A 57,671-nucleotide genomic window follows, 5' to 3' on the forward strand; every position below is an offset into this window, starting at 1 on the left:
GACGGGCCCGGTGCCGTGGAACCCGACCTTCACGCCCTCACCCGGCGTCAGCAGCCCGTACACGTCGTCGCCGTCGGCCCAGTGCACGAAGCTCGGCCAGGCCGCGTCCGGCAGGTGGCTGGGGAAGTGGGCCGGCTGCTCCTGGGTGACGCGGATGGCCGGGAGGCCCGCCCCGCGTCCGGCGAGCAGCTCGCCGACCAGCGCGGGGGCCCACGAGCCCACCGCGGCGACCACGGACGCGGTGCGGGCCGTGCTGCCGTCGGACAGCGTCACGGTGACGTCGTCACCGTGGTCCTCGAGCCCGGTGACCCGGGTCTCGAAGCGCAGGTCCGCGAGTCCGGTCGCTTCAGCCAGCGTGAGGAACACCTCGATCGTCCGGTCGGAGCGGATGCGACCGGCCGACGGGTGGGTCAGCACGTGCCCCTCGAACGCGATGCCGGGCCAGCGCGCCGCCGCCTGGTCCGGCGAGAGCGACTCGTGGGAGATCCCCGCGCCGGCGAGGGCGGCGGCGATCGCGTCGACGACCTCGGGTCGACCGTGGTCGACGGCACCCGTACGGACGATGAGTTCCTCGCCGGCGGCAGCCTCGAGTGCTCCCCACAGTTCGAGCGCCCGCGTGGTCAGCGCGACGTACTCCGGGTCGGCGTAGCCCTGCCGGAAGATCCGGGTCGCACCGTGCGAGGAACCGAGGTGATGGCCGCGGGCGTGCTGTTCCACGAGCAGGACGCGCTCGCCGCGGGCGGTGAGCGCGTACGCGGTCGCGGCACCGACGACCCCGCCACCGATGACGACCACGGGTGCCAGGTGTTCGGGGGAACCGGGAGAGGAGGACATGCGGCGAGCGTACGTCCGACGGAGCGAGTGACGGGAATCGAACCCGCGCTACCAGCTTGGGAAGCTGGAGTTCTACCATTGAACTACACTCGCGCGCCCCGCAGATCGGGACTCGGCAAGCCTAGCGGATTCTCGCCTGGAAGCCAGCCGACCGCGCACCGTACGCCGTCTCGCGGCCGCGTGTCGCGCCTCCCGAGTCTCCGCTGTGAGGGTGCGAGCCTGACGGACAGGTGTCGCCCCCGTGTGTACCGTCCAGGGAGTTCCAGCCCCGAACCGAGGAGGACCCGGATGGTCAGGCATCCCCTCATCGACGACGTGGTCGGCTCGGCGATCGTGGTCGAGTCCGCCTCGCCCGTCGTGTGGCTGACCGACGCGCTCGCCTCGCTGCTCCGTCGGTCGGCGGACGCCGGACGGACGGTCGTGCTCCGCACCGGCCGGGCCGCAGCGATCACCCCGGCACTCCGGCACGCGCTCGGCGCGTACGGCGCCGCGTGGGCGGTGTCGGACTTCGACGGCACACTGCGTGACGGCCGGACCGGCGTCGCCGCATCGGACATCGAGGACTTCGTGCACCGCGGCCCCGAACTCGTGGGCACGCCGTCACCCGAGCACCCGGTCTCGGTCGACTCGGTGCGACAGATCAGCATCGACCTGACCCTCCGCCACCACCCCGGCCGTGCCGTCGACATGGGCTCCGCGATCGAGGCGCTGTGCCACACCGTGGGCACTTGCCCGACCCGGTGGGGCACCGCCGAACCGCTCACCGTGCCGTGGGACCGCTGGGTCGTCACGCAGTACGCGAAGCACGAGGCGCCCGGCATCTCCACCTCGTACGCCGTCGGCGAGGGGTTCTCCGCGACGATGACCGCGCACCTGGTCGGCGGGGTCGTCGTCGAGACGATGTCCGCCGTGCTCACCGTGCCCGAGGAGAACACCGACCCGGGCCTGGCCAACCGCATGTTCGACGCCGTGCAGCGGGTCGCCGACCAGGTCGTCCCCGTGTTCGGCGTGGTCATGCAGCGCCGCGGCGACGCGGACCACCTGGTGCGGGCCGTCTCGCACGGCGAACCGTCACCGCTCGCCGTCGTCGTGGGCCCCGAGGCCGCCGGCTTCCTGGACCGCGACGGCGTCTGGCCGCCACCGCGCACCACGACAGCGACCTTCGCAGCCGGCTCCGGATCGGCCGCCCGTCCGGACGCCGACGCCGCTGACGACGGCGGCATGATCGTCCGCTTCGAGGACGGCTGGGAGGCGCTCGAGTCGTTCCTGGACCGCATCGACGAGGACCGCTTCCTGCAGCTGGTCGGTGGCGCACCGCTCGACCCCGCGCACGACGAGGGCACGCTCGACGGCCACGTCCGCGCCGACCGGATGGTGGGCGGTCAGGGTGCCGCGTGACGTCACCATCCTCTGCCGCCAGCCGGTGGAGACGCGCGAGGTGGCGGAGGCGCTCCTGCTGCACGACGAGACCTGGGGCGTCCGGGCGCTCGACGACGGGCCGATGATGCAGGTCTGCCGGGACGCCACCCACCCGGTGATCACCGTGCTCGGGGTGCGCCGGGTGGACTCCTCCGACGAGGTCGAGCGGATCCTGCCGGACGCCCCGACCCTGGCGACCCCGCTGTGGTGGGTCGACACCGTGACGCCAGCCGGCCCCGACGGGGAATCGGGGATCTCGGCCGCGCTCGAGGCCGCGATGGACCTCGACGCGGTCTGCATCGTCCACGGGGACTGACCCGGGTCGTGCCAGCCGTGCGGCCGGTGCCGCGAGTCAGTCCCGCTTGCTCATCGCCGCCAGACGCTCGTTGTAGGCCTTGAGGTCGGCGTCACCGTCGCGGTCGGCCTTGCGGTCCAGGCGCTTCGCGTCGCGCTTGTCCGAGCGCATCCAGTTCCGGACGACGAGCAGGGCCACGAACACCATCGGGAGCTCCGATGCACCCCAGGCGATGCCGCCGCCGGTGTGCTGGTCGTCGAGCAGTGCGGCGTCGTTCGTCTGCCCCAGTGCGTGGAACCAGTCGATCGCGAACACCGACTGCGACGTCATGACCGCGACGCCGAAGAACGCGTGGAACGCCAGGGTGGCCAGCAGCGTGATGATGAGCATCGGGTACGGCGGGCGCTGCGGGCCCGGGTCGACGCCGACGAAGACCCAGAAGAACAGGTAGCCGCTCAGGACGAAGTGGATGATCATCGCGACGTGCCACTCGTGCGACTGCATCGCGGCCTGGTACGCCGGCGTGAAGTAGAACACCACGAGGGACCCGGCGAAGATGATCCCCGCGACGGCGGGCTTGCCGAGGAACTGCATCCAGCGGGAGTGCACGAAGAGCATGAGCCACTCGCGGGCGCCGCGTGAGCCGTCGTTCCGGACCGGCAGGGTGCGGAGCGCGAGGAGCACCGGGCCGCCGAGCACGAGCGGCAGCGGGACGAACATCATCAGCAGCATGTGCTGGAGCATGTGCGACGAGAAGTGGATCATGCCGTAGACCGCGGGGCCGGCCGACGTCGTCCAGATGAACAGGGCGCAGCCGAGCAGCCAGGCGATGGTGCGACCGACGGGCCAGGCGTCGCCGCGCTTCCGGAGCTTGCGCACCGCCAGCAGGTACCAGACGGCCCCGACGACGGCCAAGCCGAGCCACACCCAGTCGATGTGCCACTGGGTCAGGTAGGTCTGCGTGGTCTGCGCCGGCGGGAACGGGAACCCGATCAGGCCGGAGCGGGTGTCCTCGCCCGTCGCCGGGGTCTGCGGGATCGGCGGCTGTGAACGGGACACGGCGACCGAGACACCGATGGCCACGGCCATGAACACGATCTCGGCCAGGGCGAACCGGGTGAACAGGCGGCGGTCGAGCGGAGCGCGGAGGAGCCCGGGAACGAGCTTCCGGCGCTGCACGATCCCCGCGACGCCGAGCAGCACGAGGATGAGCGCCTTGACGGTGATGAGCCAGCCGTACGAGGTCGTGACCAGGTCGAGCGGGCCGGTCAGTCGGAGCGACGCGTTGACGATGCCGGAGAACGCGACGGCTCCGAACGACCAGCCGGCGAGCGTCGAGTACCGGGCGATCACGCGTCCGGTCGCGCCCCTGGTGCGGGTGCGGAGCAGGACCACGGCGACCAGGCCGCCGGCCCACACGCACACCCCGACCAGGTGGATGGCGAGCGAGTTCACCGCGTTCGCGTGCTCGAGCGACCCGGCGGCGTGCCCGGACAGCGCCAGGGGGAGCAGGGCGAACAGGCCGATCACGGTGGCGAACGCCAGGGTCGTCACCCGGGTGGCGAAGGCGGCGACCACCGTGGCGACCAGGATCGCGGCAGCCGACACCACGAGCGCCTGGCCGATCTCGACCTGGAACGCGAAGAGCATGAAGTTGCGGGCGAACACCGGGCTGGTGAGCGGGACGCCGAGGGTGTTCGCGCCGGTCAGGACGATGCTCACCGCTGCGGCCAGGAACCAGACCGCGCCGGTCGCAGCAGCCCACCGGGTCGCACGGTGCTGCACGCTGGACAGGGCGCCGTGGTCCTTCTTCTGCGCGGGGAGCGCGAACGCGGCGACGATGAGGAGCCCGATGGTCAGCGCCGCCATCGTGTCGTGCACGACGCGGGTGATCGGCAGGCCGTACTCGACGACCTCGCCGGCGGACACCAGCTGCTGACTCGCGCTGAAGGCCCCGGTGACGGTCAGCCCGAGGATCGAGCACGCGACGGCCAGCGGGATCGCGATGACGAGGACCGTCGCGACTGTGGATGAGCGCCCGGTGGTGGGGGCGGCGTCCGGCGCTGACCCGGTGGGCTGGGTTTCGGGTGACGTGACGGTCATGACCGTCCAATGGTAGGCGTGTCGGCTGGACGGCGGCCCCTCGGATGCGCCCTCAGACCCGCCGTTCCCAGATCCCCTCGCTGCCCAGGCCGACGAACCCGACGGCCTCGTTCACGTCGAGCATGTGGCGGTTCTCCTCTGCGTTGAACGTGATGACCGAGGGGCGCCCCGGGAACCGCCGCTCGAGTTCCTGGATCCCGACGACCTTGAGCAGCCAGCCGAGCCGGTGGCCGCGGTGCTCCCGGAGCACCAGGGTGTCCCACTGCTGTGCCGGCCGTGCCGGGTCGTCCGGCACGGACAGCTGCGTGAAACCGGCCAGGGTGGTCGTCGGCAGGTGCTCGACGGCCACGGTGAGCAGGGTGCGCGGTGCCCGGGCGAGCTCGTCCTCGTGCTCCCGGAGTCGTTCGGCGGTCCAGACGTCCTCGGGCTCCTCCATGTCCCCGGCGGGCGCGTCGGTGCTCATCCGGGTCTCGAGCAAGGCGATGCCGTCGAGCCACTGCTCCGGTGTGCGACCCGTCCAGGCGTGCACGCGGTACTCCGGGCCGGCGGCAGCGGACGCCCGCTCGTGCAGTCCGCGCACCAGGGATGCGTCGGCGGGCAGCGGGAGCCGGCTGATCCGGTTGACCTGGCCGAAGTGCCAGCCGCGGGCGGTCAGGAACCGCACCCCGGCCTCGTCCTCCGGCACGGCGCCGAACCCCGTCGGTGCCTGCACGTACCCGGGCCCCGACGCGGGACCGACCTGCCGCGAGACCGCGTACGTCTTCCACTGCGTGCGGCCGTCGGCACGGGCCATCGCCTCCAGGTGGTCGGCGAGCAGCGTCCCGACGCCGCGGCGCTGGTGCTCGGGGGCGACACCGACCGACAGCCAGCAGTTGGTGGTGCCGGGCTCCTGCTTCGTGTCGTACGAGCCGGCACCGACCACGGTGCCGCGGTCATCGCGCGCGACGACGAGTCGGCTCGGTGCTCCCGGCTCGCGGCACAGCGGCAGGTACTCCTCCGGGGTCCAGGCCAACTCGTGCAGCCCGTGCACGGCTGCTCCGGCCCCGTCGGACACCGCGAGCCACTCGGCGAAGGTCGCGACGGTGGACGGGTCGTCGTCCATCGAGGTGGGCACCGTGATCTCGTCGACGGTGTACGTGGTCATCACTGCTCCGAACGCCGCCCGCCCGGGTGGTGGGCAGCCTGGCAGCATACCGGCGCGACGCCCGCTGCCGCTAGGCTTCGTCCGTGCTGCTCTCCGACCGCGACATCACCGCCCAGCTCGCTGCAGGCCGGATCGGCCTCGACCCGTACGACGCCTCGCTCGTGCAGCCGTCGAGCATCGACGTCCGGCTCGACAAGTTCTTCCGGCTGTTCGACAACCACAAGTACCCGCACATCGACCCCGCGGTGGACCAGCCCGACCTGACCCGTCTGGTCGAGACCGACCCGGACGAGGCGTTCGTGCTGCACCCGGGCGAGTTCGTCCTCGGCTCCACGTTCGAGGTCGTGACGCTGCCCGACGACATCGCCGCACGGCTCGAGGGCAAGAGCTCGCTCGGTCGCCTCGGCCTCCTGACCCACTCGACCGCGGGCTTCATCGACCCCGGGTTCTCCGGGCACGTGACGCTCGAGCTGTCGAACGTGGCGACGCTGCCCATCAAGTTGTGGCCGGGGATGAAGATCGGACAGCTGTGCTTCTTCCAGCTGTCGAGCCCGGCCGAGAAGCCCTACGGTTCCGCCGAGTACCAGTCCCGGTACCAGGGCCAGCGCGGCCCGACCGCGTCGCGCTCGGCGCTGAACTTCCACCGGGCGGACGTCTCCGACCACCGCTGAGCGGTGCCGCTCCGGCGGCAGACGAAATGTTGGATGCTGTGTATCGTTGCAGCATGTCCGCTGTTCCCCAACGGTCCGCCCAGCCACTGTCGGCCGCGGTGCTCATCCGCGACGCCCGTGAGCGCGCCGAACTGACCCAGGTTCAGCTCGCCCAGCGTGCCGGCGTCACGCAGAGCGTCATCAGCACCTACGAGAACGGTCGGCGCGAACCATCGCTCGCGGCGCTGCAACGCATGCTCCACGCCGCGGGCTTCACGACCAGCATCGACCTGCAGCCCATCGAGGAACCACCGCCCCTGCGGGACCGCGTCACCGCCGCGCGGCAGGAGCTCATCGCGATCGTCGAGCGCTTCGGCGGGCACCGTCCTCGACTCTTCGGCAGCGTCGCTCGGGGCGAGGACGGCCCGGGCAGCGACGTCGACCTGATGATCGACCTCGACCCGGGGCTCGGGATCTTCGCGCTCATGCGGATCCAGGACGCGGCCGAACGACTCCTCGGTGTCCGCGTCGACGTGGTCGATGCGGCGGGGATGAGCCGCGAGGTCGTCCGGACCGCGGTGCCCCTGTGACCCGCGGGTCGACCACCCGCCGCGACGTCCGCGATCGTCTCGACGACGTCATCGCCGCCTGTGCCGCGATCCTGCGCTACGTCGACGACCGCCGGTTGCCCGAGGACCTCGTGCACGACGCCGTCCGGATGCGCCTGGTCGAGATCGGTGAGGCCGTCCGCGTGCTCCCCGCGGCGGTCACCGCGGGCGAGCCGAGCATCCCGTGGTCGCGGGTCTCGGACCTGGGTGAGCGACTCACCCGGCGGTACTTCGACACCACGCGAGCCGTCGTGTTCGGCACCGCGCGGACGGACGTGCCGCTCCTGGCCGAGGCGGCTCGGCGGCTGCGCGCCGCTCAGCCGTAGACCGGACCACAGGGCGGACGGGAGGCACGGCCACGACGTGCACCGAGCCTCCCGTCCGCCCTGTGGCCGGCCTCAGGACGACGCAGGACGGCCCCGTCTCGCCGAGGCGAGACGGGGCCGTCCGTGGTGCTGGGGAGATCAGCCCTTCTTGGCGAGCTCCTCGAGGGTGTCGTTGCCCTTGTAGGCCTCGACGGCGTTGTCCTTGGTGACCAGGACCGGCGTGAGCTCGATCGCGGGGACCGTCTTCTTGCCGTTGTAGTTGTTCGTCTTGTCCATCGTCGTGTCGGGCTTGTCGCCCTTCGACAGCGTGGAGACGAGGTCGACGGCCGCCTGGGCCTCCTTCGACGTGTCCTTGAAGATCGTCGAGTACTGCGTGCCCTTCATGATGAGCGGGATGGACGCGGTCTCCGAGTCCTGGCCCGTCACGACGGGGTTGTCCTTGCCGGCGGCCTTGGTCGCGGTGAGGATCGCACGGGCGAGGGTGTCGTTCGGCGACAGGACGCCGTCGAGCTCGGTGTCACCCGTGTAGTACTGCGAGAGCAGGTCGGTCATGCGCGACTGGGCCTTCTGCGCGAGCCAGCCCTGCGTGACGACCTTCTGGAAGGTGGTCTGACCGGAGACGACCTTGATCGTGCCGTCGTCGATCTTCGGCTGCAGGACGTCCATCGCACCGTTGAAGAACACGGTCGCGTTGGCGTCGTCCGGCGAACCGGCGAAGAGCTCGACGTTGTACGGCTTGTCGCCCTTCTTCTCCTCGAGGCCCTTGAGCAGCGCCTCGGCCTGGAGCTGGCCGACCTTGAAGTTGTTGAACGCCACGTAGTAGTCGACGTTCTTCGTGTTCAGGATGTTGCGGTCCCAGGCGATGACGACGGCGCCACGGTCCTTGGCGGACTTCACCTGCGCGGTCAGCTGCGAACCGTCGGCAGCACCGATGATGACGGCCTTGGCGCCCTTGGTGATCATGCCCGAGATCTGCGACTGCTGGTCGGGGACCGGGTTGCCGGCGTTGGCGTACTGGATGTCGGCCTTGAAGCCGGCGTCCTCGATCGACTTCTTGAACGCGGCGCCCGCGAGGACCCAGTTCTGCGAGGTCTTGGCCGGCAGGGCGACGCCGATGAGGTCGCCCTTCTTGATGCTGCTGGTGCTGCCGGCGTCGTCGGACGAGCCGCGTGCCGAGCAGCCGCTGAGGGCGAGGCCCGCGATGAGCGCCAGGCTGAGGCCGGCGACGATCTTCTTGCGCATGTGATTGCTTTCTCTTCGTTGAGGAGGTGTGGGGCCGGAGCCCCGCTGTGGGGAGGGGTGGACTAGGGGAGGGTGATCTTGTCCGGCTGGTCCTCGATGGACCGCGGCTGCTGGGCGGCCACCGTGTTCTGCTCGGTGTCCTTCCGCTGGAACTGCCGCATCATGCCCCCGATGAGCGACGGGCGTCCCTGCGACTTCGAGTAGACGTCGAAGGCGACGGCGACGAGCAGGACCAGGCCGCGGATGATCTGCACCTGGTTGGACTCGAGGCCCATGAGCTGCAGACCGTTCGACAGCAGCGCCATCACGAGACCGCCGATGATCGAGCCGGAGATCGTGCCGACACCACCGGCGACCGCCGCGCCACCGACGAACACGGCGGCGATCGCGTCGAGCTCCCAGCCGGTGCCGTCCGCGGGGCCCGAGGCGCCGGAGTAGGCGACGAACACCATGCCGGCGATCGCGGCGAGGACGGACATGTTCATCATGACGAAGAAGTTGACCCGCCGCGCCGAGACGCCGGACAGGACGGCTGCGTTGGCGTTGCCACCGACGGCGTAGACCTGGCGACCGAAGATCGTGTTCTTCGTGACGAAGCCGTAGACGATGGTCAGGATGCCGAGGATGATCGCGACGATCGGGACCGAGGTGCCGACCGGGCCGGCGCCGAACAGGTACGTGGCGACGAGCGTGACGGCGACCAGGATGCCGGTGCGGACGATCGAGACCCACAGCGGCGGGACCTCGGCCTGCATCTTCCGGCGGCGGGCACGGCCCCGGGCCTCGATGATGATGAGCGCGAGGATCGTGACGAGGCCGATGAGGAGCGTGCCGTTGCTGAAGCCGAAGTCGGGGCCGAAGTCACCGAGGAAGCCGGCGCCGATCGGGGTGAAGGCATCCGGGACGGGGACCGACGTCGAGTTGCCGATGATCTGGTTCACACCACGGAAGATGAGCTGACCGGCCAGCGTCACGATGAAGGCCGGGACCTTCACGAACGCGACCCAGAAGCCCTGCCACGCACCGATCAGGGCACCGCACGCGAGACCCAGGATGATGGCGGCCCACACCGGGAAGTCCCACACGGCCATGGACTGCGCCACGACGATGCCGACGACCGCTGCGACCGAACCCACCGACAGGTCGATGTGCCCCGCGATGATGACCATGACCATGCCGAGCGCCAGGATCAGGATGTAGGAGTACTGCAGGAACAGGTTGATGACGTTGGTCGGCTCGAGGATGAGCCCGTTCGTCGTGACCGAGAAGAAGATCAGCAGCACGATGAGCGCGATGATCATGCCGTACTGGCCGATGCTGTTGCCCTTGCCGAAGAGCAGTTTCAGGTTGTTCATGAGGCGGTGGCGCCCTTCCGCGCGGAGGTCATGCTGCGCATGAGCGATTCGGGATCGGCCTGGTCGGCCGGGAGGTCAGCGGTGATCTGGCCCTCGAAGATGGTGTAGATCCGGTCGGAGAGACCGAGGAGTTCGGGGAGCTCGGACGAGATGAGGATGATGCCCTTCCCCTCGGCGGCGAGCTGCTGGATGATCCCGTAGATCTCGAACTTGGCGCCGACGTCGATGCCGCGGGTGGGCTCGTCGAGGATCAGGATGTCCGGGTCGGTGAACATCCACTTGGACAGGACGACCTTCTGCTGGTTGCCACCGGACAGCTTGCCGACGTTGTCCTCGACGCTCGGCACCTTGGTGCGGAGCATCTTGCGGTACTTCTCGGCGACCGAGTACTCCTCGAGCGAGTCGACGACACCGAGCTTCGAGATCTTCTGCAGGTCGGCGGCGACCGTCGAGCGCTTCACGGTGTCGAGCAGGTTCAGGCCGAGCGCCTTGCGGTCCTCGGAGACGTAGCCGAGGCCGTTCTCGATCGCCTGCTGGACGTTCGTGACCTTGATCTCGCGGCCGTCCTTGATGATCTGGCCGTCGAGCCAGGTGCCGTACGAGCGACCGAACAGGCTCATCGCGAGCTCGGTGCGTCCGGCGCCCATCAGGCCGGCGAAGCCGACGATCTCACCGCGGCGGACGTGGAAGTTCGAGGCCTTGCAGACCAGACGCGACGAGTCGAGCGGGTGCTGCACGGTCCAGTTGCGGACCTCGAAGAAGGTCTCGCCGATCTTCGGGGTGCGGTCGGGGAAGCGCGACTCGAGCGAGCGGCCGACCATGCCGCGGATGATGCGGTCCTCGTTGACGCCGTCCGCCTTGACGTTGAGCGTCTCGATGGCCTTGCCGTCGCGGATGATCGTGATCTCGTCGGCGATCTGCTCGATCTCGTTGAGCTTGTGGCTGATGATGATGCTCGCGATGCCCTTGGCCTTCAGCCCGACGATCAGGTCGAGCAGGTGCTGCGAGTCGTTCTCGTTGAGCGCGGCGGTCGGCTCGTCGAGGATCAGGAGCTTGACGTCCTTGTGCAGGGCCTTCGCGATCTCGACGAGCTGCTGCTTGCCGACACCGAGGTTCTTGATCTGCGTGTCCGGGTCGTCGGCCAGGCCCACGCGGGCGAGCAGGTCCTGCGCACGGAGCTGCGCGGCGGTCCAGTCGATGCGTCCGAAGCGGCCCGGCTCGTTGCCGAGGAACAGGTTCTCGGTGATCGAGAGCTCCGGGATGAGTGCCAGCTCCTGGTGGATGATGACGATGCCGGCCTGCTCGGACTGCTTGATGTTCGAGAAGCGGACTTCTTCGCCCTCGTAGACGATCTCGCCGCTGTAGGTGCCGTATGGGTAGACGCCCGACAGGACCTTCATCAGGGTCGACTTGCCGGCGCCGTTCTCGCCGCAGATCGCGTGGATCTCGCCGGCGCGGACGCTGAGGGAGACGTCGGCCAGCGCCTTCACACCAGGGAACTCCTTGGTGATCGAGCGCATCTCGAGGATCGTCTCGGGTGCGGTGATCGACCGGGTCTCGAGGCCGGTGTCGATCGGGGTTGACGCCACAGTGCATCTCCTTCTGCCGCTGCGATGCGGCAGTTGTTCGGGTGGTTCTGCTGCGGCAGCGAAAGGGCGCAGGTGGCCTGCGTGGACTTCGTTGTCGCGTCCGGTGTCCTGCTGGTGTGACGCTTATGTGAACGGTCACATCGGCTGGACGGAGGCAATTTACGCACAGCCTCGGTGCGGCTGTCAATTCGGATTGGTCGCGTTTTCGTAACGGCGTGCGTGATCCGGAGGGAACGTCCCCCGGGTTGGGGCCAGGGGCCCCGGAACCGGGCGCTTCGTTGCGTGGATCCGCATGCGCGGACGGGAGGCCCGTGGCGGGCCCGCCACGGGCCTCCCGTCCGTTCGATGGCCGCGTCCGGGGCCGCGCTCGCCTTGTCGGAGCGGGTGTACCTGACGCTTCCGGGCGTACCGGGTCGGAAGTTCGTGGCAGGTATGCCCGTTCCTGGCAGGTACTCCGGTCGGGCGCGGCCCGAGGTGCGTCAGCGTGTGCGGGGCGCGCTGGTGGAGGCGCGCACGACCAGCTGCGGGACGATGTCGATCGGGCGGAGCAGCTCGCCCTCACTCGGCAGCAGCAGGTCCACACAGCGACGCCCGAGCTCGGCGAAGTCGACCTGCACCGTGGTGAGCGGCGGCCAGAAGTGCTTCGCCTCCGGGATGTCGTCGTAGCCGACCACGGACAGGTCGCCCGGGACGTCGAGCCCGTACGAGCGCGCTGCGTGCATCACGCCGAGCGCCATCTGGTCGTTCGAACAGAAGATGGCGGTGCAGTCCCGCCACCGCAGCAGCTCGCGGCCGGCGTGGTAGCCGAAGTCGGCGGTCCAGTCGCCCAGGATCGGCGGGGCGACGGCCATGTCGCGGTCGGACATCTCGCGTAGGAACCCCTGCATGCGGGCATCGGCCTCGATCCAGTCCTGCGGCCCCGCGATGTGTCGGACGTACTCGTGCCCCAGGTCGAGCAGGTGCGCGGTCGCGAGTCGTGCGCCCTCCATCTGGTCCACCCACAGGGCCGTCGGGTCCTCGCCGACGCTGGCGCGCATGGTGACGTAGGGGGTGCGGATCCCGAGCTCCGCGATCAGGTCGAAGACCCGCTGCTGGGGCGCGATGACGACGATGCCCTCGACGTCGAGGTCGAGCAGGTGCCCCAGTCCTTCACGGACGGCGGCGTCGGTCGCCTCGGCGATGTTCGCCGTCGTGACCGAGTAGCCGCGGAGCATCGCGGCGTCCTCGATCGCCTGCAGTGCCACGGCGGGGCCGTAGTGGGCGCGGCGGGCGGTCAGGACGCCGATCGTGTGGGTCCGGCTCGTGACCAGGGCGCGTGCAGCCCGGTTCGGCCGGTACTGCAGCTGCTCCATGGCCGCCAGGACCTTGTCGCGTGTCTCGGCCCGGATCGCGTCCGAGTTGTTCAGCACCCGCGAGACGGTCTGGTGCGAGACGCCCGCGATCCGTGCGACGTCACGGATGCTGGGCGAACGCGGTTGCTGTGTCCGCGATGACGCCATTGCTGCTCGTTTCCGCCCGGGTGTCGTGGCACATCGATGTGCACGTTCACATTCCGGGCCAGATCATTATGCACGTCCGGCGGATCGACGCCACCTGTGCGTCGATCCGCCGTCCGCTCAGAGCCAGTTGCGCTTGCGGAAGATCGCCCAGAGCACGCCCATCAGCAGGAGCATGCCGAGGATCGCGACCGGGTACCCGTAGTGCCAGTGCAGCTCGGGCATGTGGTCGAAGTTCATCCCGTAGACACCGGCGATCAGGCCGGGCGCGAACAGGATCGCCGCCCACGACGAGATCTTCTTGACCTCCTCGCCCTGGCGGTGGGCTGCCCGGGCGAGTTGCCGGCTCTCCTCGCCCTGGGCCAGGCTCGCGCTGGTCATCCGGCGCATCGCCTCGTTCTGCTCCTGCGACACCAGGGTGGCGTGCAGGGTCAGGGCGTTCTCGAGCAGGGCCCGGAACGAGTCGACGCGCTCGGTGACCCGGAGCGCGTGGTCGTGCACGTTGCGGAGCCGGTGCTGCACGTCGTCGTCGACGCCGTACTTGTCGGCGCCGCGGAGCAGCCCGGTCACCATCGACGGCACCGGGGTGGTGGCCCGCTGGAACGCCAGGACCTCACTGAGCAGCTGGTAGATGCGCTTCGAGACCCCGGCGTCGACCTGTCCGGCGAACGGCTGGTCCTCGATGGCGTCGATCTGCTCCTGCAGCACCTGGACGACTGGGCCGTAGCCGTCCACGACCTCGTCGAGCACGGCCGCGGTCACCGCCTCGGACCCCTTGGCCAGGAACTCCGGGTCCGCCTCGACCTGTGCCCGGAGCGCCGCCAGGTCGGGTCGAGCGGCGTGCCGGACGCTCACCACGAAGTGGTCGCCCACGAACAGGTGCACCTCGCCGAACTCCACGGTGCCCGAGGCCGGGTCGAACCAGGCCGGACGGAGCACCAGGAACAGGGTGTCGCCGTAGCGCTCGAGCTTGGCACGCTGGTGTCCCTTGCGGGCGTCCTCGACGGCGTTCTCGTGCAGGTCGAACTCGGCGGCGACGGCCTCGAGCTCGTGCGGGTCGGGCCGGAGCAGCCCGATCCACGTCAGGTCGCCACGAGCAGGGCGCGACAGGGTCGACGGAGACTCCACGCGGCGTCCCCGGACGTAGATCGCGTTGTCGATCAGTGCCATGTGCGTGCTCCTTCGGTGGGGAGCAGGCGGGCGCGATGGCGCCCCGGAGGCGATCCGGGGCGGGGCAGGGTCAGCGAACGGGCGCGACGACCGACACGGGCGGCCGGCCCGATCGAGGATGGTCACCCGACATCGCGCCTCACCTGCCCTTCTCGTCTCGTCGTGGCGGCGCCCAGAGCGCTGCCGACGGTCGAGCGTACGCCTGCGGCGTGGGGTCGGACAACCCGTGGTGCCTGACGCAGGAACGTCAGCGCGTGACGTGCAGCCCGGCGGTCTCGAGCTCGGCGAGCTGCCACCCGAGCCACGGGCTCCAGGCGAACGGCGCGCCGGCGACGGCCTGCCTGAGAGAGTCCTCGGACACCCAGGCCCACTCGGCGACCTCGTCGTCCGCGGGCGCCGGGGTGTCGTCGGTCACGGCGCGGAAGACGGGGCAGACCTCGTTCTCCACGATGCCGGAGGCGTCGACCGCGCGGTACCGGAACTCCGGCAGCACGACCTCGACGTCGCGCACCGTGATGCCGAGCTCGCGGGAGGCCCGACGGGCGATGGCGTCCTCGAAGGACTCGTCCGGCCCGGGGTGGCCGCAGAAGGTGTTCGTCCACACCCCCGGCCAGGTCTTCTTCGACAGTGCTCGTCGGGTCACCAGGACGTCACCGTCGGTGTTCCGGACGTGGCACGAGAACGCCAGGTGCAGGGGCGTGTGGGCTGTGTGCACCGTGAACTTGTCCGCCGTCCCGATCGGGGTACGGTCGTCGGCCAGGAGCACCACGGATTCAGGGAAAGCGTTCATCTGTGTCGATAGGTTAGGCCAATGAGCGAGGAAGCGACCACCGTGCCGCACATCGACCTCGCGCTCGTCGACGACTGCCTCGAGCGCTTCTTCGCCGTGTCGTCGGCACGCGCCGAGCGCTACGGCCGACCGTCGGAAGAACTGTGGCGCGTGCTCCGCAAGGCGAGCATGGGCGGCAAGCGCTTCCGGCCCCGCATGGTCATGACCGCGTACGCCGGCATGGGCGGCACCGACGTGCACGCCGCCGCCAACGTCGCCGCGGCCTACGAACTCCTGCACACCGCACTCGTGGTGCACGACGACGTCATCGACCGCGACTGGTCGCGCCGTGGGCAGCCGAACGTCGCCGGGTCCTTCCGGGACAACGGGACGACGGGCGGCCTGCCGCTGCCGACCGCCGAGCACCGGGGCATGAGTGCCGCCGTGATCGCCGGTGACCTGGCCCTCGCCGGTGCGCCCCGCTTCATCGAGGCCGCGGGCGTCGACGGCACCCGGCGCGAGCGGCTGCTCGAACTGCTCGACGAGGCCGTGTTCGCCAGCGCCGCCGGCGAGATGACCGACGTCGACCTGGCCCTCGGCGTGATGCCGACGGTGGACGAGGTCCTGGCGATGGAGCGGGCGAAGACGAGCGTGTACTCGTTCGAGGCCCCGCTGCAGTCCGGTGCCGTCCTGGCCGGCGCCGACGAGGAGATCGTCACCGCCCTCGGGGCCTTCGGCCGAGAGATCGGCATCGCCTACCAGATCGTCGACGACCTGCTTGGGGTCTTCGGCGACGAGACCATGACCGGCAAGACCGTGCTGGGCGACCTGCGCGAGGGCAAGCGCACGATGCTCATCGCGTACGCGGCGACCACGGACTGCTGGCCCGACCTCGAGCCGTACCTGGGTGATCCGGACCTGACCGAGGCCCGTGCGGACGAGGTCCGTGCGACCCTGGTCTCCTGCGGTGCGCGCGGCGCCGCGGAAGCACGCGTCGCCGACCACACCGCACTCGCCCGGGCCGAGCTCGCCCGGCTGCCGTACGACCTCGCCGACCGCCTGGAGGCCCTCGTGACCGAACTCGTGGAGCGCGCCCGGTGACCCACAGCACCACCACGGCGACCGGATCCCGTCCGGCTCGCCTCCAGCTCTACGACGCCACGGCCGAGGCCGCGTCGGGGGTCGTCATCGACCGGTACTCCACGTCGTTCGGCCTGGCGAGCCGCATGCTCGCCCGCGACACGCGCGAGCACATCCGGAACGTCTACGCCCTGGTCCGCGTCGCGGACGAGGTCGTCGACGGCCCCGCGACCGAGGCCGGGCTCGACCGCGAGCTCGCCCGCACGGTGCTCGACGAGCTCGAGGCCGACACCGAACGCGCCATCGCACTCGGCTTCTCGGTGAACCCGGTCGTCCACGCCTTCGCCCGCACCGCCCGTGCCACCGGCTTCGGCGCCGAGCTCACCGCACCGTTCTTCGCGTCGATGCGCATGGACCTCGACCGCACCGAGCACGACGACGCCTCGTTCGACGCGTACGTGTACGGCTCCGCCGAGGTCGTCGGCCTGATGTGCCTGCGTGCGTTCGTGTACCGGGCTGGTCGTCCGACGTTCGACCAGGCCGAACTCGTCGCCGGCGCGCGTGCGCTCGGTGCCGCGTTCCAGAAGGTGAACTTCCTGCGAGACCTGCATGCCGACTTCGAGGTGCTCGGTCGCTCGTACTTCCCGGGCGTCGACATCCGGTCGTTCGACGAGGCCACGAAGGACCGCTTGGTCGCTGACGTGCAGGCCGACCTCGACCACGCCGCACGGACGATCCGGCTGCTGCCGGCCGACGCCCGCAACGCGGTCGGACTCGCACACGCGCTGTTCCAGGAACTCAACGACCGACTCGCGCGCACGCCGGCGAGCCGCCTCGTCACGACGCGCGTGCGCGTCCCCAACCCGGTGAAGGTGCGCCTCGCCGCGCAGGTCCTCGCCGGACGCGCACCGCTCCGGTCGCGCGTCACCACCCACCGGCCGGGAGGCTCCTCATGACCCCGCCACGCGCCTCCCGACCGACGACGGTCGCCACCACCACCCGGCGCAAGGTGCCCGCGCGTCGTGCCGTCGTCATCGGCGGCGGCATCAGCGGCCTGGCGGCCGCCGCGCTGCTCGCACGCGACGGCTTCTCGGTGACGGTGCTCGAGCAGCGCACGCAGCTCGGCGGCCGTGCCGGCTCGTGGGAGCAGGACGGGTTCCGGTTCGACACCGGGCCGTCGTGGTACCTCATGCCCGAGGTCTTCGACCACTTCTTCCAGCTGCTCGGGACGTCGGCCGAGGCCGAACTCGACCTGGTGAAGCTCGACCCCGGCTACCGCGTGTACAGCGAGGGCCACGACGAGCCGATCGACCTGCGAGCCGACGCCGAGGCCAACATCGCGCTGTTCGAGTCCATCGAGCCCGGTGCCGGCGAGCGGATGCGGAAGTACCTCGCGTCGGCCGAGGACACCTACACGATGGCCGTGCGCCGGTTCCTGTACACGAGCTTCCAGGACCTCACGAAGCTCGCCGCACCCGACGTCCTGCGTCGTCTGCCCAAGCTCGCGCGCCTGCTGCTCGAGCCGCTCTCCACCTTCGCCGAGACCGCCGTGCGCGACCGTCGCCTGTGGCAGATCCTCGGCTACCCGGCGGTGTTCCTCGGTACGAGCCCGTACGCGGCACCGAGCATGTACCACCTGATGAGCCACCTCGACCTGGCCGACGGCGTGCTCTACCCGAAGGGCGGCATCACCGAGGTGATCTCCGCCGTCGAGCGTGTCGCCCGGGCCGAGGGCGCGAAGATCATCGCCGGCGCGAAGGTCGAACGGATCGTGGTCGAGGACGGCGTCGCCACCGGGGTCGTCCACCGCGACCGCGACGGTGTGCAGCACACGGCCCCCGCCGACCTCGTGGTCAGCGCCGCCGACATGCAGCACACCGAGATGCAGCTGCTCGAGCGTGAGCACCGCACCCACGGCGCCGACCACTGGAAGAAGCGCGACCCGGGCCCGAGCGCGGTGCTCGTGTACCTCGGCATCGACGGTCCGACGCCGGGCCTGCTGCACCACACCCTGATGTTCACCGCGGACTGGAAGGCGAACTTCGGCGCGATCTTCGGGGACGACCGGCACGTGCCGGACCCCGCCTCGATCTACGTCTGCGCCCCCTCCGAGACCGACCCGAGCGTCTCCCCGCCCGGCACCAGCAACCTGTTCATCCTGGTGCCCCTGCCCGCCGACCTGTCGATCGGCAAGGGCGGCATCGACGGTGCCGGTGACTACCAGGTCGAGCAGATCGCCGACCGTGCCGTCGACGTGCTGGCCGAGCGCGCCGGGGTGCCGGACCTGCGCGACCGCATCCGGGTCCGACGCACCATCGGACCGCGCGACTTCGCCGACGACCTGAACGCCTGGAACGGCTCGATGCTCGGTCCGGCGCACACCCTCAAGCAGAGCGCGTTCTTCCGCGAGAAGAACGCGTCGAAGAAGGTCGAGGGGCTGTACTACGTCGGTGCCTCGACGATCCCTGGCATCGGTCTGCCGATGTGCCTGATCAGCGCCGAGGTCCTGCTCAAGCGCATCCACGGCGACCGGAGCACCGAGCCGCTGCCGACGCCCCTCGGGGCCCCGCGGGACCGGACCGAGCAAGCCTGATGCCCGGGGTCTACCTCGCCGGCCTGGTGGTGTCCCTGGTCGGCATGACCGTGCTGGACGCCCGCTTCCGGCTGTTCTTCTGGCGGGCTCCGTGGCGGGCGGCGGCCGTGATGGTCGTCGGTGTCGCGTTCTTCATGGTGTGGGACGTCGCCGGTGTCGCCGCCGGCATCTTCTTCATCGGCCCGCAGGACCTGCTCACCGGAGTGCTCCTGGCGCCCGAGGTCCCGCTCGAGGAACTCTTCTTCCTGCTGCTGCTCTGCTACTCGACGATGGACCTGGTCGGCTTCGTCCGGCCCCTCGTGCAGCGGGCGACCGATCGGCGGCGCGCGTGAACGGCACCGGAGCGTACGCGCTCCTGGCCCTGCCGTTCTTCGGCGTCACGGCCGTCGTGGCCGTGGTCGCCGGGGTCGTCGCCGCTCGCCGAGCCCGTGCGGCAGGTCGACCGCCTGCCGTCGGGCGACGGGTCGCGGTGCTCACGTCCGTGATCGCGGGCATCGCGCTGCTGGTGATGACGATGGTGTTCGACAACGTCATCGTCACGCTGCGGATCGTCGCCTACGACCCCTCGCTCATCAGCGGTGCGAAGATCGGTGCCATCCCGGTCGAGGACCTCGCCTACGCGATGTCCGCCATCGTGCTGCTGCCCAGCCTGTGGGTCCTGTTCGACCGGACCGGCGCACGCGACCGGACCGGCTCGCGCCCCGCGCCCGACCCGACCCCAGCACCAGCAGAGCCAGCACCAGCAGAGGACATGAAGTGAACGCCAGCACCGCCTCCAGGCCGTCGACCGTGCGTGCCCTTTTCGTGTCGTCGCGGCCGATCAGCTGGGTGAACACCGCCTACCCGTTCGGCGCCGCGTACCTGCTCGGCAGCGGCGTCGGGGTCGAGGGCGGCGGCGGGTTCTCGCTCGTCGCTTTCCTGATCGGCGTCGTGTACTTCCTGGTGCCCTACAACCTGGCGATGTACGGCATCAACGACGTCTTCGACTACGAGTCCGACCTGCGCAACCCGCGGAAGGGCGGTGTCGAGGGCGCCCTGCTCGACAAGAGCGTCCACCGCACCACGCTGTGGGCCGTCGTCGTCACGAACGTCCCCTTCCTCGTCGCGCTCGTGGTGCTCGGCGCGGTCAGCGGCAACGGGCCATGGTCGTGGCTCGTCCTGGCGATCAGCGTGTTCGCGGTCATCGCGTACTCGGCGCCGGGCCTGCGGTTCAAGGAGAAGCCGTTCCTCGACTCGCTCACGTCGAGCACCCACTTCGTGTCGCCGGCGGTCTACGGCCTCGCCCTGGCGGGCCCGCACTGGACCGCGGAACTCGTCGCCGTGTGCATCGCGTTCTTCCTGTGGGGCGTGGCCTCGCACGCGTTCGGCGCTGTGCAGGACGTCCTGGCCGACCGGGCCGGTGGCATCGGCTCCGTCGCGACCGTCATCGGCGCCCGCGCCACCGTCCGCCTGGCCTTCGTCGCCTACCTGGTCGCCGGGGTTGCGCTGCTGTTCTCGGCGTTCCCCGGTCCGATCGCCGCGATCGTCGTCATCCCGTACGCGCTCAACGTGCTGCCGTGGTGGAACATCACCGACCAGGGTGCCGAGGCCGCGAACGCCGGGTGGAAGCGCTTCCTCTGGATCAACTACCTGGCAGGCTTCATCGTCACGATGGCGCTCATCGCGTACGCCTTCACGCACTGAGGCCGGCGACGGCCCTCGACCGCCCGCCCACCCGTCGTCGCCGCCGCCTGACAGACTGGATGCACGCACCGCGGCGTCCGTGGTGCGTCGCCAACCACGACGGCAGTCACGAAGGAGTGCGCGCATGAGCGTCCGGATCATCCACGTCGGTCTCGGAGGGTGGGGCGGCAACTGGGCCCGCACCGCCATCCCGGAGGTGTCGGAAGTGCAGGTGGTCGGGATCGTCGACCCGTCGGCGCCGACGCTCGAGGCCGTGCGGACCGACCTCGGGCTCCCGGCCTCCGCTGCGTTCGGGTCCCTGACCGAGGCACTCGCCGCGGTCGACGCCGACGCCGTCGTCATCACCGCCCCGGCCGTGACGCACGTGCCGCTCGCGCTCGAGGCCCTCGACGCCGGCAAGCACGTCCTGGTCGAGAAGCCGTTCGCCAACACCACCGACGAGGCCGTCACCGCGGTCCGTCGCGCCGAGGAGCTCGGCCTGGTGCTGCAGGTCAGCCAGAACTACCGCTGGTACCCGGCACCGCGGGTGGTGCAGGAGATGCTCGAGGCGGACGTCGTCGGCGAGGTCTCCGCGATCAACGTCGACTTCCGGCAGTGGGACAACGACCAGCCCGCCGAGACGTACCCGCACTACCGGTTCCCGCACGCGATGATCAACGACATGGCGATCCACCACTTCGACCTGCTCCGGATGATCACGGGGCAAGAGGCCGTCCGGGTCTTCGCCAAGGCCAGCTACCCCGCCTACAGCAAGTACCAGGACGAAGCGGTCGCCTCGATGATCATCGAGCTCGACGGCGGCACGGTCGTCAACTACCGCGGCAGCTGGCTGAGCCGCGGCCCGCGCACCGCCTGGGCCGGCGAGTGGAGCATCGAGGGTGAGGACGGCGAGCTCTGGTTCACGAGCCGCGACGGTGAGCCGAACGCGGTCGACGGCGACCGGGTCACCGTCCGCCGCACGCAGGACGACGTCGCCGAGTCGGTCGAGCTCCCCGTGCTCGCGCACACGGACCGCCAGGGCGGGCTGCAGGCGTTCGCGCGATCGGTGCAGGGCGGCCCCGCCCCGGAGACGAGCGGGCGCGACAACCTGCGGAGCCTCGCGCTGATGGAGGCTGCCGGCCGCTCCGCGGCGTCCGGCCTGCCCGAGGACGTCGTCGTCCCGTCCTGACCGCGACCACCCACGGCCTGGAGGTGCGGGGCGGGCCCGCACCGCGCCTCCAGGCCGGCTCGGGTCGCGTCCACCGCCGCCAAGGCGACAGTGCGCTGCGGAACGTCCGCGGCACCCTGTCGCGTTCGTGCACCAGACCCGGTGGGGTCCGCCTCATCTGTCGCTTCCGCGCGTCAGGCGGCGCCAGCCGCCCGCCGCGCCTGCGCGACGGCACTCCGCACACCGAGCGACCAGCCCGGTCCGTGGCCGGGCAGCACGTGCTTCGCCTCGGTGTCCGCGAGCCGGTCCAGCGACGCGACCGCCGTGTCGACGTCGGACGTCGCCGCCGGTGCCACGATCCGGGGTCCGATCCCGCCCGTGTACGGGTCGAAGGTGACGAGCGCATCCCCGGCGATCACGGCGTCGCGGTCGGCGAAGTGCAGTGCCACGTGCCCGTCGGTGTGCCCCGGGGTCTCGATGATCCACGGGGTGCCCGGCACGTCGGCGCGGTTCTCCAGCGGTTCGGTGTCCGTGATGCCGTCGACGGTGACCGCTCCGGCCAGGAGCATCCGGCCCAGCGGGCGCAGACCGCCCGGGTGGAGCGCGACGAACCCGGCACGGTTCGTTTGCGGCCGGTACGAGTACGGGTGCGCGGCGAGGTGCCGGTCGCCCGGGTGGACGAACACCGGCGTGCCCCAGTCGCGGTGCATCCGTGCGGCGGTACCGACGTGGTCGAAGTGCCCGTGCGTGAGCAGGAGCCCCTCGACCTGGTCGGGCGTGTACCCGAGGTCGTGCACGGCGAGCTGCAGGTGCGGCCACGCGGCGGGCAACCCCGCATCGACGACGAGCAACCGATCGCCGGTCTCGACGAGGTAGGTGTTGGTGTGTGCGATCTCGAGGCGGTGGATCCCCTCGGCGGCGTCCCGGAAGAGCATGTGCGGCACGGTAGACGCGGCCTGCTGGGCACGATCCCGGGTGGGACGTGTACGAAATGGGGAATGGCCAAGGACAGTCTGCCCGAGCTCGAACTCGCCAACGTGCGCACCCGCGAAGGCATCACGGACACCGTGACGGAGCTGAAGCGACGCGCGGACCTGCCCGCCCGCACCCGTCTCGCGGTCGCCAAGACGAAGCAGCGGTGGCACCGTGACCCCACGCCCCTGGTGGCGATGGGCATCACCGGGCTGACCGGTGTCGCGGCGATCGTCCTCGGCATCGCGCTGCGGAACCGCCCCGCCGGGCACCTGGCCGCGCCGCCGGAGAACTCGGCGTTCACCGCGCTGCTGCCGTTCGGTGCGCGCGGCGACGCCCCCTCGGCGAAGGAGCAGGCCCAGGCAGGCCGGAAGGGCCGGAAGGCGCGGGCCAAGGCGGCCGAGGAAGCCCTCGAGCAGGACCCGGCGCACAAGGCGCGCGTGAAGCAGCAGGTCGGCATCGCGGCAGTGCAGCGACGGGCGAACAAGAACCGCAAGCAGGCGGTCAAGCGGTCGAAGCAGGCCGCGAAGCGGGCGAACACGGCGCGGAAGGGCTGAGACGATGACCGGCGCACAGCAGAAGCCGGATCCGGACGACGCCCGGAAGCCGGACAACCCCACCGACCTTAAGAAGCCGACGCTCGTCTACACGCTGAAGAAGACGCTGCGCGAGTTCACGAGTGACCAGTGCACGGACCTCGCCGCGAGCCTGACGTACTACTCGGTGCTCGCGCTGTTCCCCGGGCTGCTGGCGGTCGTGTCGATCCTCGGGCTGGTGTCCGACCCGAAGAAGACGATCGACACACTGCTCGACATCATCGGCAACATCGGGTCGCAGCAGGTCGTCGAACTGATCCGGGATCCGGTCGAGGGGCTCGTCCGCTCGCCCGCTGCTCCCATCACGTTCATCGTCGGCATCGTCGGTGCGCTCTGGTCGGCCTCCGGCTACGTCGGCGCCTTCGGTCGCGCGATGAACCGGATCTACAACGTCCGCGAGGGCCGCCCGATCTGGAAGCTCCGCCCGACCATGCTCGGCGTGACCGTCACCACGGTCGTCCTGCTCGTGGTCGGTCTGCTGGTGCTGGTGAGCGCGCCGCTCGCCCGCAGCTTCGGCGACGTCATCGGCCTCGGCGACGTGGCCGTCACCGTCCTGTCGATCGTGCAGTGGCCGATCCTGCTCGTCATCGCGATCATCGTCGTCGCCGTGCTCTACTACTGGTCGCCGAACGTCAAGCAGCCGAAGTTCACCTGGGTCAGCGGCGGGTCGATCCTGGCGCTCCTCATCTGGATCATCGCGAGCGTCGGCTTCGGGTTCTACGTCGGGAACTTCTCGAACTACAACGCCACGTACGGCTCGCTCGGTGGGGTCATCGTGTTCCTGCTCTGGATCTGGATCACGAACAACGCCCTGCTCTTCGGTGCCGAGTTCGACGCCGAGATCGAGCGGGGTCGCGAGCTGCAGGCCGGCATCCGCGCGGAGGAGGACATCCAGCTCCCCGAGCGCGACACCCGCCAGATCGAGAAGCAGGACGAGAAGCGTGCGCAGGACGTGCTGGAGGGCATCCGCATCCGCCAGGGCGTCGACAACGACTGACGGTCGGTCCCCGGGTCGGGGCGCTACCGTGCGAGCGTGCCGTCCTTCCTCGAGGGGCTCCCGTTCCGGTGGCTCGTCCTCGCGCTCTTCCTGGTCGTGTTCTGCCGCGCGCAGGCCACGTACTGGGTCGCGCGGCTCGCGGTGGCGGGTGCGTCCCGCTCGCGGTGGGGTGGCTGGTTGCGCTCGCCAGCCGTCCGTCGCGGTTCGGCGTTGCTCGACCGCTGGGGCCTGCCCGTCGTGACGGTGAGCTTCGTCGTGGTCGGCCTGCAGACGGTGATGAACGCCGCAGCCGGGCTGGCACGGGTCGCCTGGTGGCGGTACACGATCGCGATGGTGCCGGGGTGCGTGGCGTGGGCGCTCCTGTACGCGACCGTCGGGCTCGCGGTGTTCTGGGCCGTCGTCGCGGCGCTCGCCGGCTCGCCGTGGGGCATCGCGGCGCTCGTGGGTCTCGTGGTCACCGCCGGTGTCGCGCTGACGGTGCTGCGTCGTCGCCGCGACCGCACAGGAGGCCCATCCCGGCTTCCGTAGGCTGGCCCACGTGACGACAGAACCGCTCCAGAACCGTCCGGTCGCCCTGGTGACCGGAGCCACCCGCGGCATCGGCCGTGCGATCGCCGCCGACCTCGGCCGCACGCATCACGTGCTCGTCGGCGGCCGGTCCGCCGACGCCGTGGACTCCATCGTCCAGGAGCTGCCGAGTGCTGCGCCGTTCGTCGGTGACCTCGGCGCGGGCGAGGTCCCGGCGCTGCCCGAGCGGCTCGACGTGCTCGTGCACTCGGCCGGCGTCGAGCAGGGCACCACCGTCGCCGAGACCCCGCGTGCCGTGTGGGAGCAGGTCTTCGCGACGAACGTGTTCGCGGTCGCCGAGCTCACCCGGGCGGCGCTGCCGGCACTGCGGGTGGCGCGAGGCATCGTCGTACCGATCAACAGCGGGTCCGGGTTCCACTCCGGCCCCGGCGGTGGCGTGTACGCGGCGTCGAAGTTCGCGCTGCGGGCCTTCGCCGACGCCCTGCGTGAGGAGGAACGGGCGAACGGCGTCCGGGTGTCGAGCGTGCACCCGGGCCGCACCGACTCGGACATGCAGCGGCAGCTCGTGGCGAAGCTCGGGGAGTCCTACGACACCGACTACTACCTGGCGCCGGAGGACGTCGCCGCCGCGGTCCGCACCGTCGTCGACCTGCCCGAGCGCGGCACGGTCGAGTCGCTCGCGATCCGACCGACCCGACGGCGCTGACCGCGGGTTACGTCAGCTCGATGCGCGCGTCGAGCTCCAGCCGCTCCAGGAACGTCGCGTCGTGGCTCACCACGACGAGTGCTCCTCGGTAGGCCCGCAGCGCGTCGACGAGCTGGTCGACGCTCGTCAGGTCGAGGTCGTTCGTCGGTTCGTCGAGCACGAGCAGCTGCGGCGGCGGGTCGGCGAGCACCAGGGCCGCCAGCGCCACCCGGAACCGCTCCCCGCCGGACAGGTCCCCGGCCGGGCGGTCGACGGTGTCCCCGCGCACCAGGAACTTCGCCAGCCGGTTGCGGACTTCGGCGACGGGGACGTGCGGGGCGTCCCGGCGCACGTTGTCGAGCACCGTGGCGGTGTCGTCCAGGCTGTCCTTCCGTTGCGGCAGGTACGCGATCCGGTCGACGTGGGCGACGGCCGTGGTCTCGGGCAGCGGGTGCTCCCGGGCCGCGGGGTCGCCGACCAGCTGTTCGAGCAGGGTGGACTTGCCGACGCCGTTGTCCCCGGTGACGGCGATCCGTTCCGGCCCCTGCACGATCACGTCCCGTCCACGCACCGTGACGGTCGCGATCCGCCGTGACGCCGGCACGTCCGGGTCGGGCAGGGTGACGTGGATCGACTCGTCGTCCCGCAGGCGGAGCTCGGCCTCGCGCTTGGCGGCGAGCGCGGCGGCTTCGTCGTCCGCGTACCCGACGCGCAGTCGGCCGGCGGTCTCCTGTGCTTTCTTCCGCTGCTCGTTCGCCAGGATCTTCGGCATCGAGCGGCCCGCCTTCGCACCGGCCTTCGCACGACGCGCGATCTTCGTCTCCGCCCCGATGCGCTGCCGCTTCTCGGTGCGGTGCCGCTGCTCGGCGACGCGGACCTCGCGTTCGACGGCCGCCTGCTGCACGGCCAGGTGCTCCTCGAACGCGCTGAACGTCCCGCCGAAGACCGTCACCGCCCCGGCGCGGAGCTCCACGGTCTCGTCGACGTGCTCGAGGAGCTCCCGGTCGTGGCTGACGAGCACGAGCGTGCCGCGCCAGTCGTCGACCAGGTCGAGGAGCAGCCCGCGGGCCCGGCGGTCCAGATTGTTCGTCGGCTCGTCCAGGAACACGATCGGCCGGGCGCGCAACCGCACCCCGGCGACCGCGACGAGCACCGACTGCCCGCCGGACAGCGTCGACACCGGCCGGTCGAGGTCGTCGCCGTCGATCCCGACCCGGTCGAGCACGGCGGCGGCCCGTTCCTCAAGGTCCCAGTCGTCGCCGACTGCCTCCAGCTGTGCGGCCGTGGCGTCGCCGGCCAGGACGGCCCGGAGCGCGGTGAGTGTGGGCCGGACGCCGAGCAGGTCGGCGACGGTGTCGTCGGCACCCGTCGCCAGGCGCTGCGGCAGGTGGTCGACGGGACCCGACGTCGCGATGCTGCCCGACGTGGGGTGGAGCCGGCCGGTCGCGAGCCGGACCAGCGTGGACTTGCCGGCCCCGTTCCTCCCGACCAGGCCGGTCCGGCGCTGTCCGAAGGCGGCGGTGAGGTGGTCGAGCGCGACGGTGCCGTCGGGCCAGGCGAAGGTGACGTCGTGCAGGACGACGGACGGACTGGTGGGCATGGGGGTGTCTCCCGGTGTCGATGCTGGGCGCACGACACCGAGGCCACCGCGGTGCGGTGGAGCGCCCGACGGGGCGCGCGATCACGGTGTCAGCGCGTGGGCTGAGCGGTACCGGTGATCGACAGCAATCCGTCTGCTTCCGTCGGGGGACCCCCGTGTCCGCCATCCGTTCCGCCGGTCGGTCTCCCGCCCCGGCGGCCCCGCGATGACGACGAGGTGACCTCCACGGTAATCCCGTGACGCGGGCACCCGCAAGGGATGACAGGCTGGGGGCATGCCGGAGAACCTGTTGCCGACCCCGTCGTCGAACCCCGAGACCCTGCTGCCCGCCGAGCCGGAGGTCACCGCCGCGATCGAGGCGGACGCCCCCGTCGCCAGCGTGGTGGTGTCCTACCCGTCGTCGAGCCTGGCGTGGGCGCTGCTCGCCGACGAGGCGTGGGCGCGCGGCGCGACCCTCGAGTCCTACGCGTACGCCCGTGTCGGGTACCACCGTGGGCTCGATGCCCTGCGCAAGGCCGGCTGGCGCGGTGTCGGTCCGGTGCCGTGGTCGCACGAACCGAACCGAGGCGTGCTGCGGGCGCTGTTCGCCCTGCGCCGTGCCGCCGAGGCGATCGACGAGCCCGGCGAGCCGGAGCGCCTGACCGACTTCCTGAACGCGAGCGACCCCGAAGCCCTGCGGGCCCTGTCCGCCGGCGCGTAGGTCCCGCACGCGGAACACCGGTGTTCGCACTGCACGCCGCGGGATGCGGGTGTGCAACGTGCGGACACCGGTGTCTTGCGGGGCCGCCGCCCGCCTAGCCCAGCAGCACGCTCCAACTGAACGCCTGCGGCCAGAGCTGGTGCTCCGGCAACACGTCGAGCCCGCACGCCCGGCTGCCGAGCCCGTGCTGCGCGGCGTCGAGGTACAGGTACAGGTGGTCGGACGTCGGCAGCTCGTACGGGTGCTCGGCACGGTCGATCTGCTGCGCGGTCCACGGCGACAGCGTGAACCCCGCACGGTGCGACCCCACCGTGGTCACGGTGAACGGCCCGACGGACAGCTCCCGCAGGTCGGGCCGGTGCCCGGTCTCCTGCGGCCGCGAGTACGCCACCCCGAGCGCTCGCACCGGCGCGGTGAACCGGCCGACACGGGCAGCGTGCGAGGAATCGGCGTACGACTCCAGCGGTCCGGTCCCGAACCAGGTGGCGTCCGCATCGGCCAGCGATGCCGGCAGGTCGAACCGCACCCCGATCCGCGGCCAGGTGACGTCCCAGGCGCCGAACGGCACGGCGTCGGTCTGCAGCACGAGCCCGTCGGACGTCAGGGTCCAGCGGTGCGTGACCTCCAGCCCCCACCCGCTGTTCGCCGCAGCGACGCGGACACGCTGCTCCAGACCGGAGTCGGAGCGTGACACCGACACCAGCCGGTGCGTCAGCCGGTCCAGCCCGCGATCGCGCCAGCGCGTCGCCGACGGGGGAGCGCTCGGGTCGCCGACTCCGTGCGTGAGCACCGGGTCCGCGGTCTCGTAGCCGCCCTGTGACGCCAGGCTGTCGTTGTCCGTGGGCGCTCGCCAGAGCTCCAGGCGGGGCCCGGCGACCTCGTGGTCCTTCCAGGACACCAGGTCACCGCGGGCGTTGAACGTTCCCGCGCCCAGGTGGTCGCCGTCCCACCCCTGCCGGGAGGCCCGTGGTGCGTCCGCCGCGCGCGCCGCGACGAGCCGCTGGGTGCGTGCGACGACGTGGCCGGTGTCCGCCCACGCGGTCGGCCCCGCCAGTTCCACGGTCAGGTCGAACCAGAGCTCGTCGCCTGGTGCGAGTTCGGACGTGACCGCGTCGAGCACCTCCGAGGGCACCGGGACCGTCGCCGACTCCCGAGCGGCGACGATGCCCGCGGCCAGGCGCCCCGAGGCCTCGACGACGCCGTTCCGCGACAGGGTCCAGCACAGCCGGAGCCCGGCGGTCGAAGCCGAGTGGTACCGGTTCTCGACCAGCACCGTCGTGTCCGAGACCGCCAGGCGGATCGGGGCCACGACGGCGGCGAACTCGGCGAGCCCCGGCGTCGGGGTGTCGTCGGGCAGCACCAGGCCGTCCATCACGAAGTTGCCGTCGTGCACGACCTCGCCGAAGTCCCCGCCGTACGCGTAGTAGTCCTCGCCCGTGGGCGTCTTCGCGAGCAGGCCGTGGTCCCGCCACTCCCACACGAACCCGCCGTGCAGCCGTGGGTACCGGTCGACAAGGGCCTCGTACTCGGCGATCTGCCCGGGGCCGTTGCCCATCGCGTGCACGTACTCGCAGTGGATGAACGGCTTCGACCGCTGCCGAGCGGCCTCGGCCGGGCCGCAGCCGAGCAGGGGCGTCGGGGTGCCGCCGCCGATCGACTCGGTCTCCTGCAGCGTCGGGTACATCCGTGAGTAGACGTCCGTGTACTCGCCCGTGTAGTCGCCCTCGTAGTGCACGGGGCGCTCGGCGTCGCGGTCGTGCACCCACTGCGACATCGCCGCGAGGTTCCGGCCGGTGCCGGACTCGTTGCCGAGCGACCACATCACGATCGACGCGTGGTTCTTGTCGCGCTCGACGGTGCGGGCGATGCGGTCCAGGTAGGCCTCGGCCCACGCCGGGTCGTCCGAGGGGTTGCCCACCCAGTCGGTGAACAGGAACCCGTGGGTCTCCAGGTCGCACTCCAGGATCACCCAGAACCCGAGCTCGTCGGCCAGGTCGAGCACGCGGGGGTGCGGCGGGTAGTGCGAGGTGCGGATCGCGTTGACGTTGTTCCGCTTCATCAGCGCCATGTCGGCGCGGGCGTGCGCCTCGTCGAACACCCGGCCGCGCACGGGGTGGGTCTCGTGCCGGTTCACGCCGTGGAACACCACGCGCTCACCGTTCACCAGGAACCGGTCGCCGACGATCGACACGGTGCGGAACCCGAGCCGGAGCGAGACGGTCTCGCCACCGACGGTACCGCCCGAGGCGCCCGAGGCGCCCGAGCCGGCCGCCGCGGAACCGGTCGACAGCGTCGCGTCGTACAGCTTCGGCAGTTCGGCGCTCCACGGTTCGACGCCCTCGACCTCGATCGGCGCGACGTCGTCCGCCGCGGCCCAGGTCACGTCGACGCCCAGGTCGGGCACCGTGAACCGCACCGGGAAGACCGCGTCGAGCGTCGGGAACGTGATCGTGCCGGTCCCCGTCTCCGGCCGTCCCGACGCCGCGGTGCCCGCCGAGGCAGCCGTGCCGAGCGTCGCCCGCCATCCAGCGCGCACGAACACGTCGTCGATCGGCGCCGTGGGCCGGGCGAGCAGGGTGACGTCACGGAAGATGCCGGGCAGCCACCACTGGTCCTGGTCCTCCAGGTAGGACGCCGCCGACCACTGGTGCACCCGCACCGCGAGCTCGTTCGCCCCCGGGCGCACCAGTTCGGTGACGTCGAACTCGGTCGCCAGGCGGGAGCCCGTCGACCACCCCACGAGTGTCCCGTTCAGCCACACCCGGAAGTGCGACTCGACCCCGTCGAACCGCAGCAGCACCCGGGCGGCACCGTCGAACGACGACGGCAGCTCGAACGTGCGGCGGTGGTCTCCGGTCGGGTTCTCCTCCGGCGGGTGCGGCGGTTCGATCGGGAACGGGTACTGCAGGTTCGTGTAGCTCGGCGCCCCGTGGCCGTGCAGCACCCAGTGCGACGGCACCGGGAGCTCGCCCCAGGCCGGGTCGTCGTCCTCCCCACCCTCGGTCGCGAAGTCCTCGGAGACCGAGGCGACGGGCGACCACCGGAACCGCCAGTCCCCGTTCAGCGACAGGGACGGGGCGTCGGTGTGCAGCCAGGCACGGGGTGCCAGCCGCGAGTCGGAGCCGGGTGCGGTGGACGAGAGTGCGGAGTGGGTCAACCCTTGACCGATCCTTCCGTGAGGCCTCCACGCCAGAAGCGCTGGAGGACGATGATGGCGATGACGAGCGGGATGACCGAGACGAGCACCCCGCCGGTGGTGAGTTGGTAGAACTCCGGCAGGCGGTCGACCTGCGAGCGCCAGTTGTTCAGACCCAGTGTTATCGGGTACAGCTTCTGGTCTGCCAGCATGATGAGCGGCAGGAAGAAGTTGTTCCAGATCCCGACCACCTGGAACAGGAACACGGTGACGAGCGCCGGGGTCATCTGCCGGAGCACCACGGTGTGGAAGATCCGCAGTTCACCGGCCCCGTCGATGCGTGCCTGCTCGAGGAGCGCCGTGTCCACCGACGCCGCGGCGTACACCCGGCACAGGAACAGGCCGAACGGCGAGACGAGGCTCGGGATGAGCACACTCCAGTACGTGTCCGTCAGGCCCATCGACGAGAACAGCAGGAACAGCGGCAGCGCCGTCGCGGTCCCCGGCACGAGCACACCGCCGAGGATCGTGCCGAACACGAACTGGCGCCCCCGGAAGTCGTACTTCGCCAGCGCGTACCCGCCGGCCGCGGCGAAGTAGGTCGCCAGGACGGCACCGACGCCGGAGTACAGGATGCTGTTCGCGATCCACCGGACGAAGATGCCGCCGTCGTAGGTGAACACCTGCTGCAGGTTGCTCCAGAGCGCGAACTCGCCGCCGAACCAGAACCCGTTCGTCGAGAACAGTGCACCCGTGGTCTTCGTCGCGGCGATGACGACCCAGTACAGCGGGACGATGAAGTACAGCGCGACGATGACGAGGATCCCCGTGACGACGATCTGCGACCGGGGGGACCGGTCGAGCTTGCGGCGCTGGTGCGCACTGATCGACGTGGTGTCGACCGGGACCGCGGTCTTCGCCGTGGCCGGCGCTTCGATGGCTTCGCTGGTCATGCGTCCGCCCCCTTCGTGACGTTGATGCCGTGGTCCGGACCGGAGCGGTCCTGGAGGCGCGGTGCGGCCTGGGTGGTGACCGTCCCGGCCGACATGACGCGCGTCTGGAGCGCGGCCCGCGCCTCCTGGCCGTCCCGCTTCGCCCGCTTGCGGCGATCTCGTTCGTCCTTCGGCGGACGGTTCGTCAGCGCGAGGAACGTGAACGACAGGATGAACGCGGCCAGGGCGATGATGACCGCCTGCGCACTCGCGACGCCGTACTCGTTGAACGCGAACGCGTTCGTGTAGGCGGCGTAGTTCGGCGTGTACTCGGTGTCGATCGCGGGGGCGACCGTGGACAGGATCTGCGGCTCCGCGAAGAGCTGCAGGGTGCCGATGATCGAGAACACCGTCGTGAGCACCAGGGCCGGTGCGATGAGCGGGATCTGGATCCGCCACGCGACCTGGAACGCGTTCGCGCCGTCCACCTTGGCGGCCTCGTAGACCTCGCCGGGGATGGACTTCAGCTGCGCCACGATGATGAGCATGTTGTAGCCGGTGTACGTCCACGTGACGATGTTCGCGATCGACCACAGCACGCTGTCCGCGCCGAGGAAGTCCGGCTGCAACCCCATCGACTGCAGCAGCGACACGATGGGCGACAGGCCGGGCACGTACAGGAACGACCACAGGATCGTGGCGATGACGCCGGGGACGCCGTACGGCATGAAGTAGATCGCCCGGAAGAAGCCCGGCCAGCGGGCGCTCGCCGACTCGAGCAGCAGCGCGAGGATCGTGCAGGCGATGATCATCACCGGGACCTGGACGATGCCGAAGAGCAGCATGCGGCCGATCGAGGCGACGAACCCGCTGTCCTGCAGGGCGATCGCGTAGTTGTCGAACCCGGCGAACCGGCCGACGACGCCGTCCTCACCGAACAGGCCCTCGCGGTCGACGGTGGTGAACGACTGGAACAGGGCGCTGATGATCGGGATCACGAACGTCAGCAGGAACAGGGCCAGGAACGGAGCGAGCAGGATCCACGGGGCACGCTTCTGCGCGCTCGTGGCCTTCGTGCTCGTGCGGAAGGCGGGACTGCCGCCAGCCGGACGACCGGTGGACCGTGGGGTGGTGGTCTGCTGGGTCATCGTGCCGTCCTGACGCTGAGGCCCTTGTCCTTGAAGGACTGGACGATCTCCCGCTGTGCCAGCTCCACCGCGTCACTGAGCTTCAGGCCCGAGGTGAGCTTGCGGCGGAACTGGTTCTGCAGGCTGGTGAAGGCCGACTGGGTCACCGGGGACCAGGACCAGTCGATGTTCTGTTCCTTCGAGGCCGGCACGAAGACGTCCTCGTTGTAGTTCTGGCCGGAGAACCACTCCGACGGCTTCTCGCGCTGCGCCCCGATGTAGTCGACGGCGGGCGACCAGCCGATGCCGCAGTACTTGATCATCGCGTCGATGCCCGCCTTCGAGGTGGTCATCCACGTGATGAACTCGAGCGCCTCCTTCGGGTGCTTCGCGTTCGCCAGGACCGCGGCGGTGGAACCGCCGATGGCACTCGAGCCGAAGCCGTCGGCGCCCCACTTCTGCATCGGGGCGACCTTCCACTTGCCCTCGCCGCCCTGCACCGACTCGATCAGGGCGTCACCCCAGCTCGCACTCGTGACCGCGGCGATCTTGCCGCTCGCGGCCGCCGCGTACCACCCGGGGGAGTACGCGCCGGCACTCGTGTCGACGAGCTCGTCGTCGATCACACCGTCGAAGAAGTCCGCGACCATCAGGGTCTTGTCGTCGGTCATGTCGACGACCCACTCGTCGCCGTCGACCGTGAACCAGCGCGCACCGGCCTGCTGTGCGTACGCGGCGAACGGTGAGGCGTCGGCGACCGGGAACACCTCGAGGTAGTTCTGCTTCCCGGTGCTCCGGACCTTGTCGGCCAGGTCACGCCACTCGTCCCACGTCGTCGGGGGTTCGCCGCCGGCCTGCTCGAGGATCGCGGTCTGGTAGTAGAACCCCATCGGGCCGGTGTCCTGCGGGATGCCGTAGATGCCGTCGACGAACGACACCTGCGCCCATGCGGCCTCGTCGTACTTCGACTCGAAGTCCTTCGCGCCGTACCGGGCCAGGTCGACCAGGCCGTTCGCGAGCATGAACTCGGGGATCTGCCGGAGCTCGACCTGCCCGATGTCCGGGCCGCCGCCGGCCGCGAGCGCGGAGTACATCTTCTGGTACCCGCCGCTGTTGCCGCCGGGGATCCAGTTCGCGGTCACCTGGATGTCCGGATGCGTCTCGTTCCAGACGTCGCAGACCTTCTGCAGGTCCTTGAGCCAGGCCCAGTAGGTGAGCCGGACGGTCTCACCCGAGGCTGCGGCGGGCACGAGGGCCGCCTTGTTGACGTTGGTCGAGCCCGGGACCGCACAGCCGGCGAGGAGTCCCGCCGCCGCGGTGCCGAGGCCGAAGCCCAACAGGTGTCGTCTCGTGATGGGTCGTGGTCGTGGCGCCATTGCCGCACTCCGTTCGTCGTTGATCGGGGTTGTCCACACCCAACCACAGAACCGAACGCCGGTGTGGTTTCGTGGCCGACTCGTTGCCGTGTCCGAGCCGGCCCGGGGTCGCCTGGGTGTTCCCTCCCGACTGCGGACGAGCGCAGGTCGACGGGTGGAGTGTTGTCGCACGTGAGAGCGCCGGGGCTCATCGGCTCCGGCATCCGTCCGAGAGGAGCTGCCATGACGTCGACCAACGCGACGAGCGAACTGCACCGGATCCTGGGAGAGCGGCTGGAGGGCGGAGGCACCTGGGCCTGGGCGTACGCCGACGTCTCGGGCAACGTCGAGGACCCACGACGGCAGGCGGCACTCCGACTGCGCGGGATCGAGGAGACCCTCCGTGCGCAGGGCGCGTCCGACGCGGTCGTCGACCTGGTCGCCGCCGAGTTCGAGCAGGAGCCGGGCGTCCCGTCGCCGGTCGCGCGCTACGTCCTGGTGCACGACGACGTCGTGGTGCTGAGCGAGGTCCTGCCCGGGCACCTGCACGGACCGGAGTCCGTGGGGGTCGGTGCCGTGCCGGACCTGGTGCCGCTCGTCGCCCACCGCCCGGTCGACCTGCCGTTCCTGGTGGTCCACGCCGGCAAGGAGGGCGGGGCGTTCCGCGCCTACCGCCTCGGGCACGCGCCGGTCGCGGGGAACACGTCCGAGCAGCAGGTCCAGGGTCGCAACGACACCCTGCACTACGCGAAGGCCGGCACCGGGTGGAAGCAGCCGCACTGGCAGCAGCACACCGAGGAGATCTGGAAGCAGAACTCGTCGGAGACCGCGGCCGCCGTCGACGAGACCGTACGGACGATCCGCCCCGGTCTGGTCGTCGTCGCCGGTGACGTCACCGCGCGCGAGCTGCTGGTGAAGGCGTTCTCGGCCGAGACCCGGGCGCTCGTCTCGGTCTTCCCCGGTGATCCCCGCGCGGACGCCGCAGCGAAGCAGGCGTTCGTCGAGCACGTCGAGACCGCGCTCGCCCGTGTCGTCGCCACTCGTCGCCACGACCTCGAGGATGCGCTCCGCACCCACGTCGGCCGCGGCGACAACCAGGTCGTGACCGGTCTCGGGCCGGTCGTCGAGGCGCTGCAGCAGGCCCAGGGCGCCACGATCGCGCTCGACGCGGTGGCCGTCGGGGACCGGACGCTGCTCGCGCTGGCGGGGGCGCCCTGGGTCGCGACCGCGCCGGAGCAGGCCGTCGGTGTGCCGGTCATCGCCGCCGTCCCCGCCGTGTGCGCGCTCGTCCGTGCGGCGGTGCTGACGGATGCGGAGCTCGTGCTCGTCAACGCCGCGTCCCTGCCCGCAGGCGCCCCCGCGGCCGCGCTGCTCCGCTGGCCGGTCGGTCCGGTGGTCCCCGCGTGAGCCGGAGTGCGAGCTGACCTGGTCGAAACGCGCGTACCCGGTCGAAACGGGCGTACCTGGTCGGTTCTTCCGACCGGGTACGCCCGTTCCGGCAAGGCATCGCACGTGTCCTGGGAAGGAACGAACGGGGCGAGGAGTCAGTCGTGCGAGCGGTCGCGGCTGGGCACCAGCGGGACCGCCAGCAGCGGGAGCACCGCCACGATGCCGAACGACGCCGCGAACCCGAGCGCACCGACCAGGGCGCCGATGCCCGGACCGACGGCGCTCGCCGCGATGAACTGCCCGGTGTTCTGCGCCCCGAGTGCCCGGCCCGACCAGAACGGTCCCGCCGCCTCGGCGACCGACGTGTAGGCCAGCCCGTTGTCCGCGACCGTCACACTCGTCGCGAGCACCAGGAACACCGCAGCCCCGGCCAGGTGCGTCGCGTCGACGACCGCGAGCACCGCCATCACCACCGCGGCGCTCACCGCGACGATGCGCAGGGGTCCGACGCGCGATCCGGCACGGTCGCTCCAGCCACCGACCAGGATCCGGCCGATCGCCCCGACGAACTGCGCGGCGCCGACGAGCAGCCCGGCCGCCGGTGTCGACCAGCCGAGGCCCACGAGCCAGACCAGCCCGTACGTCGACAGGGTGAACTGCGGCACGACGAGCAGGACCGAGACCGCGTGCACCCGCCACAGGAAGCCGCTCGACCGGTAGGGGTTGGCGGTCATCGTCGTCGCGACCGTGGCCCGGGCCGGGCGTGGCGGGTCGGTGATCCCGATCGCGCAGCAGACGGCGAGCACCGCGCACAGCACGATCGGCAGGACCAGGGCCGCGCGGATCCCGGACCCCTCGGCGAGCTGCGGCACCGTGACCGCCGCGAGCGTCACCCCGAGCGGTTGCGACATCTGCCGGATGCCCATCGCGAGTCCCCGGCGCTCCTTCGGGAACCACCCCACCACGACCCGGCCGCTCGCGGCGTTCGTCGAGGCACTCGTCATGCCGGCGGCCAGGAACGCCGACCCGAGCAGCACCGGGTCGCCCGCAGCCAGCCATGCAGCGACCACGGCCAGCGTGGTGAGCACGAGGCCGCCGGCGATGACGACGCGCTCGCCGAACCGGTCGGTGATCGCACCCCAGGCGATGAGCGTCAGGACCATGCCGAACGTCGGAGCAGCGGCGAGCAGCCCGGCGGCCGGCAGGGACGTACCGCGGCTGAGCAGGTGGGGGATGAGGAGCGCCGGCGCGGACACGACGAGCGTCCCCGCCGCCTGGGCCGCGACCCCGAGGGCGAGCATCGTCCAGGCGCGGGCGGAGACCGGCGGCGTCGTGGTCGATCTCGGCGGGGCGTCGGTCGTGGGCATGGGTCGTCTCGGCCGTTCGTCGTCGTTCCATCGCGGAACTGTTTGGTATACCAGAACGGTATACCATTCCCGCCGTCACGCCGCTAGGCTTGTCCGCCGTGACCGACACGACCGACGCCGCGCCCGTGTCGCAGACGGCCCAGCTCTACGACAACCTGCGCGCAGCCATCCTGACCCTCGACATCGCACCGGGGGAGCGCATCTCGGAGCGCGGGCTCGAGGCACGGTTCCACGCTTCGCGCACGCCGGTCCGCGCCGCACTGTCGCGGCTCGAGCGCGAGGGACTCATCCTGCACGAGGGCCGCTCGTGGACGGTCACCCCGATCGACCTCGACGAGATCGCCTCGCTCGCCGAACTCCGCGGCATCCTCGAGCCCGCTGCCGTCCGGTTGGCCGTCCAGCGCGCCACCCCGGAGCAGCTGGCCGAGGTCCGCGGCCACCTCGACGCGCTCCGTCCCACCCCCGACCAGCAAGCCGGCATCCGCATGGGGTCGACGTTCCACCTCGACCTCGCCGCGCTCGGTGGCAACCGGTTCGTCACCGACGCCATCGCTGATGCCCTGACGCGGCTCGAGCGCACGCGCTGGATCGAGGTCCGCACGCCCGAGGCCCGCGACGCCGCCTGGGACGAGCACAGCGCCATCATCGACGCCGTGCGCGACGGTGACGCCGACCGCGCAGCGGAACTCGTGGCCGCCCACGTGGCCGGCACGAACGACCGGCTCCTCAGCTGGATCGCGCAGGAGCGCCGACGCCTGCGCGGGGCGGGCATGACGATCGTGGGCGCGACCGAGGGCTGAGTGCCCGCGGACGTGAGCGGTCTGCGGGCGTGGCCCGGGCCTCCTGGCCGTGTCCGGGGGCGGCCGGGCGCGAGCCGCTAGCGCAGGTCCGTCGTCTCCTGCGGTGCGTCGGCGTCGTCGAACGTGCTGATCGAACCCGTGTGTTCGAGCAGCGCGTCGCGCACCTCGGCCTCGTCGTGGCTCGCGCGGAGTGCGAGCTTGCTCCCGGAACGTGTCGACTGCGACATGTCGTGTCCTTCCCCTGCGTGTGGGCAACCTGTTCGGTGCGGGCACACGGCCCGCTGGTGCGCTTCCTCACGGGACGTACTGAGGTCGGAACAGTGTCGCGCGGCCCGCGCTCTCCCGCAAGCGTCCCCGGCGCCCTGTGGAGGACTCCCGGCACAGGGCATGCCTAGGATGGTCCGGCCGCACAGCGCGAGGCGCGGCACCAGCGGACGTCGAAGGGGAGGCACGGGTTGGCCGACCAGCGCACCGCACCTCCCACGGTCTACGACGTCGCCTCGGCGGCCGGCGTCTCCATCGCCACCGTCTCGCGTGTGCTCCGCACGCCCGACGCCGTCCGTGAGGGCACCCGGGACCGCGTGCAGGCGGCGATCCGGAGCCTCGGCTACGTCCCGTCCGGCAACGCCCGGGCCCTCGCCGGCAAGCGCACCGGCGTCGTCGGGCTCCTGCTGCCCGGATTCGACGTGGTGCCCGACGAGCGCCCGGACCTGGTCACCGACGGCGGCGTCCGCGTGGTCGACGACCGGCGCCACGTGACGCAGCCGTTCTCGTCCAACCTGTACTTCGACGAGGTCCTGCGCGGTGCCGAGACCGAGGCCTGGCAGCGAGGCCTGGCGCTCATGGTGGCCGCCGGGCGGGGATCGTCGCGCGACGTCATCGTGAACGACGTCGCCGGCCGGGTCGACGGGCTCGCAGTGCTGGCGCAGACCGTGCCCGACGACCTGCTCGAGCACGTCGCCCGCCGCATCCCCGTCGTGGTGCTCGCCGACGACCGGCGCTCGCACGGGTTCGACTCCGTGAGCGTGGACAACGCCGCGGGCATGCGGACCCTGGCGTCGCACGTGATCGGGCGGCTGGGGATCCGGTCCCTCGCGTACGTCGCGGGCCCGATCGACTCGCCCGACGACATGGAGCGCTCGGCGGGCTTCCGCGCGGCGCTGGCCGACCACGGGGTGCCGGCCTCGGCGGTGCGCACCGTGCACGGCGACTTCGGGCGGGCTCGGGCGCGGGAGCTCGCGGTGTCGCTGCTGGCCGACGACGTCCCGCGCGCTGTCGTCTGCTCGAACGACCAGTCCGCGCTCGGGGTGCTCGACGCCGCCGCTGCCAGGGGGCTCCGCGTGCCCGAGGACCTCGTCGTGACCGGGTTCGACGGCATCGACGCCGGGCGGTTCTCGGCGCCGCGCCTGACGACCGTGCACCAGCCGATGGGGGCCCTCGGGCGTGCCGCCGTCCAGGCGATCGTCGACCGGCTGGAGCGCCGCGAGGGGCCGCCGCGCGCCGTGCGCCTGCCCGTCGAGGTGCTGCTGCGCGAGAGCTGCCCGCCCGCGCTGTAGGCGTGCGGCGGCTCGCACCGTGCGAGGGGCGTGTGATGCGAGCTTCCGTGTTCGGTGCGAGCCTCGCGACCTCGCACCACGGACGGAACCTCGCACCACGCGCGACGACCCTCGCACCGTGCGGCGCCCCGCGCCGACGACACCTCGCACGGTGCCACCCCGCAAAACAACACCGGCGCTTGCACGCTGCGATGTAAGCGCATACATTGAGCACGTACCGAATCGACATGGAGGTCGACCGAGCAATGACGCTTCCCCCACAGCGCACGCGCGGCACGCGCGACCCAGGCCCCCGCCGCCGAGGCCGCCTCGTCGCGGCCATCGCCGGCCTCGCCGCCGTGGCCCTCGTGGCCACCGGCTGCAGCATCCAGGTCCGATCCGAACCCGATCCCACCATCGGCAAGGACACGATGCTGATCAACGCGGACCGCGGCAACCCGCTGTTCGACCGCAACTTCAACCCGTACATCGCGAACGCCCGCACGGCCTCCAAGTGGATGTACGAGCCCCTCATCGAGGTGAACCCCCTCGACGGCAAGCGCAACCCGTGGCTCGCCAGCGCGTGGAGCCAGCCCGACGCGAAGACCATCGACATGACGATCCGATCGGGCGTCGAGTGGTCCGACGGTTCGCCGTTCAGCGCGAAGGACGTCGTCTTCACCTTCGACCTGCTCAAGAAGTTCCCCGCCATGGACGTCAAGGGCGCCTGGCAGCACATCAAGAGCATCGAGCAGGACGGCGACCACGTCGTCTTCCACCTCAAGAGCGAGGACGTCCCGAGCCTGACGATCATCGGGCAGACGTACATCCTCGGCGAGGACCACTGGGGCGGCGTGAAGGACCCGACGACCTGGCGCGACCCGAACCCGGTCGGCACCGGGCCGTTCGTCCTCGGCAACTACACCGACCAGCAGTACTCGATGGACAAGAACCCGAAGTACTGGCAAGCGGACAAGATCGCCATCAAGCACCTCATCCTGCCGGCGACGAACACGCAGCTCGACACCGTCACCCGCGGCTACGACTGGGCGTACTCGTTCATCTCCGACGTCAAGGGCACCTGGGGCGCCGCGTCGAAGACGAACGAGTGGTGGTTCCCGGCCGGCGGTGTGATCGGCCTCATCCCGAACCTCACGAAGGCGCCGTACAACGACGTCAACGTCCGCCGGGGCATCTCGCTCGCGCTGGACCGTGACGCCATCGCCGAGACCGCGTCCGAGGGCAACCTGTCGGCGGCGGGTCAGACCGGCCTGATCCTGCCGAACCAGGAGCGCTACCGCAACCCGGACATCCCCGACCAGGGCATGATCACCCAGGACACGAAGGCGGCGCTCGCCAGCCTCGAGAAGTCCGGCTACACGGTGCAGGGTGGCAAGGTCGTCAAGGACGGCAAGCAGCTCGCCATCACGATCATGACCGCGAACGGGTACTCCGACTGGCTCCGCGCCGCGCAGGAGGTCCGCCGCGAACTCACCGCCATCGGCATCAAGGTGACGATCCAGGCGCCGCAGCCCGCCGGGTACCAGCAGAACATCAACAACGGCACGTTCGACATGGCGATGGGCGGCATGGGCAACGGTGACGTCTACCAGGCGTTCAACTCCCTGCTCAGCAGCGAGTTCTACCAGCCCGTCGGCAAGTCGACCGTGAACAACTACGAGCGGTACAAGAACGCCGACACCCAGAAGCTCCTCGACGAGTACAAGGCGACGACGGACACCGCGAAGCAGCAGGAGATCCTCGACCAGCTGCAGCAGACCGTCTACGACGAGCTCCCCGTCATCGGCATGTACTACGGCGGGCTCTGGGGCCTGTTCAACACCGGCAAGTTCGTCGGCTGGCCGAGCGCGAAGGACCCCTACATGGCACCGCAGAACTACGACTCGGCACCGCTGCTCATCTTCACCAAGCTCCGTCTGCGCGACAGCGCCGCCGGCGAGCAGATCCTGCAGGAGCAGGACGGCGCGCAGCAGGAGGACCAGAAGTGAAGTACATCCTCCAGAAACTCGTCCTCTTCGTCCTGACCCTCTGGGCCGCGGTCACGCTGAACTTCGTGCTCCCGCGCCTGATGCCCGGCAGCCCGGCCGACGCCGCGCTCGCGAAGCTCAGCCAGAACGGCCCGGTCACCGACGCCACCAAGAAGGCCATCGAGGCCCAGCTCGGGGTGCCGACCGGCAACCTCTGGGACCAGTACGTCAGCTACCTGCACCAGGTCATCACCCTCGACTTCGGCACGAGCTACACGTTCTACCCGCAGCCCGTCGGTGACCTCGTGTCGAAGGCCCTGCCCTACACGCTGATCCTGGTCGGGGTCGTCACGATCCTGGCGTTCGTCCTCGGCACCCTGATCGGTGTCGCGGCGGCGTGGAAGCGCGGCACCTGGCTCGACTCGCTCCCCACCCTGTCGGGCAGCTTCATGTCGACGTTCCCGTACTTCTGGACCGCCCTGTTGCTGCTGTTCTTCCTCGGCTACGTGCTGCACTGGTTCCCGACCACGGGCGCCTACTCCGCCACGACGACCCCGGGTCTGAACGGTGCGTTCGTCGGCGACGCCCTGCAGCACGCGGTGCTGCCGGCGGTCACGATCCTGGTGACGAGCCTCGGCGGCTGGATCATCGGCATGCGCAACGCGATGATCAACACCCTCGGTGACGACTACGTGACCTTCGCCGAGGCCAACGGCCTCCGCGGACGAACCGTCGCCATCCGCTACGCGGCCCGCAACGCGATCCTGCCGAACCTGACCGGCTTCGGTCTGGCGCTCGGTGGCGTGGTCGGTGGTTCCGTCCTGGTCGAGCAGGTCTTCGGCTACCCGGGCATCGGCTACCTGCTGTTCAACGCCGTGATCGGGCAGGACTACCCGCTCATGCAGGCCCTCTTCCTGATGATCACCGTGTCGGTGCTCATCGCCAACTTCATCGTGGACGTCATGTACGGCGTCTTGGACCCGAGGACGCGTCGATGACCAACACCACCACTCCGGACGCCACAGTCGCAGTCCGCACGCAAGAAGAAGAACAGCACGCCCCGAGCAAGCTCCGCGCCGCGGCCCGCCAGTTCGGCGTCGTCTGGTCGAACAAGAAGGCCCGGATCGGCATCATCATCCTCGGCGTCTTCGTGTTCGTCGCGCTCTTCGCCCCGCTCCTGGCCCCGTACGGCGCCAGCCAGAACGGCTTCGCCCGGTCCGCCGACGCGACGCCCGACCACTGGATGGGCACCACCGCCGCCGGCGAGGACGTCCTGTCCCAGATCATCTACGGCGCACGGATCTCGGTCATGGTCGGCGCGGTCGCGGGCATCCTGTCCACGCTCGTCGCCGTCGCGATCGGCCTCAGCTGGGGCTACGTCCGCGGCTGGATCGCCGAGGTCATCGGGTTCATCGTGAACCTGTTCCTCGTCATCCCGGGTCTGCCCCTGATGATCGTCATCGCTGCGTACCTGCAGAACGGCGGCATCGCGGTGATCATCGCGGTCATCGTCGTGACCGGATGGGCGTGGGGCGCTCGCGTGCTCCGCTCGCAGACGCAGTCGCTGCGCGGTCGGGACTTCGTCACCGCCGCCCAGTTCTCCGGCGACGGCGCGACCCGCATCGTCTTCCGCGAGATCCTGCCGAACATGACGAGCCTCATCGTCGGCAGCTTCTTCGGGGCCGCCACCAGCGCGATCCTCGCCGAGGCGGGCCTCGAGTTCCTCGGGCTCGGCGACTCGTCGATCGTCAGCTGGGGCACGATCCTCTACTGGGCCCAGAACTCGAACGCGCTCCTCACCGGGCAGTGGATCCTGCTGTTCGCGCCGGGTCTCTGCATCGCGCTGCTCGCGATGAGCCTCACCCTGATCAACTTCGGCGTCGACGCCGTGTCCAACCCGCGGCTGCGCGAGGGCGCGCGGCCCCGTAAGGAGAAGCGCGCATGAGCGGCTCGCCAGAAACCCACCCCGCAGACGGCCTGGAGGCGCCCACCGGCGCCGCCACGCGCCTCCCCTCCGACGCCACGAGCGCCACGCAGGATGTCCTGCTCGACGTGCGCGACCTGTCGGTCGTCTACGAGTCGGCCGGCCAGACGGCCGTCCAGGCCGTCGACCACGTGTCGTTCCAGCTCAGGAAGGGTGAGTTCGTCGGCCTGGTCGGCGAGTCCGGTTCGGGCAAGTCGACGCTCGGCTACGCGCTGACCCGGCTGCAGAAGCCGCCGGCGCGCACCAACGGCGGCAGCATCGTCTTCGCGGGCAAGGACATCCGCGACCTCGACGACGAAGCCCTGCGCCAGCAGCGGCAGGGTGGCTTCGCGATGGTGCTGCAGTCCGGCATGAACGCGCTCAACCCGGTGCGCACCATCCGGAACCACTTCATCGACGTCTTCAAGGCACACGGCCACGTGCCGCGCGACCGCTGGGACGCGCGGATGAAGGAGCTCATCGAGAAGGTGAAGCTGCCGGCCTCGATGCTCGCCCGGTTCCCCGGAGAGCTCTCCGGCGGCATGCGGCAGCGCGTCTCCATCGCCCTGGCGCTCTCGCTCGAACCGCAGCTCATGGTGTTCGACGAGCCGACGACGGCGCTCGACGTCCTGGTGCAGCACGCGGTGATGGACACGATCATCGAGCTCCAGCGCACCGAGGGCTTCACGGCGATCCTGATCAGCCACGACCTCGGCATCGTCCTCGAGGCCACCGAGCGCGTCCTCGTCATGCACGAGGGCCGCATCGTCGAGGACGGCGGCTCCCGCGAGATCCTCCGCGACCCGCAGGACGAGTACACGCAGATGCTCCTGTCGCACTACGCCGACCCGCGCGCCGAGGTCGTCTCGCTCCCCGGGTTCCCGGATCGATCGCTCCGCGACCCGTCGGCCACCCGACAGGAGACCACCAGCTCGTTCAGCACCGTCGGGTCCCGCGAGCGCAGTGCCGCCCGCAACCCGATCGTCGTCGACCACATCGTGAAGACCTACCCGGCACCCCGCCGCGGCGAGCAGCCGGTGCAGGCCGTGCGCGACGTGTCGTTCACCCTGGAGCCCGGGCAGTCGCTCGCCCTGGTCGGCCAGTCCGGTTCGGGCAAGTCGACCATCGCGAAGCTGCTCACCGGCGTCGAGAAGCCGACCACCGGCACCGTCCGGTTCGGCGACCTCGACGTCGCCCGCCTCGGCAAGCGCGGCCTGCGGGACCTGCGCTCCGAGGTCCAGATGGTGTTCCAGGACCCGTACTCGGCGCTCAACCCGCTGCACACGGTCGAGTACACGCTGTCCCGGCCGATCGCGAACTACACCGGCTTGACCGGCCGTGATGCCCGGCGCCGGGTGCTCGAGCTGCTCGAGACGGTGGGGCTCACCCCCGTGGAGCAGTTCGCGCAGAAGCTCCCGCACCAGCTCTCCGGCGGGCAACGGCAGCGCGTGGTGATCGCCAGGGCGCTCGCCAGCGACCCGCAGGTGATCATCGCCGACGAACCGGTCTCGATGCTCGACGTGACGCTGCGTGCCGGTGTGCTCGCGCTGCTCGAGGACCTCCGCGAGCAGTGGGGCGTCTCGCTCCTCTACATCACGCACGACCTGCTGAGTGCGCGGCTCATCACGGACGACATCATGGTGCTCCACGAGGGCGCCGTCGTCGAACGCGGTCACACGGCCCAGGTGCTGCAGGATCCGCAGGACCCGTACACGATCGCCCTCCTCGACGCCGTGCCGAACCCGCGGCGCACGCTCGTGGAAGGACGACCATGACCACCCTGCACGACTTCCCGACGGTCCCGCCGTTCGGGCACCTGCCCACCCCGGACGGCGTCGACGTCGTCGGGATCGACGTCCCGGTCGGGCGGCTGACGGCCTACCGGATCGTGCCCGAGGGGGTGTCGAAGGGCACCGTGCTCATCGTCCCCGGCTACACCGGCTCGAAGGAGGACTGGCGGACCTTCCTGCCCGTCCTCCGCGACGCCGGGTGGACCGCGGTCGCGATCAGCCGGCGGGGTCAGGCCGACTCGGCCGCGCCGACCGAGCCGCGGGACTACTCCCTCGACGAAGAAGCCGCCGACGTCGTCCGGGTCGCGCGCCTGCTCGACGACGGCGCCCCCGTGCACCTGGTCGGGCACTCGCTCGGCGGTGTGATCGTCCGGGCCGCCGCGCTCCAGGACCCGACGGCGTTCCGCGACGTCGTGCAGTTCTGCTCCGGGCCGCACGGCTGGCCGTACCGCAAGGTCGCCGAGTTGACGATCCTGCACGACACCGGCGGGAACCTCCGGCAGCTGTTCGACTCGACGAACCCGCTCTGGGCGGGCCGGCCCGACGAGGAGCTGCCCGACGACGTCCGGATGGTCCGGGACCGCTTCGACGCGACGAGCCCGCTCAGCGTCGTCGCCGGTGGCCACATCCTCGAGGACCACACCGACGCCTCCGACGCCCTGCGCGCCACGGGCCTGCCGGTCCTCGTCGCCCACGGTGAGTGGGACAACGCCTGGCCGATCCCGTGGCAGCGGGCGATGGCCGAGCAGACCGGTGCCGAGTACGTCGTCATCCCGGCGAGCTACCACGGCCCCCAGGTCGAGAACCCGCTCGGGACGGTCGCCGTCTTCGACGCATTCCTGAGCCAGCACTGACCTGAGCCAGCACTGACTCGAACAAGCACCGACTCGAACAAGCACTGAAAGGCACCATCATCTCCACGCTGCAGTTCCCCGACCGCTTCCTCTGGGGTGCCGCCACCGCCGCCCACCAGATCGAGGGCAACAACGTCAACAGCAACTGGTGGGTGCACGAGCACGAGCCGGACACCACCATCGTCGAGCCGTCGGGCGACGCGGCGGACAGCTACCACCGGTACCGCGAGGACATCCGCATCGCGGCCGAGCTCGGGCTGAACTCGTACCGGTTCAGCATCGAGTGGGCCCGCATCGAGCCCGAGCGCGGGTTCGTCAGCCGTGCCGAGGTCGATCACTACCGCCGCATGGTCGACGCCTGCCACGAGTTCGGCATCGAGCCGATCGTCACCCTCATGCACTTCACCGTGCCGCGCTGGTTCGAACGCGACGGCTTCTGGCGGGCACCGGACGCCGCCGACCTGTTCGCCCGCTACACCGAGGCGGCGCTCCCCGTGGTGCAGGACGGTGTCCGCTACGTCTGCACGATCAACGAGCCGAACATCGCGGCGATGCTCGCCGGTGGCGAGGACGCGGCCAACCTGGTGGCCTTCGGCCTGCCGAACCCGGACCTTGGGGTCGCCGACGCCCTGCTGGCCAGCCACAGGCGGTCGCGCGAGGTCCTGTCACAGGTGTCGGGCCTCCGGTCGGGGTGGACCGTCGCGACGCAGGCCTTCAAGTCGTCCGGCGAGCCCGGGGCGGACGCCATGCTCCGCGAGTACGGGTACCCGCGCGACGACTGGTACCTCGAGCAGGCCGCCGGCGACGACTTCCTGGGGGTGCAGGCCTACACCCGCACGTTCATCGGTCCGGACGGGCCCCTGCCCGTGTCGGACGACGTCGAGACGACCCTGACCGGCTGGGAGTTCTACCCCGAGGCCTCGGCCGACGGGCTGCGCAGCGCGTGGGAGCTGTCCGGCGGCGTCCCGCTGATGATCACCGAGAACGGCATCGCCACCGCCGACGACTCCCGCCGGCAGGCGTACACCCAGGGTGCCCTTGAGGGCATCCACCGCTGCATCGAGGACGGCATCGAGGTCCTGGGCTACCAGCACTGGTCGCTCCTGGACAACTACGAGTGGGCCTCGGGCTTCCGCCCGACGTTCGGGTTGGTCGCGTGGGACCGCGAGACCTTCGAGCGCACGCCGAAGGACTCCGCCCGCTGGTACGGGCGGGTCGCGCGGGCGAACGCCATCGAGCAGGTCACCGTCTAGGACGGTCGACCCCGCAGGCGCGCGGCGGACGGGAGGCCCTGCTCCCGTCCGCCGCGCTTCTGCGCGCCCGGCACGTGGCCGGGGCACGGGCCGTGGTGCGGGCCGCGGTCAGGCCGCGGCGAGCAGGTCGGCGACGGCCGTCTCGCGGAGCAGCTCGGCGCGGTCCGCGGCGGTCGAGCCCTCGTCGTCGACGGCGTCCCGGTCGACGTCGAGCGACAGCACGACCCGGACCGTGTCGAGGTCGCCGGAGTCGACGGCCGCGATCAGCAGCGTCGCACCCCGTGACCCGCGCGCCCTGGTGTCCGCACCCGCGGTGGCGAGGGCACGCACGATCGCGGCGTGCCCACCCCACGCAGCGCGGACGATCGGGGTGTTGCCGTCGCCGTCACGGGCCTCCAGGTCGGCACCCGCTCCGACCAACACGTCGACCGCCCGTCGCGCGTCGCGGTCGATCGCCAGCGTCAGCGGCGTCCGCCCCTCGGTGTCCTCCAGCTGCAGGGTCGCGCCGCGGCGCAGGAGTTCCTCGAGCATCTCGGGGTGGTCGAACCACGCGGCGGCGTGCAGCGGGGCGAAGCCCCAGCGGGGGTCGACGTCGTCGACGTCGCTCGCGTCGTCGGCCAGGTGCAGTCCGCCGAGGTCGCCGGAGGCCGCTGCCCGCACCACCTCGGTCGTCCACTCGACCCAGCCGTCCGGTACCGGGCCGTGCCAGCCGCGTGCCGGGCGCGCCTCGAGGCCGGCGTACACGCTCTCGGCGACGCTCCGGATCGCCACCCGGACGCCCCGGAACCGGATCGCGACCTCGCCGACGGGGGAGATCAGCAGGCGGAGCTCCCAGGCGTCGTGCTCGTTCAGGTACTCGAGCTCGCCCCGGGCGACGTGCGCGTCACCGGCGAGCAGTGCTGCGGCGTCGATGCCCGGCGGGTCGATGACGGCGTCCCGGAGTCGGAGCGACACCCTGGCGTGGTTCCAGCGGCGCCACAGGCCGTCCGAGGTGTCGAGGACCTCGTCGTTGCGCACCACGATGTCGGCGTGCACGACGACCGGGTCGGGCACACCGTGCCCCGGCAGGTCGACGGGTGTCGTCACGTCGTCCTCGTCGGCGTCCGGGTCGACGACGGCGTCGGCGGACTCCACGACCCAGCGTTCGACCCGTGAGTCGGTCCACTTGACGGTCAGGAGCGCGGCGACCGTGGGTGGGGCGTCCTCGAGCAACCGGGTCACGTGTTCGCGCTGGCCGTCGAAGTCCTCGAGGGAGACGTAGCCAACGGAGGGCCAGTTCACTCGACTCCATCGCACGGGACGACACTACCGGCGTCCGGCTGCCGGGCGGGGGCGCGAACCCCTGGCACTCGTGATCATCACGCTTGATATGTCGTACCAGTATATCGTATGGTGGTCCGGCAGCGGAGGTCCCGCCGCGCCTGATCCGGAAGCGCACCCATGACCCCCAGTCCCACCCTCCCGACGGCGTTCATCGCCCCGGCAGCGGTCGTGTCGCCCTCGGCGGACGTCGCTCCCGGAGCCCGCATCTGGGACGACTCCCACGTCGAGGCGCACGCGTCCGTCGGCAGCGAGACCCTCGTCGGTCGCGGCGTCACGATCGGAGCCGGGGTCCGCATCGGTGCTCGCTGCAAGGTCCAGAACGGGGCTCTCGTCTACGGACCGGCGGTCGTCGGCGACGGAGTCTTCATCGGACCCGGTGCCGTCCTCACCAACGACAACACTCCGCGGGCGATCAACCCGGACGGCTCCGTGCAGGACGCCGACGACTGGCGGCCCACGGCCGTCGTCGTCGAGCACGGTGCGTCGATCGGGGCCGGGGCGCTCTGCGTCGCCCCCATCCGCATCGGCCGGTGGGCGATGGTCGCGGCCGGCGCCGTCGTCGTCCACGACGTCCCGGACCACGCGCTCGTCGCCGGGGTCCCCGCGCGCCGCATCGGCTGGGTGAGCCGGACCGGCCGACGGCTGGCACAGGTCGACGACCACACGCTGGTCTGCACCGAGACCGGTGACCGCTTCCTCCACTCCGAGACCACCGACACGATCGAGGCGATCCGTTGACCACCACACTCGAACTCATCCCCGCGGCGAAGCCCCTCATCGGCCTCGAAGAACGCCGCGCCGTCGATGCCGTCCTCGAAGGGGGTGGTCTCGCGCAGGGCCCCGAGGTCGCCGCCTTCGAGCGCGAGTTCGGCGACGTCCTCGTCGCCGGAGCCTCGGTCACCGCGGTCAACAGCGGCACCGCTGCACTGCACCTGGCGCTCGTCGCGCTCGGCATCGGTCCGGGTGACGAGGTCATCGTGCCGTCGTTCACCTTCGCCGCCACGGCCAATGCCGTCCGACTCGTCGGCGCCGAGCCGGTGTTCGTCGACATCGATCCCCTGACCTACTGCGTCGACCCGGCCGCCGTCCGCGCTGCGGTCACCCCGGCGACCCGGGCGGTCATGCCGGTGCACCTCTACGGACACCCGGCCGACATGACCGCGATCGCGCGCATCGCCGAGGAACACGACCTGCTCGTGGTCGAGGACGCTGCGCAGGCGCACGGAGCCCGGTGGGCGGGCACGCGCGTCGGCAGTTCGTCCGACGCCGCGGCGTTCAGCCTCTACCCCACCAAGAACATGACCGCCGGCGAAGGGGGCATGGTCTCGACCCGCGACGCCGCGGTCGACCGCATGCTCCGGCTGCTGCGCAACCAGGGCATGGAGCAGCGCTACGCGAACGAGGTCATCGGCTTCAACGCGCGGATGACCGACATCCACGCCGCGATCGGGCGCGTGCAGCTCCGCAAGGTCCTGGGGTGGACCGCGCAGCGGCAGGCGAACGCCGCCTACTTCAGCCGCGAGCTCGACGGCGTGGTGACGCCGACGACCGATCCGCGGGCAGAGCACGTCTTCCACCAGTACGTCGTACGGGTGCCCTCGGACCGCGACGGCTTCGCGGCCGCCCTCCGCTCCGAGTTCGGGATCGGCTCCGGCGTCTACTACCCGACCCCCGTGCACCGGCTCCCGTCGTTCGGGCACGACCTCGACCTGCCCGAGACGGAGCGTGCGGCGTCCGAGGTACTCGCGCTGCCGGTGTACCCGACCCTCACGCTCTCGCAGCTCGACCGGGTCGTCGAGGCCGTCAACACCCTCGCCGGGGCCGGACGATGAGCGGCGTGCTGCGGGCCGGGGTGATCGGCCTCGGGATGATGGGGCGGCACCACGCCCGGGTCCTCCGGTCGCTCGAGGGGGTCGAACTCGTCGGCGTCGCCGATGCCCTCGGTGACCAGCACGACGTCGCCCAGGGCGTGCCGGTCGTCCGGTCGGTCGGGGAGCTCATCGCGCTCGGCCTCGACACCGCGGTCGTCGCGGTGCCCACGGCGCACCACGAGGCCGTCGGTCTGGAACTCGCCGCGGCGGGGGTGCACGCCCTGATCGAGAAGCCCGTCGCGGTCGACGGTCCGGCTGCGGCGCGCCTCGTGGGCGCGTTCGACCGCGCCGGACTCGTCGGCGCGGTGGGGCACATCGAGCGGTACAACCCGGCGTTGCAGGCACTGCGGCAGCGGCTCGACGCCGGCGAGCTGGGCGACGTCTACCAGATCGTCACGCGTCGACAGGGGCCCTTCCCCGCACGGATCGCGGACGTCGGCGTCGTGAAGGACCTCGCCACGCACGACATCGACTCGACGTCGTGGATCGCCCGGTCACCGTTCGTCCACGTCGGTGCGCTCGCGGGGACCAAGAGCGGGCGCCCCCACGAGGACCTCGTCACCGTCGCCGGTCGCCTGGCCGACGGCACGCTGACCTCGCACCTCGTGAACTGGCTCACCCCGTACAAGGAGCGCCTGTTGATCGTCACCGGTGACCGCGGCACGTTCGTCGCCGACACCCTCACCGCCGACCTGACCTTCCACGAGAACGGCACGGTCCAGACCGAGTGGGACCAGGTCGCCGCGTTCCGGGGTGTGTCCGAGGGGGCCAGCACCCGGTTCGCCATCAGCAAGCGCGAGCCGCTCCTGGTCGAGCACGAGGCGTTCCGCGACGCCGTGCTCGGGCGGCCGTCGGACATCGTCACCCTCCGCGACGGCCTCCGGACGGTGCTCGTCGCCGAGGCCGTCCTCGAGTCCTCGCGGATCCAGCAGACCGTGCAGCTCGGCACGGACGCCGAAGGAGCAGCAGCATGAACGTCGTCGTCGTCGGTCTCGGCAAGATCGGGCTCCCGCTCGCCGTCCAGTACGCACGGTCCGGTGCCCGCGTCACGGGTCTCGACGTCGCGAGCGGGGTGGTCGACGCGGTGAACGCCGCGACCGAGCCGTTCCCCGGCGAGCACGGGCTCGCCGACGGCCTGCGTGAGGTCGTCCCCGCGGGGCGGCTCCGTGCGACCACGGACGCCGCGGCAGCGATCCCCGGCGCCGACGTCGTCGTGGTCGTCGTGCCCCTCTTCGTGGACGCCGACGGCATCCCCGACTTCGGCTGGATGGACGCCGCCACCGACACGATCGGCGACCACCTGCGACCCGGCACCCTGGTCGCGTACGAGACGACGCTGCCGGTCGGTACGACCCGTGGTCGCTGGGCACCCCGGCTCGAGGCCCGCTCCGGACTCCTCGAGGGGCAGGACTTCCACGTCGTCTTCTCGCCGGAGCGGGTCCTGACCGGCCGGGTGTTCGCCGACCTCCGGCGCTACCCGAAGCTCGTCGGTGGTCTCTCCGACCAGGGCTCGGCGCGCGGCCGGGCGTTCTACGAAGCGGTGCTGCAGTTCGACGAGCGCGACGACCTCGGCCGGCCGAACGGCGTCTGGGACCTCCACACCGCCGAGGCCGCCGAGCTCGCGAAGCTCGCCGAGACCACCTACCGCGACGTCAACATCGCGCTCGCGAACGAGTTCGCCCGGTTCGCCGAACGGCAGTCCATCGACATCGCCGCGGTCATCGACGCGTGCAACTCCCAGCCGTACAGCCACATCCACCGTCCCGGGATCGCGGTCGGCGGTCACTGCATCCCGGTGTACCCGCGGCTGTACCTCTGGAACGACCCGGAAGCCACGGTCGTCCGTGCCGCTCGTGCCAGGAACGCCGCGATGCCGGCCCACGCGGTCGACCTCCTCGGGCGCCTGCATGGGGACCTGCGGGGCCAGCGGGTCGTCGTCCTCGGTGCCGCCTACCGTGGCGGCGTGAAGGAGACCGCGTTCTCCGGGGTCTTCGGCACCGTCGACGCGCTCCGGGCGCACGGCGCAGTGGTGACCGTGTCCGACCCCCTGTACTCCGACGTCGAACTCCGCGGTCTCGGCTTCGAGCCCCACGCCGACGGTGAACCGGTGGACGCGGCGGTCGTGCAGGCCGACCACGCCGAGTACGCGACGTGGGACGAGTCCCGGCTCCCCGGCGTCCGCACGGTCGTCGACGGACGACGGGTCCTCGACGTCGAACGGTGGGCATCCACCACGGTGACCGCGATCGGTGCGCCGCCCGTGGTCCCCGTGGCCTGACGCCGTGCGGTCCTCGCCACGACGGCGGCTCCCGGCGATCGCGACGATCCTCGTCGGCACGGTCCTCGGCCAGGGTCTGGTCGTGGCGATCTCACCGCTGCTGACGCGGCTCTACACCCCGGCGGACTTCGGCACGCTCGCGGTCGTCACAGCGGTCGCGAGCATCCTCGGAGCCGGTGCGACGCTCGGCACCGACCGTGCACTGGTCGTCGCGCACGACCGGGCGACGACCAGCGCGCTGGTCGCACTCGGTCTGTTCTCGACGCTGGTCGTCGGCGTCGGCACCGCCGGGGTCGCCTGGGTCCTCCGCGGCGACGCAGCACGGTGGTTCACCGCACCGGCCCTCGAGGACCTGTGGTGGACGGTCCCCGTGACGGTCGTCGCGGTGGGGGCGCAACGGATCGCCTCCGCCGTGCTCGCGCGGCGGCAGCAGCACCGGTCCATCGCCGTGCGCAACGCCTGCCAGGGCATCGGCCAGTCCGTCTGGAACCTGGCGATGGCCGCGGCGGGTCCGGTCGGGTTGGTGGGCGGCCTGGCGGTGGGCCGGATCGCGGCCGTGCTCGGGATGGTCCGGTTCCGGCGAGGCGACGCCGAGCGGACCACCCCTCGGTCGCTCACGGCCGCCGCCCGTCACCACCGGCGGTTCCTCGTCATCACGCCGTGGTCCTCGATGCTGAACGTCGTCGGCCAGCAGGCGCCCGGCTTGCTCATCGCGGCGCTGCACGGCAGCGTCGCCGCAGGCTTCGTCGCCCTCACGATGCGGGTGCTCGGTGCTCCGGTCGGCATGGTCGCCGACGCCACCGCGCAGTACGCCGCCGGGGCGTTCGGACTCCGCATCCGGTCGGGTGATCCGGTGCGCCGGCTCGTCCTGCGGCTCGTCGTGCGTCTCGCCACCGCGGGTGCGGTCGCGGTACTCGTCGTCGTGCTGCTCGGACCCGCCGTGTTCTCGACCGTGTTCGGTGCGGAGTGGGCGGTCTCCGGCACCTACGCGCAGGTCCTCGTCCCGGCGTTCGCGGTCCAGGTCGCCGCATCGCCGGTCACGCAGGTGCTGTCGATGCTGCAGCGGCAGGGTGCGCAGCTGACGTGGGACGCATCGCGTCTCGTGGTGTGCGCCGCCGCGGTGCTCGCGCCCTCCGTGCTCGGGGCCCCGATGCCGGTCGTGCTCGTCGCGCTCGCCTCGGCGATGACCGTCTCCTACGCGGCGGTCCTGCTGCTCGTGGTGCGAGCGACCCGCCAGCACGACGAGATGCTCGGTGTGGTGCCGTGAGCGGACCGGTCCGCTGGAATGCAACATGTAGATAACTCGCGCGGGGCCGGGCCGCCCCGTAGTTTCGCTGCATGGCCCCTCGACCCCGCCCGTTCGACATCGTCCATGTCTCGAGCGCCCACCCGTGGACCGACAACCGAGTGCACCTCCGTGCTGCGGCGAGCGCGGCGCGTGCCGGGTACCGCACGGCGTTGGTCGCCGTCGCTGCCGCCGGTGCCGGCCCTGATCCGGACTGGCACCTCCCCGACCCCGAGACGGGGGTCTACGTCCGACGCATCCCGGCTCGGCGTCGCGGGCGACGGGTCCTGGTGTCCTCGGTGCAGGTCATCGGGGCGGCACTCTCGTCACGGGCGCCGATCGTGCACCTGCACGACCCCGAACTGCTCTGGGCGCTCCCGCTCCTGCGGGTGCTGCACCGGACGGTGGTGTACGACGCCCACGAAGACCTGCCGGAGCAGGTGCGGGGCAAGGAGTACCTCGGCCCCGTCGCCCGCCGTGGCAGCACAGTGGCGGCGCACGCCGCAGTGGCCCTGGCACGCCGGTCACGCACCGTGGTGGCCGCGACGCCGACCATCGCACGCCGCTTCCGCGCCGACCGGACCGTCCTGGTCCGGAACGTCCCACGGCTCCGTGCCCAGGACACCGACGCCCCGCCAGCCGCTGCTCGTGGTCAGGTGGCCGTCTACCTCGGCTCGATGAGCCGCGACCGGGGAATCGACGTCCTGACCGGGGTCGCGGCGTCACCCGGGCTCCCGGACGGCTGGCGCGTGGTCACCGCCGGTCCGATCGACTCGGCGGTCGACCGCGGTGCGTTCGACGCACTGGTCGACACCGGGCGCATCGACCACCGGGGCGTCCTGGCCCCGCACGCGGCCCGCGACCTGTTGGTGACCGCCCGCGTCGGGCTCCTCCCACTCCTGCCGACGCCCGCCTACGCGGCGTCGATCCCCACCAAGCTGTTCGAGTACCTGGCGGCCGGACTGGCGGTCGTCGCGACCGACGTCCCGCTCTGGCGCGAGTTGCTCGACGGCGCCGACTGCGCGACGTGGGTGCCACCGGGTGACCCGGAGTCCGTCGTGGCCGCGCTCCGCCGGTACGACAGCGATCCTGAGCTGCTGCGGCGGCACGCCGAAGCCGGCCGCGCCCTGGTGCTCGAACGCTTCCGGTGGGACCACGAAGAGCACGTCCTGCTCGACCTGTACCGGTCGCTGTCCGGCGCTCCGCCGATGCCGGAAGCCGTCGGGCGGTGACGCCGCTCCCGACACCCCGGTCGGTCGTCAGCCGACGGGGTGCGCTGTTCGGCGCGGCCGGAGCGATCCCCGCAGCGCTGCTCGCCACCGGAACCCGGTCGGCCGCCGCGTCCGGACGCTCGACTCCCGCGCCGGCGGACACGGCCCGGATGGTGACCGACGCCGGGGTCGCCCGGTTGCAGGACGCCGTCGCGGCCACCGACGCGGGTGCTGTGCTCGTCGTGACCCGGCACTGGGTGTTGTCCGAGCCGCTGCGGATCGACCGCGCGATGACGATCCGGTTCGTCGGCGGATCGCTCTCCACCACGCGCGACATCGACGTGCTCGTCGTCGCTGCGTCGGACGTCACCGTCATCGACGCGGTCCTCCGTGGTTCCGGGTCGGACCACTCCGGGCTCGGTCGGGGTGTCCACGTCGTCGGCACCGTCACACGGCCGTTCCACGACGTGCGGATCCTCGGCGCGGACATCCGCGACTTCTCCCACGACGGTGTCCTCCTCGACCACTGCGCCGCGTTCACCGTCGCGGACTGCGTCATCGCCGACGTCGGCTACGCCGGAGTGCTCATGTTCTCCTGCACCGACGGCACGGTGCGTGGCAACCGCATCGCCCGGGTGACCCAGCCTGCGCCCTACCTGAACTCGTACGGCATCGAAGCCGTCCGCGCGACCACCACCGGGCTCCTCGGCGCACCGCGTTCGGCCCGGGTCGTCATCGCGGACAACCACGTCTCCGACGTCCCCGCGTGGGAGGGCATCGACACCCACGGCGGGCAGTCCATCGCGATCCTCCGCAACCTCGTGGAGAACTGCCGGGTGGGGATCGCCGTCGTCCCCTCGAAGGACGAGTCGAACGCCGGTGCCACGAAGTACGCGCCCCTCGACTGCTCGGTCATCGACAACGTCGTCCGCCGGACGACGTCCGGCCCCGGGTCCGGCATCGTCATCCGCGGCGCGGGCGAGACCGTCGGCGACCCCGCCGAACGGGCGAACGGCATCGTCCTCCGCAACACGGTGTCGGGGTACGGAGACGGTGACCGCGACGGGGCCGTCCTCGTCTACCTGACGCGGCACCTGATCGTCGCGCACAACCACTGCCCGGGTGGAGTCCGTCGCGGGCTCTCCCTGTACCACTCGAACGACGGCATCACGCTCGTCGGCAACCGGATCGCGGGGCTGCGGCGACAGGGCACTGCCGCATCGGTCGCGATCGACATCCGCGCCACCGAGAACCGCGGGCACCTGGTGGGGAACCGGTACGAGGGCAGTGTCGAGAGCGGTGCCGTCTACGGGGTGCTGTGCCGTCAGACGGCCAACGACCTGGTGCTCGTGGACAACGACTGGGCCGCGACGACGACCGCGGTCGTGGCGGGTGCCGGCGCGGTGCTCCGGATCCGCGAGGGCTGAGCTGCCCGACGCCCGGGCACCTTCCGCCGGTCGGTCCGTGCACGTGCTGCAGCATCGCGGCGCCCAGCGCCCTGCCCCGGCAGCGCGCGGAGCAGCATCGATGCCGGCCCCTGTGACAGCGCGGGTGCGGGTGCTTCGCCCGCCAGCGCCGAGCGGCGGCCGGCCCGGGATCGTGCTCGCAGCCGATCGTCGCCCAGGATGGTGGGGCGCCGTCTGGGCGCGGCCCGCTCCCAGCCACTGCGCGGGGCGATCAGCAGGATCAGCGTCCCCATCAGCAGCCCGTGCGAGAGCATCGCCGTGAAGATGGACGTGTTGGACAGCATGATGCTCGGCATCACCACCGCCATCGCCGCGACCCGCATCGGGAGCCCCCGGCTCGCACCGTCCAGGAACCGAAGCCAGACGAACAGTGCAGCCGCCGCGACGAAGATCCCGATCCAGCCCAGGTTCGCGAACCCGTCGGCGAACAGGTTGGCGTTCGCGTAGCCCACCGACCCGGGCACCAGGTAGTCGGAGATCCGTTTCGGCGGCGGCAGGTCGTACGGGTACTCGATCCAGGGGCTGAGGAACGAGTACCCGTAGCGTGCGATGGGGTTGTCGGAGAAGTAGTCGACGTAGACCGAGGACAGCAGCCCCGGCGTCAGCATGAACCGACGGGTGAACACCGACGTCCAGGTGATGCCGCCCTGCACCTCGTCGGCGACCGCGGAGACGATCATGATCGCGAGGGGCGCAGTGAGGAAGGCGAGCGACCGCGCCGGTTTCGTACCCCGGAACAGCACGGCCATGCCGAGGACGGCGATGAACGAGAACAGGACCGCCTTGAACCCGGTGCTCGAGTACAGCAGGAACTGCCCGGCGAGGGCGAGGACCACCAGGGACGGGCGCCGACGGAAGATGCCCCGCGCCAGGACCAGCGGGTTGATCACGTACGCCTGACCGGTCAGCAGGTACCCGAGGGCACCGCCGGTCCCGACGTCTGCCGAGTAGTCGGCACGCACCTCGTAGATGTCGTCGAGCGCCAGGAAACGAATGTGGATGCCGACCGTCGCCGCCATCAGGCCGTACGTGACGAGGGAGTAGAGGCCGCACACCAGCCACGTGAGCGTGCCACGGTCGATCCGTCGCGCACCGATGACCAGCACGTCGTCCGCCCGCTCGACCCGGGCTTCCGGAGCAGTCGCGCCGCTCGGAGTGGCGAGGCTG

General features: G+C 71.1%; 51 protein-coding genes, 1 tRNA gene and 1 pseudogene (1 of these 53 running past the window's edge). 33 read left to right on the forward strand and 20 right to left on the reverse strand.

Features of this window, described 5'->3' with window-relative positions; translation table 11 throughout:
- On the reverse strand, positions 1-834 hold an 834-nt coding region (locus tag H7A73_RS02565), incomplete at its 3' end, for an FAD-dependent oxidoreductase (RefSeq protein ID WP_182064535.1).
- A 22-nt stretch (positions 835-856) separates the two neighbouring features.
- A tRNA-Gly gene (locus H7A73_RS02570) sits at positions 857-927 on the reverse strand.
- Positions 928-1,122: 195 nt separating this feature from the next.
- Here H7A73_RS02570 and H7A73_RS02575 point away from each other — a divergent pair.
- Positions 1,123-2,232, forward strand: coding sequence for a DUF6177 family protein (locus H7A73_RS02575; RefSeq protein ID WP_182064536.1), 1,110 nt, complete (start codon positions 1,123-1,125; stop codon positions 2,230-2,232).
- A gap of 25 nt (positions 2,233-2,257) precedes the next feature.
- Positions 2,258-2,569: a hypothetical protein gene (locus H7A73_RS02580; RefSeq protein ID WP_182064537.1), complete on the forward strand. Its 312-nt coding sequence runs from the start codon at positions 2,258-2,260 to the stop codon at positions 2,567-2,569.
- A 36-nt stretch (positions 2,570-2,605) separates the two neighbouring features.
- Here the strand turns inward: H7A73_RS02580 and H7A73_RS02585 are convergent, their stop codons facing one another.
- The gene (locus H7A73_RS02585) at positions 2,606-4,651 is read right to left on the reverse strand and encodes a cytochrome c oxidase assembly protein (RefSeq protein WP_182064538.1); all 2,046 of its coding nucleotides are present in this window, start codon (positions 4,649-4,651) and stop codon (positions 2,606-2,608) included.
- A 52-nt stretch (positions 4,652-4,703) separates the two neighbouring features.
- Positions 4,704-5,795, reverse strand: a complete 1,092-nt coding sequence (locus H7A73_RS02590) for a GNAT family N-acetyltransferase (protein WP_182064539.1) — start codon at positions 5,793-5,795, stop codon at positions 4,704-4,706.
- Positions 5,796-5,878: 83 nt separating this feature from the next.
- On the opposite strand from H7A73_RS02590, the gene dcd reads away from it, so the two are divergent.
- The 3 genes from dcd to H7A73_RS02605 are packed head-to-tail and all read left to right on the forward strand — an operon-like array spanning position 5,879 to position 7,379.
- Positions 5,879-6,466, forward strand: a complete 588-nt coding sequence (gene dcd, locus H7A73_RS02595) for a dCTP deaminase (protein WP_182064540.1) — start codon at positions 5,879-5,881, stop codon at positions 6,464-6,466.
- Between the two features lie 53 nt (positions 6,467-6,519).
- Positions 6,520-7,035 (forward strand): helix-turn-helix domain-containing protein, encoded by a 516-nt coding sequence (locus H7A73_RS02600; RefSeq protein WP_182064541.1) that lies wholly within the window; start codon positions 6,520-6,522, stop codon positions 7,033-7,035.
- On the forward strand, positions 7,032-7,379 hold the full coding sequence (locus H7A73_RS02605) for a DUF86 domain-containing protein (RefSeq protein WP_182064542.1): 348 nt from the start codon (positions 7,032-7,034) through the stop codon (positions 7,377-7,379). Before H7A73_RS02600 ends, H7A73_RS02605 begins: the two co-directional genes overlap by 4 nt.
- Before the next feature lie 138 nt (positions 7,380-7,517).
- On the opposite strand, the gene H7A73_RS02610 is transcribed toward H7A73_RS02605, so the two are convergent.
- From H7A73_RS02610 to idi, 6 genes are all read right to left on the reverse strand, one after another.
- Positions 7,518-8,621, reverse strand: a complete 1,104-nt coding sequence (locus H7A73_RS02610) for a sugar-binding protein (RefSeq protein WP_111039391.1) — start codon at positions 8,619-8,621, stop codon at positions 7,518-7,520.
- A gap of 62 nt (positions 8,622-8,683) precedes the next feature.
- A complete protein-coding gene (gene mmsB, locus H7A73_RS02615; protein WP_110858703.1) occupies positions 8,684-9,976 on the reverse strand; it encodes a multiple monosaccharide ABC transporter permease in 1,293 nt (430 codons plus the stop codon).
- On the reverse strand, positions 9,973-11,496 hold the full coding sequence (gene mmsA, locus H7A73_RS02620) for a multiple monosaccharide ABC transporter ATP-binding protein (protein ID WP_111104781.1): 1,524 nt from the start codon (positions 11,494-11,496) through the stop codon (positions 9,973-9,975). Before mmsA ends, mmsB begins: the two co-directional genes overlap by 4 nt.
- Before the next feature lie 548 nt (positions 11,497-12,044).
- Positions 12,045-13,064: a LacI family DNA-binding transcriptional regulator gene (locus H7A73_RS02625; protein ID WP_017886425.1), complete on the reverse strand. Its 1,020-nt coding sequence runs from the start codon at positions 13,062-13,064 to the stop codon at positions 12,045-12,047.
- A 117-nt stretch (positions 13,065-13,181) separates the two neighbouring features.
- Positions 13,182-14,231 (reverse strand): magnesium and cobalt transport protein CorA, encoded by a 1,050-nt coding sequence (locus H7A73_RS02630; protein ID WP_182064543.1) that lies wholly within the window; start codon positions 14,229-14,231, stop codon positions 13,182-13,184.
- 247 nt (positions 14,232-14,478) lie between these two features.
- Entirely contained in the window at positions 14,479-15,021 is a 543-nt protein-coding gene (gene idi / locus H7A73_RS02635) for an isopentenyl-diphosphate Delta-isomerase (protein WP_071246200.1), read from the reverse strand.
- A gap of 21 nt (positions 15,022-15,042) precedes the next feature.
- Here idi and H7A73_RS02640 point away from each other — a divergent pair, with 21 nt between their 5' ends.
- From H7A73_RS02640 to H7A73_RS02670, 7 genes are all read left to right on the forward strand, one after another.
- Entirely contained in the window at positions 15,043-16,101 is a 1,059-nt protein-coding gene (locus H7A73_RS02640; RefSeq protein WP_071404931.1) for a polyprenyl synthetase family protein, read from the forward strand.
- Positions 16,098-17,036 (forward strand): phytoene/squalene synthase family protein, encoded by a 939-nt coding sequence (locus tag H7A73_RS02645; protein WP_110858704.1) that lies wholly within the window; start codon positions 16,098-16,100, stop codon positions 17,034-17,036. Before H7A73_RS02640 ends, H7A73_RS02645 begins: the two co-directional genes overlap by 4 nt.
- A complete protein-coding gene (gene crtI, locus H7A73_RS02650; RefSeq protein WP_259362662.1) occupies positions 17,033-18,673 on the forward strand; it encodes a phytoene desaturase family protein in 1,641 nt (546 codons plus the stop codon). Before H7A73_RS02645 ends, crtI begins: the two co-directional genes overlap by 4 nt.
- Positions 18,673-19,005: a lycopene cyclase domain-containing protein gene (locus H7A73_RS02655; protein ID WP_182064544.1), complete on the forward strand. Its 333-nt coding sequence runs from the start codon at positions 18,673-18,675 to the stop codon at positions 19,003-19,005. The genes crtI and H7A73_RS02655 overlap by 1 nt, the downstream gene beginning before the upstream one ends.
- Positions 19,002-19,433 carry a lycopene cyclase domain-containing protein gene (locus tag H7A73_RS02660; protein ID WP_182064545.1) on the forward strand — a complete coding sequence of 144 codons (432 nt, stop codon included), beginning with the start codon at positions 19,002-19,004 and terminating at the stop codon, positions 19,431-19,433. The genes H7A73_RS02655 and H7A73_RS02660 overlap by 4 nt, the downstream gene beginning before the upstream one ends.
- Positions 19,430-20,356 carry a prenyltransferase gene (locus H7A73_RS02665; RefSeq protein WP_182064546.1) on the forward strand — a complete coding sequence of 309 codons (927 nt, stop codon included), beginning with the start codon at positions 19,430-19,432 and terminating at the stop codon, positions 20,354-20,356. Before H7A73_RS02660 ends, H7A73_RS02665 begins: the two co-directional genes overlap by 4 nt.
- 124 nt (positions 20,357-20,480) lie before the next feature.
- Entirely contained in the window at positions 20,481-21,524 is a 1,044-nt protein-coding gene (locus tag H7A73_RS02670) for a Gfo/Idh/MocA family protein (protein WP_182064547.1), read from the forward strand.
- 173 nt (positions 21,525-21,697) lie between these two features.
- Here H7A73_RS02670 and H7A73_RS02675 read toward each other — a convergent pair whose 3' ends face one another.
- A complete protein-coding gene (locus tag H7A73_RS02675) occupies positions 21,698-22,438 on the reverse strand; it encodes an MBL fold metallo-hydrolase (RefSeq protein WP_182064548.1) in 741 nt (246 codons plus the stop codon).
- 63 nt (positions 22,439-22,501) lie between these two features.
- Here H7A73_RS02675 and H7A73_RS02680 point away from each other — a divergent pair, with 63 nt between their 5' ends.
- The 4 genes from H7A73_RS02680 to H7A73_RS02695 are packed head-to-tail and all read left to right on the forward strand — an operon-like array spanning position 22,502 to position 25,302.
- The gene (locus H7A73_RS02680; protein ID WP_182064549.1) at positions 22,502-23,032 is read left to right on the forward strand and encodes a hypothetical protein; all 531 of its coding nucleotides are present in this window, start codon (positions 22,502-22,504) and stop codon (positions 23,030-23,032) included.
- Between the two features lie 4 nt (positions 23,033-23,036).
- Entirely contained in the window at positions 23,037-24,068 is a 1,032-nt protein-coding gene (locus H7A73_RS02685) for a YihY/virulence factor BrkB family protein (protein ID WP_182064550.1), read from the forward strand.
- Positions 24,069-24,104: 36 nt separating this feature from the next.
- Positions 24,105-24,596 carry a DedA family protein gene (locus H7A73_RS02690; RefSeq protein WP_182064551.1) on the forward strand — a complete coding sequence of 164 codons (492 nt, stop codon included), beginning with the start codon at positions 24,105-24,107 and terminating at the stop codon, positions 24,594-24,596.
- Positions 24,597-24,606: 10 nt separating this feature from the next.
- A complete protein-coding gene (locus H7A73_RS02695) occupies positions 24,607-25,302 on the forward strand; it encodes an SDR family oxidoreductase (RefSeq protein WP_182064552.1) in 696 nt (231 codons plus the stop codon).
- A gap of 7 nt (positions 25,303-25,309) precedes the next feature.
- Here H7A73_RS02695 and H7A73_RS02700 read toward each other — a convergent pair whose 3' ends face one another.
- A complete protein-coding gene (locus H7A73_RS02700; RefSeq protein WP_182064553.1) occupies positions 25,310-26,881 on the reverse strand; it encodes an ABC-F family ATP-binding cassette domain-containing protein in 1,572 nt (523 codons plus the stop codon).
- 274 nt (positions 26,882-27,155) lie between these two features.
- Here H7A73_RS02700 and H7A73_RS02705 point away from each other — a divergent pair, with 274 nt between their 5' ends.
- Positions 27,156-27,581: a DUF3151 domain-containing protein gene (locus tag H7A73_RS02705; RefSeq protein WP_182064554.1), complete on the forward strand. Its 426-nt coding sequence runs from the start codon at positions 27,156-27,158 to the stop codon at positions 27,579-27,581.
- A gap of 94 nt (positions 27,582-27,675) precedes the next feature.
- Here H7A73_RS02705 and H7A73_RS02710 read toward each other — a convergent pair whose 3' ends face one another.
- The 4 genes and pseudogenes from H7A73_RS02710 to H7A73_RS02725 all read right to left on the reverse strand — a co-directional run bounded on the left by H7A73_RS02710 (position 27,676) and on the right by H7A73_RS02725 (position 34,152).
- Entirely contained in the window at positions 27,676-30,738 is a 3,063-nt protein-coding gene (locus H7A73_RS02710; RefSeq protein ID WP_182064555.1) for a glycoside hydrolase family 2 TIM barrel-domain containing protein, read from the reverse strand.
- On the reverse strand, positions 30,735-31,670 hold the full coding sequence (locus H7A73_RS02715) for a carbohydrate ABC transporter permease (RefSeq protein ID WP_182064556.1): 936 nt from the start codon (positions 31,668-31,670) through the stop codon (positions 30,735-30,737). Before H7A73_RS02715 ends, H7A73_RS02710 begins: the two co-directional genes overlap by 4 nt.
- 176 nt (positions 31,671-31,846) lie before the next feature.
- A pseudogene (locus tag H7A73_RS02720) lies at positions 31,847-32,797 on the reverse strand (carbohydrate ABC transporter permease); the annotation flags it as partial.
- Positions 32,794-34,152: an extracellular solute-binding protein gene (locus tag H7A73_RS02725; protein ID WP_182064558.1), complete on the reverse strand. Its 1,359-nt coding sequence runs from the start codon at positions 34,150-34,152 to the stop codon at positions 32,794-32,796. The gene H7A73_RS02725 and the pseudogene H7A73_RS02720, both read right to left, overlap by 4 nt.
- A 222-nt stretch (positions 34,153-34,374) precedes the next feature.
- Between H7A73_RS02725 and H7A73_RS02730 the strand changes: the two genes are divergently transcribed.
- Entirely contained in the window at positions 34,375-35,538 is a 1,164-nt protein-coding gene (locus H7A73_RS02730) for a hypothetical protein (protein WP_182064559.1), read from the forward strand.
- Between the two features lie 137 nt (positions 35,539-35,675).
- Here the strand turns inward: H7A73_RS02730 and H7A73_RS02735 are convergent, their stop codons facing one another.
- On the reverse strand, positions 35,676-36,887 hold the full coding sequence (locus tag H7A73_RS02735) for an MFS transporter (RefSeq protein WP_182064560.1): 1,212 nt from the start codon (positions 36,885-36,887) through the stop codon (positions 35,676-35,678).
- A gap of 98 nt (positions 36,888-36,985) precedes the next feature.
- Here H7A73_RS02735 and H7A73_RS02740 point away from each other — a divergent pair, with 98 nt between their 5' ends.
- Positions 36,986-37,687, forward strand: a complete 702-nt coding sequence (locus tag H7A73_RS02740) for a GntR family transcriptional regulator (protein ID WP_231495634.1) — start codon at positions 36,986-36,988, stop codon at positions 37,685-37,687.
- Between the two features lie 77 nt (positions 37,688-37,764).
- On the opposite strand, the gene H7A73_RS02745 is transcribed toward H7A73_RS02740, so the two are convergent.
- A complete protein-coding gene (locus H7A73_RS02745; protein ID WP_182064561.1) occupies positions 37,765-37,914 on the reverse strand; it encodes a hypothetical protein in 150 nt (49 codons plus the stop codon).
- A 228-nt stretch (positions 37,915-38,142) separates the two neighbouring features.
- On the opposite strand from H7A73_RS02745, the gene H7A73_RS02750 reads away from it, so the two are divergent.
- The 7 genes from H7A73_RS02750 (at position 38,143) to H7A73_RS02780 (ending at position 47,070) form a co-directional block, all read left to right on the forward strand.
- Positions 38,143-39,243, forward strand: coding sequence for a LacI family DNA-binding transcriptional regulator (locus tag H7A73_RS02750; protein ID WP_182064562.1), 1,101 nt, complete (start codon positions 38,143-38,145; stop codon positions 39,241-39,243).
- Between the two features lie 245 nt (positions 39,244-39,488).
- The gene (locus H7A73_RS02755; RefSeq protein ID WP_259362664.1) at positions 39,489-41,231 is read left to right on the forward strand and encodes an ABC transporter substrate-binding protein; all 1,743 of its coding nucleotides are present in this window, start codon (positions 39,489-39,491) and stop codon (positions 41,229-41,231) included.
- Entirely contained in the window at positions 41,228-42,208 is a 981-nt protein-coding gene (locus tag H7A73_RS02760) for an ABC transporter permease (RefSeq protein WP_111039412.1), read from the forward strand. Before H7A73_RS02755 ends, H7A73_RS02760 begins: the two co-directional genes overlap by 4 nt.
- On the forward strand, positions 42,205-43,155 hold the full coding sequence (locus H7A73_RS02765) for an ABC transporter permease (RefSeq protein WP_182064563.1): 951 nt from the start codon (positions 42,205-42,207) through the stop codon (positions 43,153-43,155). Before H7A73_RS02760 ends, H7A73_RS02765 begins: the two co-directional genes overlap by 4 nt.
- Positions 43,152-44,948: an ABC transporter ATP-binding protein gene (locus H7A73_RS02770; protein ID WP_259362665.1), complete on the forward strand. Its 1,797-nt coding sequence runs from the start codon at positions 43,152-43,154 to the stop codon at positions 44,946-44,948. Before H7A73_RS02765 ends, H7A73_RS02770 begins: the two co-directional genes overlap by 4 nt.
- Entirely contained in the window at positions 44,945-45,817 is an 873-nt protein-coding gene (locus H7A73_RS02775) for an alpha/beta fold hydrolase (protein ID WP_182064564.1), read from the forward strand. The genes H7A73_RS02770 and H7A73_RS02775 overlap by 4 nt, the downstream gene beginning before the upstream one ends.
- A 56-nt stretch (positions 45,818-45,873) precedes the next feature.
- On the forward strand, positions 45,874-47,070 hold the full coding sequence (locus tag H7A73_RS02780; protein ID WP_411469148.1) for a glycoside hydrolase family 1 protein: 1,197 nt from the start codon (positions 45,874-45,876) through the stop codon (positions 47,068-47,070).
- 108 nt (positions 47,071-47,178) lie between these two features.
- Here H7A73_RS02780 and H7A73_RS02785 read toward each other — a convergent pair whose 3' ends face one another.
- On the reverse strand, positions 47,179-48,366 hold the full coding sequence (locus H7A73_RS02785; protein ID WP_182064565.1) for an ankyrin repeat domain-containing protein: 1,188 nt from the start codon (positions 48,364-48,366) through the stop codon (positions 47,179-47,181).
- A gap of 144 nt (positions 48,367-48,510) precedes the next feature.
- Here H7A73_RS02785 and H7A73_RS02790 point away from each other — a divergent pair, with 144 nt between their 5' ends.
- The 7 genes from H7A73_RS02790 (at position 48,511) to H7A73_RS02820 (ending at position 56,465) form a co-directional block, all read left to right on the forward strand.
- On the forward strand, positions 48,511-49,131 hold the full coding sequence (locus H7A73_RS02790) for an acyltransferase (protein ID WP_182064566.1): 621 nt from the start codon (positions 48,511-48,513) through the stop codon (positions 49,129-49,131).
- The gene (locus H7A73_RS02795; protein ID WP_182064567.1) at positions 49,128-50,225 is read left to right on the forward strand and encodes a DegT/DnrJ/EryC1/StrS family aminotransferase; all 1,098 of its coding nucleotides are present in this window, start codon (positions 49,128-49,130) and stop codon (positions 50,223-50,225) included. The genes H7A73_RS02790 and H7A73_RS02795 overlap by 4 nt, the downstream gene beginning before the upstream one ends.
- Positions 50,222-51,238, forward strand: a complete 1,017-nt coding sequence (locus H7A73_RS02800; protein ID WP_182064568.1) for a Gfo/Idh/MocA family protein — start codon at positions 50,222-50,224, stop codon at positions 51,236-51,238. The genes H7A73_RS02795 and H7A73_RS02800 overlap by 4 nt, the downstream gene beginning before the upstream one ends.
- Complete coding sequence (locus tag H7A73_RS02805; protein ID WP_182064569.1) at positions 51,235-52,542, forward strand: nucleotide sugar dehydrogenase; 1,308 nt, start codon at positions 51,235-51,237, stop codon at positions 52,540-52,542. The genes H7A73_RS02800 and H7A73_RS02805 overlap by 4 nt, the downstream gene beginning before the upstream one ends.
- 4 nt (positions 52,543-52,546) lie before the next feature.
- Positions 52,547-53,809, forward strand: a complete 1,263-nt coding sequence (locus tag H7A73_RS02810) for a lipopolysaccharide biosynthesis protein (RefSeq protein WP_182064570.1) — start codon at positions 52,547-52,549, stop codon at positions 53,807-53,809.
- 71 nt (positions 53,810-53,880) lie between these two features.
- Positions 53,881-55,059, forward strand: a complete 1,179-nt coding sequence (locus H7A73_RS02815; protein WP_182064571.1) for a glycosyltransferase — start codon at positions 53,881-53,883, stop codon at positions 55,057-55,059.
- Positions 55,056-56,465: a right-handed parallel beta-helix repeat-containing protein gene (locus H7A73_RS02820; RefSeq protein WP_182064572.1), complete on the forward strand. Its 1,410-nt coding sequence runs from the start codon at positions 55,056-55,058 to the stop codon at positions 56,463-56,465. Before H7A73_RS02815 ends, H7A73_RS02820 begins: the two co-directional genes overlap by 4 nt.
- On the opposite strand, the gene H7A73_RS02825 is transcribed toward H7A73_RS02820, so the two are convergent.
- Positions 56,363-57,671, reverse strand: partial view of an oligosaccharide repeat unit polymerase gene (locus tag H7A73_RS02825; protein WP_182064573.1) — the 3' portion only. 374 nt of this gene lie beyond the right edge of the window; the window shows 1,309 of its 1,683 coding nt (coding positions 375-1,683); its start codon lies off the right edge, out of view; the stop codon is at positions 56,363-56,365. The genes H7A73_RS02820 and H7A73_RS02825 overlap by 103 nt on opposite strands.

Origin of the sequence: Curtobacterium sp. ME12 (assembly GCF_903970855.1) — a bacterium.
GTDB lineage: Bacteria > Actinomycetota > Actinomycetes > Actinomycetales > Microbacteriaceae > Curtobacterium > Curtobacterium poinsettiae_A.

Coding starts and splice junctions, on each gene's coding strand:
- H7A73_RS02575 (WP_182064536.1), top strand. CDS start 1,123: ATGGTCAGGCATCCCCTCATCGACGACGTGGTCGGCTCGGCGATCGTG.
- H7A73_RS02585 (WP_182064538.1), bottom strand. CDS start 4,651: ATGACCGTCACGTCACCCGAAACCCAGCCCACCGGGTCAGCGCCGGAC.
- H7A73_RS02590 (WP_182064539.1), bottom strand. CDS start 5,795: ATGACCACGTACACCGTCGACGAGATCACGGTGCCCACCTCGATGGAC.
- H7A73_RS02600 (WP_182064541.1), top strand. CDS start 6,520: ATGTCCGCTGTTCCCCAACGGTCCGCCCAGCCACTGTCGGCCGCGGTG.
- H7A73_RS02610 (WP_111039391.1), bottom strand. CDS start 8,621: ATGCGCAAGAAGATCGTCGCCGGCCTCAGCCTGGCGCTCATCGCGGGC.
- mmsB (WP_110858703.1), bottom strand. CDS start 9,976: ATGAACAACCTGAAACTGCTCTTCGGCAAGGGCAACAGCATCGGCCAG.
- mmsA (WP_111104781.1), bottom strand. CDS start 11,496: ATGCGCTCGATCACCAAGGAGTTCCCTGGTGTGAAGGCGCTGGCCGAC.
- H7A73_RS02625 (WP_017886425.1), bottom strand. CDS start 13,064: ATGGCGTCATCGCGGACACAGCAACCGCGTTCGCCCAGCATCCGTGAC.
- H7A73_RS02630 (WP_182064543.1), bottom strand. CDS start 14,231: ATGGCACTGATCGACAACGCGATCTACGTCCGGGGACGCCGCGTGGAG.
- idi (WP_071246200.1), bottom strand. CDS start 15,021: ATGAACGCTTTCCCTGAATCCGTGGTGCTCCTGGCCGACGACCGTACC.
- H7A73_RS02640 (WP_071404931.1), top strand. CDS start 15,043: ATGAGCGAGGAAGCGACCACCGTGCCGCACATCGACCTCGCGCTCGTC.
- crtI (WP_259362662.1), top strand. CDS start 17,033: ATGACCCCGCCACGCGCCTCCCGACCGACGACGGTCGCCACCACCACC.
- H7A73_RS02655 (WP_182064544.1), top strand. CDS start 18,673: ATGCCCGGGGTCTACCTCGCCGGCCTGGTGGTGTCCCTGGTCGGCATG.
- H7A73_RS02670 (WP_182064547.1), top strand. CDS start 20,481: ATGAGCGTCCGGATCATCCACGTCGGTCTCGGAGGGTGGGGCGGCAAC.
- H7A73_RS02675 (WP_182064548.1), bottom strand. CDS start 22,438: ATGCTCTTCCGGGACGCCGCCGAGGGGATCCACCGCCTCGAGATCGCA.
- H7A73_RS02680 (WP_182064549.1), top strand. CDS start 22,502: ATGGCCAAGGACAGTCTGCCCGAGCTCGAACTCGCCAACGTGCGCACC.
- H7A73_RS02685 (WP_182064550.1), top strand. CDS start 23,037: ATGACCGGCGCACAGCAGAAGCCGGATCCGGACGACGCCCGGAAGCCG.
- H7A73_RS02700 (WP_182064553.1), bottom strand. CDS start 26,881: ATGCCCACCAGTCCGTCCGTCGTCCTGCACGACGTCACCTTCGCCTGG.
- H7A73_RS02705 (WP_182064554.1), top strand. CDS start 27,156: ATGCCGGAGAACCTGTTGCCGACCCCGTCGTCGAACCCCGAGACCCTG.
- H7A73_RS02715 (WP_182064556.1), bottom strand. CDS start 31,670: ATGACCAGCGAAGCCATCGAAGCGCCGGCCACGGCGAAGACCGCGGTC.
- H7A73_RS02725 (WP_182064558.1), bottom strand. CDS start 34,152: ATGGCGCCACGACCACGACCCATCACGAGACGACACCTGTTGGGCTTC.
- H7A73_RS02730 (WP_182064559.1), top strand. CDS start 34,375: ATGACGTCGACCAACGCGACGAGCGAACTGCACCGGATCCTGGGAGAG.
- H7A73_RS02735 (WP_182064560.1), bottom strand. CDS start 36,887: ATGCCCACGACCGACGCCCCGCCGAGATCGACCACGACGCCGCCGGTC.
- H7A73_RS02745 (WP_182064561.1), bottom strand. CDS start 37,914: ATGTCGCAGTCGACACGTTCCGGGAGCAAGCTCGCACTCCGCGCGAGC.
- H7A73_RS02755 (WP_259362664.1), top strand. CDS start 39,489: ATGACGCTTCCCCCACAGCGCACGCGCGGCACGCGCGACCCAGGCCCC.
- H7A73_RS02765 (WP_182064563.1), top strand. CDS start 42,205: ATGACCAACACCACCACTCCGGACGCCACAGTCGCAGTCCGCACGCAA.
- H7A73_RS02770 (WP_259362665.1), top strand. CDS start 43,152: ATGAGCGGCTCGCCAGAAACCCACCCCGCAGACGGCCTGGAGGCGCCC.
- H7A73_RS02775 (WP_182064564.1), top strand. CDS start 44,945: ATGACCACCCTGCACGACTTCCCGACGGTCCCGCCGTTCGGGCACCTG.
- H7A73_RS02790 (WP_182064566.1), top strand. CDS start 48,511: ATGACCCCCAGTCCCACCCTCCCGACGGCGTTCATCGCCCCGGCAGCG.
- H7A73_RS02800 (WP_182064568.1), top strand. CDS start 50,222: ATGAGCGGCGTGCTGCGGGCCGGGGTGATCGGCCTCGGGATGATGGGG.
- H7A73_RS02805 (WP_182064569.1), top strand. CDS start 51,235: ATGAACGTCGTCGTCGTCGGTCTCGGCAAGATCGGGCTCCCGCTCGCC.
- H7A73_RS02815 (WP_182064571.1), top strand. CDS start 53,881: ATGGCCCCTCGACCCCGCCCGTTCGACATCGTCCATGTCTCGAGCGCC.